This is a genomic window from Zavarzinia marina, from assembly GCF_021568905.1.
In the GTDB taxonomy this organism is placed as follows: Bacteria; Pseudomonadota; Alphaproteobacteria; order Zavarziniales; family Zavarziniaceae; genus Zavarzinia; species Zavarzinia marina.
Map to the genome: position 1 here is coordinate 55134 of NZ_JAKGSB010000008.1, position 43216 is coordinate 98349.

Annotated in this window: 49 protein-coding genes, 1 tRNA gene and 1 pseudogene (1 of these 51 running past the window's edge); 24 read left to right on the forward strand and 27 right to left on the reverse strand. The window is 67.6% G+C overall.

Annotation, left to right across the window (positions count from 1 at the left end; translation table 11 throughout):
- Both mreC and L2U69_RS17675 read right to left on the reverse strand, forming a co-directional pair.
- Positions 1–678, reverse strand: partial view of a rod shape-determining protein MreC gene (gene mreC, locus L2U69_RS17670; RefSeq protein WP_236108457.1) — the 5' portion only. The gene continues 300 nt to the left of window position 1, outside the view; 678 of the gene's 978 nt are visible here — the first part of the coding sequence; it begins with the start codon at positions 676–678; the stop codon falls past the left edge of the window.
- A 110-nt stretch (positions 679–788) separates the two neighbouring features.
- Positions 789–1829: a rod shape-determining protein gene (locus L2U69_RS17675; protein ID WP_236108458.1), complete on the reverse strand. Its 1041-nt coding sequence runs from the start codon at positions 1827–1829 to the stop codon at positions 789–791.
- Positions 1830–2082: 253 nt separating this feature from the next.
- Here L2U69_RS17675 and L2U69_RS17680 point away from each other — a divergent pair, with 253 nt between their 5' ends.
- On the forward strand, positions 2083–2415 hold the full coding sequence (locus tag L2U69_RS17680; RefSeq protein ID WP_236108459.1) for a hypothetical protein: 333 nt from the start codon (positions 2083–2085) through the stop codon (positions 2413–2415).
- 30 nt (positions 2416–2445) lie between these two features.
- Here the strand turns inward: L2U69_RS17680 and L2U69_RS17685 are convergent, their stop codons facing one another.
- The 3 genes from L2U69_RS17685 to ahpC all read right to left on the reverse strand — a co-directional run bounded on the left by L2U69_RS17685 (position 2446) and on the right by ahpC (position 5372).
- Positions 2446–2856 (reverse strand): GFA family protein, encoded by a 411-nt coding sequence (locus L2U69_RS17685; RefSeq protein ID WP_236108460.1) that lies wholly within the window; start codon positions 2854–2856, stop codon positions 2446–2448.
- A gap of 254 nt (positions 2857–3110) precedes the next feature.
- Positions 3111–4691 carry an alkyl hydroperoxide reductase subunit F gene (gene ahpF, locus L2U69_RS17690; protein WP_236108461.1) on the reverse strand — a complete coding sequence of 527 codons (1581 nt, stop codon included), beginning with the start codon at positions 4689–4691 and terminating at the stop codon, positions 3111–3113.
- 117 nt (positions 4692–4808) lie between these two features.
- Positions 4809–5372: an alkyl hydroperoxide reductase subunit C gene (ahpC, locus tag L2U69_RS17695; protein ID WP_236108462.1), complete on the reverse strand. Its 564-nt coding sequence runs from the start codon at positions 5370–5372 to the stop codon at positions 4809–4811.
- A 436-nt stretch (positions 5373–5808) separates the two neighbouring features.
- On the opposite strand from ahpC, the gene L2U69_RS17700 reads away from it, so the two are divergent.
- The 5 genes and pseudogenes from L2U69_RS17700 (at position 5809) to L2U69_RS19310 (ending at position 8097) form a co-directional block, all read left to right on the forward strand.
- On the forward strand, positions 5809–6672 hold the full coding sequence (locus L2U69_RS17700; RefSeq protein ID WP_236108463.1) for a DUF2189 domain-containing protein: 864 nt from the start codon (positions 5809–5811) through the stop codon (positions 6670–6672).
- A 118-nt stretch (positions 6673–6790) separates the two neighbouring features.
- Positions 6791–7249: a GNAT family N-acetyltransferase gene (locus tag L2U69_RS17705; RefSeq protein ID WP_236108464.1), complete on the forward strand. Its 459-nt coding sequence runs from the start codon at positions 6791–6793 to the stop codon at positions 7247–7249.
- A 33-nt stretch (positions 7250–7282) separates the two neighbouring features.
- Positions 7283–7444 (forward strand): hypothetical protein, encoded by a 162-nt coding sequence (locus tag L2U69_RS17710; protein WP_236108465.1) that lies wholly within the window; start codon positions 7283–7285, stop codon positions 7442–7444.
- Between the two features lie 81 nt (positions 7445–7525).
- Entirely contained in the window at positions 7526–7807 is a 282-nt protein-coding gene (locus L2U69_RS17715) for a CopG family ribbon-helix-helix protein (protein ID WP_236108466.1), read from the forward strand.
- Positions 7808–7813: 6 nt separating this feature from the next.
- A pseudogene (locus L2U69_RS19310) lies at positions 7814–8097 on the forward strand (type II toxin-antitoxin system RelE/ParE family toxin).
- Positions 8098–8160: 63 nt separating this feature from the next.
- Here the strand turns inward: L2U69_RS19310 and L2U69_RS17720 are convergent.
- Positions 8161–8235: transfer RNA gene (locus L2U69_RS17720), tRNA-Gly, on the reverse strand.
- 106 nt (positions 8236–8341) lie between these two features.
- On the opposite strand from L2U69_RS17720, the gene L2U69_RS17725 reads away from it, so the two are divergent.
- The 5 genes from L2U69_RS17725 (at position 8342) to L2U69_RS17745 (ending at position 11483) form a co-directional block, all read left to right on the forward strand.
- The gene (locus L2U69_RS17725; protein WP_236108467.1) at positions 8342–8941 is read left to right on the forward strand and encodes a prolyl-tRNA synthetase associated domain-containing protein; all 600 of its coding nucleotides are present in this window, start codon (positions 8342–8344) and stop codon (positions 8939–8941) included.
- A 192-nt stretch (positions 8942–9133) separates the two neighbouring features.
- Positions 9134–10069 carry a thioredoxin family protein gene (locus L2U69_RS17730; RefSeq protein ID WP_236108468.1) on the forward strand — a complete coding sequence of 312 codons (936 nt, stop codon included), beginning with the start codon at positions 9134–9136 and terminating at the stop codon, positions 10067–10069.
- Positions 10070–10098: 29 nt separating this feature from the next.
- A complete protein-coding gene (locus L2U69_RS17735) occupies positions 10099–10749 on the forward strand; it encodes an LON peptidase substrate-binding domain-containing protein (RefSeq protein WP_236108469.1) in 651 nt (216 codons plus the stop codon).
- Positions 10750–10782: 33 nt separating this feature from the next.
- A complete protein-coding gene (locus L2U69_RS17740; protein WP_236108470.1) occupies positions 10783–11055 on the forward strand; it encodes a Trm112 family protein in 273 nt (90 codons plus the stop codon).
- A gap of 71 nt (positions 11056–11126) precedes the next feature.
- Positions 11127–11483, forward strand: coding sequence for a gamma-butyrobetaine hydroxylase-like domain-containing protein (locus L2U69_RS17745; protein ID WP_236108471.1), 357 nt, complete (start codon positions 11127–11129; stop codon positions 11481–11483).
- 4 nt (positions 11484–11487) lie between these two features.
- On the opposite strand, the gene L2U69_RS17750 is transcribed toward L2U69_RS17745, so the two are convergent.
- The 12 genes from L2U69_RS17750 to L2U69_RS17805 all read right to left on the reverse strand — a co-directional run bounded on the left by L2U69_RS17750 (position 11488) and on the right by L2U69_RS17805 (position 23562).
- Entirely contained in the window at positions 11488–11985 is a 498-nt protein-coding gene (locus tag L2U69_RS17750; RefSeq protein WP_236108472.1) for a GNAT family N-acetyltransferase, read from the reverse strand.
- Between the two features lie 182 nt (positions 11986–12167).
- Complete coding sequence (locus L2U69_RS17755; RefSeq protein WP_236108473.1) at positions 12168–13379, reverse strand: multidrug effflux MFS transporter; 1212 nt, start codon at positions 13377–13379, stop codon at positions 12168–12170.
- A gap of 328 nt (positions 13380–13707) precedes the next feature.
- Complete coding sequence (locus L2U69_RS17760) at positions 13708–14532, reverse strand: ABC transporter permease (RefSeq protein WP_236108474.1); 825 nt, start codon at positions 14530–14532, stop codon at positions 13708–13710.
- Positions 14529–15413 carry an ABC transporter permease subunit gene (locus tag L2U69_RS17765; RefSeq protein WP_236108504.1) on the reverse strand — a complete coding sequence of 295 codons (885 nt, stop codon included), beginning with the start codon at positions 15411–15413 and terminating at the stop codon, positions 14529–14531. Before L2U69_RS17765 ends, L2U69_RS17760 begins: the two co-directional genes overlap by 4 nt.
- Before the next feature lie 158 nt (positions 15414–15571).
- Positions 15572–16717 (reverse strand): ABC transporter ATP-binding protein, encoded by a 1146-nt coding sequence (locus L2U69_RS17770; RefSeq protein ID WP_236108475.1) that lies wholly within the window; start codon positions 16715–16717, stop codon positions 15572–15574.
- A gap of 99 nt (positions 16718–16816) precedes the next feature.
- Positions 16817–17917 (reverse strand): polyamine ABC transporter substrate-binding protein, encoded by a 1101-nt coding sequence (locus L2U69_RS17775; protein ID WP_236108476.1) that lies wholly within the window; start codon positions 17915–17917, stop codon positions 16817–16819.
- Positions 17918–18032: 115 nt separating this feature from the next.
- Complete coding sequence (locus L2U69_RS17780) at positions 18033–18572, reverse strand: dTDP-4-dehydrorhamnose 3,5-epimerase family protein (RefSeq protein ID WP_236108477.1); 540 nt, start codon at positions 18570–18572, stop codon at positions 18033–18035.
- A 4-nt stretch (positions 18573–18576) separates the two neighbouring features.
- Positions 18577–19815 carry a class I SAM-dependent methyltransferase gene (locus L2U69_RS17785; RefSeq protein ID WP_236108478.1) on the reverse strand — a complete coding sequence of 413 codons (1239 nt, stop codon included), beginning with the start codon at positions 19813–19815 and terminating at the stop codon, positions 18577–18579.
- Positions 19812–20876: a CDP-glucose 4,6-dehydratase gene (gene rfbG, locus L2U69_RS17790; RefSeq protein WP_236108479.1), complete on the reverse strand. Its 1065-nt coding sequence runs from the start codon at positions 20874–20876 to the stop codon at positions 19812–19814. Before rfbG ends, L2U69_RS17785 begins: the two co-directional genes overlap by 4 nt.
- 4 nt (positions 20877–20880) lie before the next feature.
- Complete coding sequence (gene rfbF, locus L2U69_RS17795) at positions 20881–21663, reverse strand: glucose-1-phosphate cytidylyltransferase (RefSeq protein ID WP_456243237.1); 783 nt, start codon at positions 21661–21663, stop codon at positions 20881–20883.
- Positions 21664–21739: 76 nt separating this feature from the next.
- Complete coding sequence (locus tag L2U69_RS17800; protein WP_236108480.1) at positions 21740–22897, reverse strand: DegT/DnrJ/EryC1/StrS family aminotransferase; 1158 nt, start codon at positions 22895–22897, stop codon at positions 21740–21742.
- Complete coding sequence (locus L2U69_RS17805; protein ID WP_236108481.1) at positions 22894–23562, reverse strand: class I SAM-dependent methyltransferase; 669 nt, start codon at positions 23560–23562, stop codon at positions 22894–22896. The genes L2U69_RS17800 and L2U69_RS17805 overlap by 4 nt, the downstream gene beginning before the upstream one ends.
- A 115-nt stretch (positions 23563–23677) precedes the next feature.
- Here L2U69_RS17805 and L2U69_RS17810 point away from each other — a divergent pair, with 115 nt between their 5' ends.
- Positions 23678–24481: a hypothetical protein gene (locus L2U69_RS17810; protein WP_236108482.1), complete on the forward strand. Its 804-nt coding sequence runs from the start codon at positions 23678–23680 to the stop codon at positions 24479–24481.
- On the opposite strand, the gene L2U69_RS17815 is transcribed toward L2U69_RS17810, so the two are convergent.
- The 5 genes from L2U69_RS17815 to L2U69_RS17835 all read right to left on the reverse strand — a co-directional run bounded on the left by L2U69_RS17815 (position 24472) and on the right by L2U69_RS17835 (position 29527).
- Positions 24472–25338 carry a glycosyltransferase family 2 protein gene (locus tag L2U69_RS17815; protein ID WP_236108483.1) on the reverse strand — a complete coding sequence of 289 codons (867 nt, stop codon included), beginning with the start codon at positions 25336–25338 and terminating at the stop codon, positions 24472–24474. The two genes, L2U69_RS17810 and L2U69_RS17815, sit on opposite strands and share 10 nt — an antisense overlap.
- Positions 25335–25982, reverse strand: coding sequence for a NeuD/PglB/VioB family sugar acetyltransferase (locus tag L2U69_RS17820; RefSeq protein ID WP_236108484.1), 648 nt, complete (start codon positions 25980–25982; stop codon positions 25335–25337). Before L2U69_RS17820 ends, L2U69_RS17815 begins: the two co-directional genes overlap by 4 nt.
- The gene (locus tag L2U69_RS17825; protein WP_236108485.1) at positions 25979–26770 is read right to left on the reverse strand and encodes a glycosyltransferase family 2 protein; all 792 of its coding nucleotides are present in this window, start codon (positions 26768–26770) and stop codon (positions 25979–25981) included. Before L2U69_RS17825 ends, L2U69_RS17820 begins: the two co-directional genes overlap by 4 nt.
- A 19-nt stretch (positions 26771–26789) precedes the next feature.
- Positions 26790–28709, reverse strand: a complete 1920-nt coding sequence (gene thrS, locus L2U69_RS17830; RefSeq protein ID WP_236108486.1) for a threonine--tRNA ligase — start codon at positions 28707–28709, stop codon at positions 26790–26792.
- Between the two features lie 110 nt (positions 28710–28819).
- Entirely contained in the window at positions 28820–29527 is a 708-nt protein-coding gene (locus L2U69_RS17835; protein ID WP_236108487.1) for a winged helix-turn-helix transcriptional regulator, read from the reverse strand.
- 106 nt (positions 29528–29633) lie between these two features.
- Here L2U69_RS17835 and ribA point away from each other — a divergent pair, with 106 nt between their 5' ends.
- The 9 genes from ribA to L2U69_RS17880 all read left to right on the forward strand — a co-directional run bounded on the left by ribA (position 29634) and on the right by L2U69_RS17880 (position 35645).
- A complete protein-coding gene (ribA, locus tag L2U69_RS17840; RefSeq protein WP_236108488.1) occupies positions 29634–30728 on the forward strand; it encodes a GTP cyclohydrolase II in 1095 nt (364 codons plus the stop codon).
- Between the two features lie 115 nt (positions 30729–30843).
- Entirely contained in the window at positions 30844–31695 is an 852-nt protein-coding gene (locus tag L2U69_RS17845) for a hypothetical protein (RefSeq protein WP_236108489.1), read from the forward strand.
- Positions 31696–31808: 113 nt separating this feature from the next.
- The gene (hisB, locus tag L2U69_RS17850) at positions 31809–32408 is read left to right on the forward strand and encodes an imidazoleglycerol-phosphate dehydratase HisB (RefSeq protein WP_236108490.1); all 600 of its coding nucleotides are present in this window, start codon (positions 31809–31811) and stop codon (positions 32406–32408) included.
- Positions 32408–32767, forward strand: a complete 360-nt coding sequence (locus L2U69_RS17855; RefSeq protein ID WP_236108491.1) for a DUF2628 domain-containing protein — start codon at positions 32408–32410, stop codon at positions 32765–32767. Before hisB ends, L2U69_RS17855 begins: the two co-directional genes overlap by 1 nt.
- Positions 32764–33423 (forward strand): imidazole glycerol phosphate synthase subunit HisH, encoded by a 660-nt coding sequence (hisH, locus tag L2U69_RS17860; protein ID WP_236108492.1) that lies wholly within the window; start codon positions 32764–32766, stop codon positions 33421–33423. The genes L2U69_RS17855 and hisH overlap by 4 nt, the downstream gene beginning before the upstream one ends.
- Positions 33420–34151, forward strand: coding sequence for a 1-(5-phosphoribosyl)-5-[(5-phosphoribosylamino)methylideneamino]imidazole-4-carboxamide isomerase (hisA, locus tag L2U69_RS17865; protein ID WP_236108493.1), 732 nt, complete (start codon positions 33420–33422; stop codon positions 34149–34151). Before hisH ends, hisA begins: the two co-directional genes overlap by 4 nt.
- Entirely contained in the window at positions 34151–34909 is a 759-nt protein-coding gene (hisF, locus tag L2U69_RS17870; RefSeq protein WP_236108494.1) for an imidazole glycerol phosphate synthase subunit HisF, read from the forward strand. The genes hisA and hisF overlap by 1 nt, the downstream gene beginning before the upstream one ends.
- A 10-nt stretch (positions 34910–34919) precedes the next feature.
- On the forward strand, positions 34920–35246 hold the full coding sequence (locus L2U69_RS17875; RefSeq protein ID WP_236108495.1) for a phosphoribosyl-ATP diphosphatase: 327 nt from the start codon (positions 34920–34922) through the stop codon (positions 35244–35246).
- A 33-nt stretch (positions 35247–35279) separates the two neighbouring features.
- Positions 35280–35645, forward strand: a complete 366-nt coding sequence (locus L2U69_RS17880) for a histidine triad nucleotide-binding protein (protein WP_236108496.1) — start codon at positions 35280–35282, stop codon at positions 35643–35645.
- Position 35646: 1 nt separating this feature from the next.
- On the opposite strand, the gene holA is transcribed toward L2U69_RS17880, so the two are convergent.
- The 4 genes from holA to L2U69_RS17900 all read right to left on the reverse strand — a co-directional run bounded on the left by holA (position 35647) and on the right by L2U69_RS17900 (position 40550).
- Positions 35647–36684, reverse strand: a complete 1038-nt coding sequence (gene holA, locus L2U69_RS17885) for a DNA polymerase III subunit delta (RefSeq protein WP_236108497.1) — start codon at positions 36682–36684, stop codon at positions 35647–35649.
- A gap of 19 nt (positions 36685–36703) precedes the next feature.
- Positions 36704–37261, reverse strand: coding sequence for an LPS assembly lipoprotein LptE (lptE, locus tag L2U69_RS17890; protein WP_236108498.1), 558 nt, complete (start codon positions 37259–37261; stop codon positions 36704–36706).
- A 10-nt stretch (positions 37262–37271) separates the two neighbouring features.
- Entirely contained in the window at positions 37272–39863 is a 2592-nt protein-coding gene (gene leuS / locus L2U69_RS17895; protein ID WP_236108499.1) for a leucine--tRNA ligase, read from the reverse strand.
- 141 nt (positions 39864–40004) lie between these two features.
- Positions 40005–40550, reverse strand: a complete 546-nt coding sequence (locus tag L2U69_RS17900) for a DUF3576 domain-containing protein (RefSeq protein ID WP_236108500.1) — start codon at positions 40548–40550, stop codon at positions 40005–40007.
- A 324-nt stretch (positions 40551–40874) separates the two neighbouring features.
- Between L2U69_RS17900 and L2U69_RS17905 the strand changes: the two genes are divergently transcribed.
- The 3 genes from L2U69_RS17905 to L2U69_RS17915 all read left to right on the forward strand — a co-directional run.
- The gene (locus tag L2U69_RS17905; RefSeq protein WP_236108501.1) at positions 40875–41909 is read left to right on the forward strand and encodes a porin; all 1035 of its coding nucleotides are present in this window, start codon (positions 40875–40877) and stop codon (positions 41907–41909) included.
- A gap of 139 nt (positions 41910–42048) precedes the next feature.
- Positions 42049–42873, forward strand: coding sequence for a sulfotransferase domain-containing protein (locus L2U69_RS17910; protein WP_236108502.1), 825 nt, complete (start codon positions 42049–42051; stop codon positions 42871–42873).
- A 93-nt stretch (positions 42874–42966) separates the two neighbouring features.
- The coding region (locus tag L2U69_RS17915; protein WP_329605426.1) for an acetyl-coenzyme A synthetase N-terminal domain-containing protein at positions 42967–43216 on the forward strand (250 nt) is incomplete at its 3' end.

Here is a 43216-nt window from a genome sequence, read left to right on the forward strand (position 1 = left end):
GATGGGCAGGCCCGGCGGGAACATGCCGCCGATGCCCGAGGTCACCACCCGGTCGCCCGGGTGGACCCGCACCACGCCCGGCAGATAGGACAGCCGCGGCAGGCTGGAATTGTCGCCCTCGAGGACGCCGCGCGCGCCGACGCCTTCAAGCGCCACCGGCACCCGGCTGTTGAGATCGGTCAGCAGCAGCAGTCGGGCCGAACGCCGTCCGGTCGCCAGCACCCTTCCGACCACGCCACTGCCCGACAGGCCGATCTGGCCCGCGCGGACGCCATTGTCGGCGCCGGCATCGACCACCACCGAGCGGGCGAAGGGCCCGCCGCTTTCGGCGACGATGCGGGTGGTGACGAAGCGGGCCCGTGGCTCGCTGCGGACATGGAGCAGATCGCGATAGGCCGCGTTCTCGACCGCGAGGCGCCGCGCCGTCGACGCCCAGGCGCGCAGTCTCTCGTTCTCTTCATGCAGGGCCTGGTTCTCGGCATAGAGGTTGAACCAGGAATCGACGGCGGCGACGCCCTTCTTGATGCTGCCGATGGGCTGCGCCACGGCGTCCAGCACGGGCGCCATCAGATCGACGACGACGGCGCGGCCGCGTTCGATCAGCACCGAATCGAGCTTGCCGAGAATGATCAGGCCGACCGACAGCATCAGCAGCGCCGCGAAGGCAAACCGCTGCATCAGCACCTTGAAAGGTGCGGAGAAGCTGTTGAGTCGTGGTTGCGGCTGGCGCAAGACCAAACCCCTGGGGGATGCGAATCTATCCCCGAATGCCTGTGGATGATTTCAAATTAGTAAGCCTGCGTCAGTACATGGCGCAAGCTCTTCATGTCCTCGAGCGCGCGACCGGTGCCCTTGGCGACGCAGGTCAGCGGATCGTCGGCGATGGAGACCGGCAGGCCGGTCGCATGGCGCAGCACGAGATCGAGGTTGCCGAGCAGCGCGCCGCCGCCCGTCAGCACGATGCCCTTGTCGACGATGTCGGAGGCGAGTTCGGGCGCCGTATGCTCCAGCGCGACCTTCACCGCCTCGACGATGGCCGAGACCGGCTCGGCCAGGCTTTCGGCGATCTGGCGCTGGCTGATGATCAGTTCCTTGGGCACGCCGTTCATCAGGTCGCGGCCCTTGATCTCCAGCGTCATGCCGTGGCCGTCCTCCGGCGGGCAGGCGGAACCGATCTCCTTCTTGATGCGCTCGGCGCTGGCTTCGCCCACCAGGAGATTATGGTTGCGGCGGATATAGGCGATGATCGCCTCGTCCATCTTGTCGCCGCCGACGCGGACCGAGCGCGAATAGACGATGCCGCCGAGCGACAGCACGGCCACCTCGGTGGTGCCGCCGCCGATGTCGACGACCATGGAGCCGGTCGGCTCGGTCACCGGCAGATTGGCGCCGATCGCCGCCGCCATCGGTTCCTCGATCAGATAGACCTTCCGGGCACCCGCCGATTCGGCCGATTCCTGAATGGCGCGGCGCTCGACGGCGGTGGAGCCGGAGGGCACGCAGACCACGATCTGGGGCGAGGCGAAGGAGCGGCGGTTGTGAACCTTGCGGATGAAATGCTTGATCATTTCCTCCGCCACCTCGAAGTCGGCGATGACGCCGTCGCGCAGCGGTCGGATCGCCTCGATGTTGCCGGGGGTGCGCCCCAGCATCATCTTCGCCTCGTCACCGACGGCGAGGACCTGCTTCTTGCCGCGGTTGCTGACCATCGCGACGACGGACGGTTCGTTGAGGACGATGCCACGGCCCTTCACGTGAACGAGCGTATTGGCGGTACCAAGGTCGATAGCCATGTCGGCGGACAGAACGCCGAGCATCTTCGAGAACATCGAGTGCGCACTCCGGGTGTGGGGCGGGCAACGTCGCTTCGGCCCGCCGCCTAGCTTGCGACCTTCTTTAAAGATTCATCCGTCGCGGCTCAATGTGGAATCTGCATGGCCGGATCGCGGGGCCGTCCGGCGCCCGGCGCCCGGACGCGGGGTATCCGGGCGCGGCGGTTCCCCCGATCGCCAATTGCCTTCACGAGATCGACACGCGAATATGGTTCGTCGCCGGTCGCCGGCCAAAGCCGAGAAACGGGACATGCCCAGGGAAACGCGAAGCCTCTTCTTCTCGCCGCATGAAATCGTCGCCGCGGTCGCCGATTTCCATCTGCGCCGAAAGATGCCGATCCCCAAGGGCAAGATCGTCTCCATGTCGTTCAGCGCGCCGCCGGACATCGAGGCCACCTTCCAGATCCTGGCCGAAGGCGAGACGGTGCCGGCGCGCTTCGTCCTGAAGGGCGAGACCCTGGCGGCCGCGCTCGTCTTCTATTGCATCAATCGCAGCATTCCGATGCCCGCGCTGTCGCGCAAGCAACTGCGCAAGGCCGACGACGGGCTGGAGCTGGTCATTTCCAACATGCGCGCGCATTGACCCCGCGGCCGGGGCGGCCGGCGCCCCGGCTCAGCCCGGCAGGGCGCGGGGCACGGCCGCGAGACCGGGGAAGCGGGGCAGCCAGCTTTCGGCGCTCTCGCAATAGATCTCGATGCTCGGCGAAAGCCAGCTCGTGTCGTCGAAGGTGCCGGCCTTGATGATGGTCATGCCCGGCAGGGACGCGGCCAGCGTGATGACCGGCGAACCGCATTCGGGGCAGAATTCGCGCAGGATCTCGTGCCCGCTCTCGCCCCTGTCGTGAAAGGCCTTCAGCGTTCCCTCGACCGTGACGCCGTCTGCCGGCACTAGGACGGCGAGGGAAAACGAGGTGCCCGTCGATTTCTGGCAATGGGTGCAATGGCACACGACCGTCGCCACCGGTTCGCCCGTCATCTCGTAGCGCACCTTGCCGCAGAGGCAACCGCCCTTATACGCACTCATTTCCGATCCTCCCTTGGATGCCGGCGGATGATTGTCCTTGCCGCCCCGGACCGGTCGAGTTCAGGACCTGGTCCCGGCCCTGTCAATTGCCGATATGAGCGCCCGCGCGGCCGCCGATTGACGAAATGGTGAGATCGGGACCATCCCATGGTCTCCGTTCGGCGGCGCGCGGACGAGAAAAGGCCGCCGGTCGCCCGGCGGCCTTCTGGCGCCTCCCGGATTGGGGGGAGGGAGGCGCCGGGGGACTCGCGCCCTTACTCCGCCGCTTCCGCCTGAGCGGCCGGGGCCGAGGCGCGGATCAGGTGGTCGAAGGCGCCCAGCGACGCCTTGGCGCCCTCGCCCATGGCGATGACGATCTGCTTGTAGGGCACGGTGGTCACGTCGCCGGCGGCGAAGACCCCGGGCACCGAGGTCTGGCCCCGGGCATCGACCACGATCTCGCCGCGCGGCGACAGTTCCACCGGGCCGCCCTTCAGCCATTCGGTGTTGGGCACCAGGCCGATCTGGACGAAGATGCCCTCCAGCTCCAGCGTGTGAGCCTCGCCGGTCTTGCGGTCCTTGTAGGCAAGGCCCGTCACCTTGTTGCCGTCGCCCAGCACTTCCGTGGTCTGGGCTTCCATGACGATGGTGACGTTGGGCAGGCTCTTCAGCTTGCGCACGAGGACGGCGTCGGCGCGCAGCACGTCCATGAACTCGAACACGGTGACATGGGCGACGATGCCGGCGAGGTCGATCGCCGCCTCGATGCCGGAATTGCCGCCGCCGATCACGGCGACCCGCTTGCCCTTGAACAGGGGGCCGTCACAATGCGGGCAATAGGCGACGCCCTTGGTGCGATATTCCTTCTCGCCCGGCACGCCCATCTCGCGCCAGCGCGCGCCGGTCGCCAAGATCACGGATCTGGAACGGAGCCTGGCGCCCGATTCCAGCTCGACCTCGACCAGGTCGCCGGGCACCAGGGCCTTGGCACGCTGAAGGTTCATGATGTCCACGTCATAGGACTTCACGTGTTCCTCGAGCTCTGCGGCGAGGCGCGGTCCCTCGGTCTCCTGGACCGAGATGAAGTTCTCGATGCCCATGGTGTCGAGCACCTGACCGCCGAAGCGCTCGGCCACCACGCCGGTGCGGATGCCCTTGCGCGCGGCATAGATCGCCGCCGCGGCGCCGGCCGGGCCGCCGCCGACGACGAGGACGTCGAAGGCGTCCTTGGCGTTGATCTTCTCGGCCGCCCGCTTCTCGGCGCCGGTGTCGAGCTTGGCCAGGATCTCGGCCACTTCCATGCGGCCCTGGCCGAAGACCTCGCCGTTCAGGAACACGGTGGGCACGGCCATGATCTGCAGGCGCTCGACCTCCTCGCGGAACAGGGAGCCGTCGATCATCTCGTGGCGGATGCGCGGGTTCAGCACCGCCATCATGTTCAGCGCCTGCACCACGTCGGGGCAGTTCTGGCACGACAGCGAGATATAGGTGCGGAAGCTGTAGTCGCCCTCCAGCGCCTTGATCTGCTCGATCACGTCGGCGTCCACCTTGGGCGGATAGCCGCCGGTCTGCAGCAGCGCGAGAACGAGGGAGGTGAATTCATGGCCCATGGGCAGGCCGGAGAAACGGATGCCCACCGTGCCGTTCGGCCGGTTCAGGCTGAAGGACGGCTTGCGCACGTCGGCATCGTTGTCCTCGCGAAGGCTGACCAGGGACGAAACGTCCAGGATGTCCTCGAGGAGCGCGCGCATCTGGCGCGCGGTGTCGCTGTCGTCAAGGGAGGCCACGATCTCGATCGGCGACGTGGCCCGTTCCATATAGCCCTTCAACTGGGCCTTGAGATTGGCGTCCAACATGACGGTACACTTTCATTCGACACGGGCGCGACGGCGCCCTGCGGGCTGGCGGCGCGACGGCGCCCTGCGGGGGTGGCACCCGGGGCGGATTCCCCGGGCGCCGAAGGGATCGCCCGATCAGATCTTGCCGACGAGCGCGAGCGAGGGCTTCAGGGTCTCTTCGCCCGGGGTCCACTTCGCGGGGCAGACTTCGCCCGGGTGCGCGGCGACATACTGGGCCGCCTTGACCTTGCGCAGCAGTTCCTTGGCGTCGCGGCCGATGCCGTTGTCGTGCACTTCGATGATCTTGATCTGGCCTTCCGGATTGATCACGAAGGTGCCGCGATAGGCGAGGCCCTCTTCCTCGATCAGCACCTCGAAGGCGCGCGAGATGGCGAGGGTCGGGTCGGCCAGCATCGGATACTCGATCTTGGCGATCGTCTCCGAGGTGTCGTGCCAGGCCTTGTGGGTGAAGTGGGTGTCGGTCGAGACGGAATAGATCTCGACGCCCAGCTTCTTGAATTCCTCGTAATTGTCGGCCAGGTCGCCCAGCTCGGTCGGGCAGACGAAGGTGAAGTCGGCCGGATAGAAGACGAAGACCGACCACTTGCCCTTCAGGTCTTCCTCGGTCACTTCGACAAACTTGCCGGCGTGGTAGGCCTGGGCCTTGAACGGCTTCACTTCAGTGTTGATGAGAGACATCTGTCTTTCCTTCTCGGGTTGACGCAAAGCATACGAAGCACGGACGTGACACACGCAACACGGGCCCGGATGCCGCGGGGTGAACTCACCTAACCGCCTGACTGCGGAGATAAATTGGCAGTCAGATTAGAATTATTCAAGTCCCTCCCGAGCAGGAAGTTCCGATCTGGCGATCAGCTCACCCGATCACCCGGGACTCTCTCTCCACAGTATGGGACGGGCGCCGTCGCACGCTCATTGCGGCAGATCAAGCCTGCCTCGCGCTTGCGGTTTTTCTGCGACTTCGACGCATCGCAGGCGTAGACTCGGGGCCGCGGGTCGCGGCTTGATCGTGGCGACCGGCCCGGGTTTTCGTCCCCGCCCGATGGTCCGGCGGGGAACACGGACCGGCCCGCGACATCGTTGCCGTGCCCCCGAACCATCGGGAGGAACGATCATGACCATTCGCAACCCCGTGGAATGGGGTGCCGATTTCCTGTCGGGCGTGGCCCACGGCATCGGCGCCGCCGGCCACGACATCTATCGCGACGAGGATCGATACGCCACCGCCCAGCCGACGATCCGCCGGATCGCCCTGTCGGATCTGGGGGAGGCGCTGCGCCGGGGCTTTCGCGATTTCGCGGCGTGCCGCAGCGACGTCGTCTTTCTGTGCCTGATCTATCCGGTCATCGGGCTGGTGCTCGGGCGGGCCGCCATGTCGGGCGACCTTCTGCCCATGGTGTTTCCCCTCGCCTCCGGCTTCGCCCTGATCGGGCCGCTGGCCGGCGTCGGCCTCTACGAGATGAGCCGGCGGCGGGAACAGGGCCTGCCGGTCGACTGGCGCAAGGCCTTCGGCGTGCTGCGCTCGCCCTCGATCGCCGGCATCGTGCTGCTCGGCGCCCTGCTCGTCCTCGTCTTCTTCGCGTGGCAGTTCGCGGCGCTCGGGATCTATGACGCCACCCTCGGGCCGGCGGCACCCGAATCGCTTTCGACCTTCCTCGAGGACGTCTTCAACACCTCGGCGGGCCTGACGATGACCGCCGTCGGCATCCTTGTCGGCTTCCTCTTCGCCCTTCTGGTGCTGACGATCTCGGTCGTATCCTTTCCGATGATGGTGGACCGCCATGTGCGCGTCGACGTCGCGGTGCTGACCTCGATCCGGGCGGTCGCGGCCAATCCCGTGCCCATGGCGGCCTGGGGCGCCATGGTGGCCGGGCTGCTGCTGCTCGGCACGATTCCCCTGTTCGCCGGCCTGATCGTGGTGTTGCCGGTGCTCGGCCACGCCACCTGGCATCTCTACCGCCGGGTGGTCGCGCGCTGAACGGCGGGCGCCCCCGCCGCCGGGAGGCCGCGCACGCGGGCCCTTGCACCCCGGGCGCCGCCGTTCCACCCTCGCGGTCTGTGACGGACGTTCAGGGAGGCGGCGGTGCCGGCGGGTGATGCGCGGACCATCGACGGGTGAGGACATCAGGCCGGTCGGACCGGCGGACCGGGACGAATGGCTGCGCCTGCGCGGCCTGCTGTGGCCCGACGACGGCGACCATGCGGGCGAGATCGACGCCTATCTCGCCGCGCCGGTGGCGGGCGCCGTCGTCCTCGTGCTGGAAGTGGCGCCCGGCCGACTCGGCGGTTTCATCGAAATCGCCGAACGCGCCCATGCCGAGGGCTGCGTCACCTCGCCCGTCGCCTATGTCGAGGGAATCTTCGTCGAGGCGCCGATGCGGCGCCGGGGCGCCGCCCGCCGCCTGGTGGACGCCGGGGCCGAATGGGCCCGCGCCGCCGGCCACCGGGAACTCGCCAGCGACGCCTATGCCGACAACCGCACCGGCCGGCGCCTGCATCTCGACGCCGGCTTCGAGGAAGTCGCGGAAATCACCTGCTTCCGCCTCGCGCTCTAGGCGCCGGGCCAACCGACAATTCGAGGAAACCCCATGGCACAGCCCCTTCGAAAGCCCCAGGAGCAAAACGACCCGAGAGCCCGGCAGCGCCTGCGCTTCATGTCGCGCCTGCGCCTGATCCTGCTCGTCGTGGTGTCCCTCGCCATCCTGCTGCGCATCGGCCTCGACGCCGGCCAGGAATACGGCTGGTGGTGATGGGCGGGGGGCGGCGCCCATTGTCCGCCGGCCGCACGAGGCCTAGACTTTGTCAGTACATTCTCAGTATGGGGCGATGCCATGACAAAGGAAGCCGTCTTCACCATGAAGCTGGAGCCTGAACTTCGCGCCGCCTTCATGACGGCAGCCGCGAGCGAAGACCGGCCGGCATCGCAGGTGGTGCGGGAATTGATGCGCCGCTACATCGAGGAGCGGCGCCAAGCCCACGAGTACGACGACTTTCTGCGCGGCAAGGTCGAAGCCGGACGAGCCGACATAGCTGCTGGCCGGCATCGCGCCCAGGAGGATGTCGAGGCTGATTTCGCGGCATTGAGGGCTGCGGCCCTGAATAAGGATCAATGACCGCGCTTGAAAGTCCGTTGGGCAGCGGCGGCGGAGGCTGATCGCGCAGCGATCTTCCGCCATATCCTCGCAGAGGATCCTTTGGCGGCCATTCGCATGGACGACGCGTTCACCACCGCCGCCGGACGGCCGGCCGACCACCCCATGCTGGGCATGCCGGGATCGATCGCCGGCACACGCGAGCTGATCCCCATGCAAGCCATCGTCTGGTCTATGAGGTAGACGGCGACACCGTGCTGATTCTGGCGCTGGTGCATACAGCCCGACTTTGGCCCCCGGACCGGCGCTAGGCCGCAAATCTGTTGATCAACCGCTGATCACGGCCGGCAGACACTGAGATTTTGAGAGAAATCTGGAGCGGGCGATGGGATTCGAACCCACGACCCCAACCTTGGCAAGGTTGTGCTCTACCCCTGAGCTACGCCCGCTCGGCGTTCGCGATGTAATGCGCGGCGTTGCATGGGGTGGCTGTTCGCCGGAACGCCGCATCGCGTCGAGGCCGGCACTATACGCAGGCGATCGATCTTTGCAAGCATGTTTTTTTCGGCCCCGTTCCGCTATGACGGGGCCATGGCCCTGACCGATACCGAACTGCTGGCCCAGCTCGACGCGCTCGGCATTCCGCACCGCACCGTCGCCCATGAGGCGGCCCATACGGTGGAGGAGGCCCGGCGCCATCGCGGCACCCTGCCCGGCGGACACGCCAAGAACCTCTTTCTGAAGGACCGCAAGGGCGGCTTCTGGCTGGTGGTGGCCGAGGAGGAGGTGCGGGTCGACATCACCGCGATCGAGAAGCACCTGGGGGCGCCGCGCCTCTCCTTCGCCAGCGCCGAGGCCATGGTGGCCCTGCTGGGGGTGGAGCCGGGCTCGGTCACGCCCTTCGCGCTCGCCAACGAATCGGCGGCCGACGTGCGTCTCGTGCTCGACAGCGGGCTGGCGGCGCTGGATCCGCTGAATTTCCATCCGCTGCGCAACGACCGGACGACGGCGATCGGGCGCGACGATTTCCTGCGCTTTCTCGAGGCGGTGGGCCATGCCCCGGTCATGGTCGACGTCGCGGCCGTGGCGGCGGCCCGGGCCGCGGCCCGCGCGGCGAGGGAAGGGGGCACGGCAAGGCCGGAAGACGGGGCCTGACCGGCGATCCGCGTTCCTGCATCGAAGGGCTGCGCGCCATGGCTTGCCTTCTCGGCCGCTTCGACCAATTTATGGGGGGACGGAAGGCACGGGCCGATCAGGGCGCCGTGCCCCAATGAACGAACAACGGCCCGCCGATGGCGCGGGCAGGCGGCGGTGTCGCGCCGCCCACAACGGACGGATGGGAATTCTATGGAAACCCTCATCGGACAGGCCCCCGCGGGCGGCCCCTCGGGCCAGGGCCCGGGCGCCTCGGACCTGATCAAGGACAGCGGCCTCGCCACCTTCCGCGAGGATGTCCTCGAAGCTTCGCGCCAGGTGCCGGTCATCGTCGATTTCTGGGCGCCCTGGTGCGGGCCCTGCCGCCAGCTGGGCCCGGCGCTGGAAAAGGCGGTCATGGCCGCCGGCGGCGCCGTGCGCATGGTGAAGATCGACGTCGACCAGAACCCCGAGATCGCGGGCCAGATGCGCATCCAGTCGATCCCGGCGGTCTATGCCTTCTTCCAGGGCCAGCCCGTGGACGGCTTCCAGGGCGCCCTGCCCGACAGCCAGGTGAAGGCCTTCGTCGACCGCCTGGTGAAGATGTCCGGCGGCGTCACCCCCGTCGACGAGGTGATGGAATTCGCCCGCACGGCGCTGGCGGAGGGCCGGCTGGACGACGCCGAGGCGGGCTTCGCCGAAGTCCTCCAGGCCGAGGAGCAGCATGCGGGCGCCCTTGCCGGTCTCGCCAAGATCGCCGTCGCGCGCGGCGCGCTCGAGGATGCCGACGAATTCCTGGCCGCCGTGCCCGAGGAGAAGGAGAACGACGCCGAGGTCGCCGGTGCCCGCGCCGCCCTGGCCCTGGCGCGCGAGGCGGCCGGGGCGGACGGTGACCTGGCCCCGCTGCAGGCGGCGGTCGAGGCCGATCCGGCCGATCACCAGGCCCGTTTCGACCTCGCGGTCGGGCTTCATGCCGCCGGCCGCATCGATGCCGCGGTCGACCAGCTTCTGGAAATCGTGAAGCGCGACCGCAAATGGAACGACGAGGCGGCGCGCAAGCAGTTGGTCAAACTGTTCGATGCGCTGGGCTTCGACGATCCCATCGCCATGGATGGACGGCGGCGCCTGTCGTCGATCCTGTTCGCCTAGGCATGTCGGGTCTTCCGGGAGACAGCGGCATGATCGGGCTCGACGAGCTGCCGCGCATCGTGCCGATCTTCCCCCTGACGGGGGTTCTGCTGCTGCCGCGCGCGCGCCTGCCGCTGAACATCTTCGAGCCGCGCTATCTGGCCATGGTGCGCGACGCCCTGGCCGGACCGCGCCTGATCGGCATGGTCCAGCCGCTGGAGCCGAACGACGCCGCCGCCGAGCCGGAAGTGTTCCCGATCGGCTGCCTCGGCAAGATCACCTCGTTCTCCGAGACGGACGACGGCCGCTTCCTCATCACCCTGACCGGCATCCTGCGCTTCCGGATCGAGGAGGAGATGACGCGCATCACCCCCTATCGTCAGGTCGCGGCCGATTATGCCCCCTATCTCGAGGATCTGACGCCGCCTTCCGACGCGGAGGAGGTGAACCGCCGCCGCCTCGCCCCGGCCCTGAAGTCCTATCTCGAACTGCATGGCCTGGCCGCCGACTGGCAGGCGATCGAGAAAGCCCCGGCCGAGACCCTGGTGAATGCGCTCGCCATGATCTGCCCCTTCAGCCCGGCAGAGAAACAGGCGCTCCTCGAAGCCGGCGACATCGCGGCGCGGGCCGAGACCATGATCACCCTTCTCGAAATGGCGCTGGCCGCGCGCACCGGCGGGCCCGAGACGCCGCTGCAATAGGCGCCGGACGGCGCGGAACGGACGACCCTGCCCATGAGCGACCCCCAAGAGAGCCCCCCCCAGGCGAGCCCCCTCCAGGCCCCGGAGACCGAAACCGCCGACAGGAAGGCGGCGCGGAACGCGGTCGACCCGAAGCTGCTGGAAATCCTGATCTGCCCGGCTTCGCGCAAGCCCCTGCGCTATGACCGCGAGCGCAACGAGCTGATCTCGGACGCCGCCCGCCTCGCCTATCCGATCCGCGACGGCGTGCCGATCATGCTGATCGGGGAAGCGCGCAATCTGGACGATTCGGAAGTCGAGGCGTGAGCGGACGGGGCGTGAGCGGACGGGGCGTGAGCGGACGGGGCGTGAGCGGACGGGGCGTGAGCGAACGGGGCGTGAGCGAAGCGCCCTGGCCGCTGGAACTGCGGGTCCGGCGCGAGGATCGCCTGCTGGAGATCGACTGGTCGGACGGGCGGCGCGACCGCCTGCCCGCCGAGATGCTGCGGGTCGAAAGCCCGTCGGCCGAGGTCCAGGGCCATGGCGGCGAGACCAAGAAGATCGTCGCCGGCAAACGCATGGTGGCGATCGTCGGGGCGGAGGCGGTCGGCAATTACGCCGTGCGCCTGATCTTCGACGACGGCCACGACAGCGGCCTCTATACCTGGGAAGCGCTGCGCCGCTTCGGCACCGATCAGGCGCGGATCTTCGCGGATTATCTGGCGGCGCTGGAAAAGCGCGGCCTGTCCCGCTGAGGGATCAGCCGGCGTCGGCCCGGATGTGGCGGTCGAAGACGCGGAAGCCCGCATGGGCATAGGTGGCGATCGCCTTCGGGTGATCGAAATTGTCGGTATGGAGCCAGACCCGCTCCGTCGGGCCGGACCAGATCCGGGCGAGCGCGACATGGAGCAGGTAGGGGCCGAGGCCCCGGCCCTGCAGGCTGGGCACCAGGCCGAAATGGGTGAGCTGCACCTCCGCCCCGCCGACGCCGGTGAATTCGCAGAAACCGCCGGCAATTCCCGTCAGGCGCAGCACATAGACATGATTGGCGGGATCGGCCAGGAAGGCGTCCAGGGCCTCCGCCGACAGGGTCAGGCGGTCGTCCCAGCGCAGCGGATCGCCCACGGCGCGATAGAGCTGGAGATATTCCGCGCGCGACGGCACTTCCCGGCGCACGGTGGCGCAGGTCGGCGCGCACGGCTGGATCCCGCGCGGCGGTGCCAGCATCTCCATATAGGTGACGACCAGTCGGTGCATGTCCTTCGAGCCCGATGCTGTCGCGGGGGCACACGCGCGGCCGCCGGAAGCATTTGTGACAGGGGGAAGCGATGAAACGGGAAAGCCTGGGTGACACCGCCATCGTATCACGACGCGCGCGCCCTGAGCACCGCTTCAATCGCCGATGGGAAGATCCGCGCCCGGTTTTTTCATCCGCGCCCTCACGGCCGCCGGTTCGAGGCGAAGCGAAAGGCGATCTGGGCGACGACGCAGGCGATCGCCAGCACCAGCGCCGCCGACAGCGCCGGGCTGCCGAGAGCGGCGAGCGCGGCGCAGAGCGCGCCGACCGCCATCTGCACGCTGCCGTAGAGACCGGAGGCGGAGCCGACGGCGGCGGGATCGACGCCGAGCGCGCGCGTCATCGCCGCCGGCGAGGCGATTCCCATGCCCAGCGTGAAGAGCGACAGCGCGCCGACCACCAGCGGCACAGATAGCCCATCGGCGAGGACCGCCCCCAGGAAGACGAAGGCGGCCAAGGCCGACAGGCCGTTGCCATAGGCCAGCATCAGCCGCGCCTCGATCCGCGAGACGAGGATGGAGGCGAGCACGCTGCCGATCCAGATCCCGAGGATCAGCAGCGCCAGATAGATCCCGACCTCGACCGGCGGGCGGCCCAATTCATGGACGAAGACGAAGGGCGCCGCCGCGACATAGGCATAGACCGAGGTGGTGGCGCAGGCCCCGCCCAGCGCATAGGCCAGGAAGGCGGGGGATTTCAGGAGACGCCCGTAGTTGCGCGCCACGGCGCCGGCCCCGCCCGGCGCGGCCGTCACGGTCTCGGGCACCAGGCGCCAGGTCAGCAGCAGATTGACGACGCCGAGACCGCCCATCAGCCAGAACAGCGCGCGCCAGCCGGCGGAATCGGCGATGACGCCGCCGATCAGGGGCGCGACGCCGGGGCCGAGGGTGACCATGAGGTTCATCAGGGCGAGGCGCCGCGCCGTGTCGCCCTCGCCCGCGGTGTCGCGTACCATCGCCCGCCCGAGCACGAGCCCGGCACAGCCGCCGAGAGCCTGGAACAGGCGCGCCGCGATCAAGGTGTCGACGTCGGGCGCGAAGGCGGCGAAGAGGCCGGCGGCGGTATAGAGCGCCAGTCCCGCCATCAGCACGGGCCGGCGCCCGAAACGATCGGACAGCGGGCCATAGAGGAGCTGGCCGACGGCGAGCCCGGCGATATAGAGGCTGATCGTCATCTGCATCGCCGAGGCGGGCGCGCCCAGATCGGCCCCGGCCACGGTCAGCGCCGGCACGAAGACATGCATGGCGACCGTGCCGCTGAAGGTCAGCAGCGCCAGCAGCCAGAGCGGGGCCGTCGGCCGTCCGGCCCCCCGGCTCGCCGATGTCGGGGGCGGCGCCTTCGCGGTATCGGTCATGGTCGGAAACCGGACGGCGTGCCGGGCCGGGATTCGGGTTCGCGCGGCCTGACGGGCCACAGCGGCTTGACGGGCCACAGACGAAAGCGCCCGACCGAGGGGGGATCGGCCGGGCGCGCGCGTCCTTGGAACGCGGGTGGCGCCGAGGGGGGATCGGACACCACCGGAAAGACGGCCGGCTCAAATGGGGGGGACGCCGGCGCCTTCCTGTTGAAGCCAAGATGGGGCCATTTGCCCCGGGATTCAACGACAAGCTTCATGCAAACCGCGCATTTCTGCGATGCGGCAATTCCAGCGCACGGTGATACCGCCCGCGCTGGAAAGCCGGTCATTCATTCGCCGCCGCCGCCAGCCGTTCCGCCCGTTGGCGCTCCACCATCGCGCGTTTCTGGATCAGCGAGGCGACGACCACGCCCACCGCCACGATCAGGATCATGATGGTCGACAGGGCGTTAATCTCCGGCTTCACGCCGAGCTTCACGGCCGAGAAGATCTTCACCGGCAGGGTGTCCCAGCCCGGCCCCGAAGTGAAGGACGTGATGACCACATTGTCGAGCGACAGGGTGAAGGACAGCAGCCAGCCCGAGACCAGGGCGGGCGCGATCACCGGCAGGGTGATCACGAAGAAGGTCTTGAACGGCGTCGCCCCCAGGTCCTGCGCCGCCTCCTCGATCGAGCGATCGAAGGAGACGAGGCGCGACTGCACCACCACCGCCACATAGGACATGCAGAATGATGTGTGAGCAATGATCATGGTCCCGAGACCGCGCCCCCAGTCGATCGAGACGAAGAGGAGCAGCAGCGACAGGCCCGTGATCACCTCGGGCATCACCAGCGGCGCATAGATCATGCCGGAGAACAGGGTGCGCCCCCGGAACGAGGTAAAGCGCGCCATGACGAATCCCGCCACGGTGCCGAGCACGACCGACAGGGTCGAGGTCGCGGCCGCCAGGATCAGGGAGACCCAGGCGGCGCCGAGGAGATCGTCGTTCCGGAACAGTTCCCCGTACCATTTCAGGGAAAAGCCACCCCAGACGTTCACCAGCCGGCTCTCGTTGAACGAGAAGAACACCAGAATGAGAATCGGGATGTAGAGGAAGGCGAAGCCGAAGGTCAGCGCCACCAGATTGATCTTGGTCAGCCCCTTGGTCATTGCCCCGCCTCCTGCAGGCGCGCCTGCTGGCGCTGGAACAGGACGATGGGCACCACCAGAATGGCGAGCAATATCACCGAAACGGCGGAAGCCAGGGGCCAGTTCCGCTCGCTGGCGAAGTCGGTGAAGAGCTTGCGCCCGATCACGCGGACATTGTCGCCGACCATGAGTTCGGGGATGACATATTCGCCGACCGCCGGAATGAAGACGAGGAAACAGCCGGCGATGACGCCCGGCATGGCCAGCGGCACGGTGATCGACCAGAACGCCTTGGTCGGGCGGCAGCCGAGATCCGCCGCCGCCTCGAGGAGGGAGAGATCCATCTTCTCGAGGTTGGCATAGAGCGGCAGCACCATGAACGGCAGATAGGAATAGACGATGCCGATATACATCGCCCATTCCGTGCTGAGGATGCGCAGGGGCTCGTCCGGCGGAATGATGCCGAGCGCGATGAGCATCGTGTTCAGGAGGCCGCCCTCGGTCTTCAGGATGACGATCCAGGCATAGACGCGGATCAGGAACGAGGTCCAGAACGGCAGGATCACCAGCATCAGCAGCATGGGCCGGATGCTCTCGCTCGCCCGCGCCATGGCATAGGCCATGGGAAAGCCGATCAGCAGGCAGAGTGCCGTGGAGATCGCCGCGATCTTGGCCGAGTTCAGATAGGCCCTGACATAGGTGTCTTCCGAGAGGACGGTCCAATAGTTGATCAGGTTCAGCTTGAACGTCAGGTAATAGTCGAAGCCGTCGTCCAGGATCTCGACCAGATCCGTATAGGGCGGGATCGCCAGCGCGGTTTCCGAGAAGCTGATCTTCAGGACGATCAGGAACGGCACCAGGAAGAAGACGAAGAGAAAAGTATAGGGAATGGCGATGACCATGCCCTTGCCCGAGAAGCGCCCGACCAGCCAGAGCACGAAGGGCGCCGCCCAGCCGAGACGCGCGCGCACCAGGCGCACGTGAAGCCATTCGGCGAAACCACCCTGGTCCCCGGAGACGAGGACGGCCGACGGGCGGTCGTCGTAGTCGTCGCCCGCGCTCATGACACCAGCACCACGGCGCTGTCCGGGGCCCAGGTCAGATAGACCGTGTCGTCCCAGGTGATCGGCTGCTCGCGGAGCCGCGTGCGATTGGCGACGGCGGCGGTCATCTTGCGGCCGTCGGCGAGGCGCACGTGATAGATGGTGAGATTGCCGAGATAGCCGATGTCCCAGACCGTGCCCTCGATGCAGTTGACCGAGGGATCGGTCGGCGGCGTCAGGGCGACGTCGATCTTCTCCGGCCGGATCGCGGCCCAGACCGTGGCGCCCTGGGCCGCGGAGGTGCCGCGGTCGACATAGATCTCGCCGCCGCCGCCGACGGGCGCGATGCGCACGTGGTCCGCCGCCGCTTCCGACAGGCGCCCTTCGAAGACGTTCACGTCGCCGATGAATTCGGCGACATAGCGGCTGTTGGGGAATTCGTAGATTTCGGTCGGCGTCGCCACCTGGGCGATGCGGCCGTGGTTCATCACCGCGATCCGGGACGAGACGGTCATCGCCTCTTCCTGGTCGTGGGTGACGATGACGAAGGTGATGCCCACCTGCTCCTGGATGTTCATCAGCTCGAACTGGGTCTGTTCGCGTAGCTTCTTGTCGAGCGCGCCGAGCGGCTCGTCGAGCAGCAGCATCTTCGGCTTCTTGACGAGGCTGCGGGCGAGCGCCACGCGCTGGCGCTGCCCGCCCGAAAGCTGATGCGGCTTGCGCTTGGCGAATTTGCTGAGCTGGACGAGCCCCAGCATCTCTTCGACCCTTGCGTTGCGCTCGTCCTTCGGCACCCTGTCCTGGCGCAGGCCGAAGGCGATGTTCTCTTCCACCGTCATATGCGGGAACAGGGCATAGGACTGGAACATCATGTTCACCGGCCGCTCGTAGGGCGGCACGGTCGACATGTCGACGCCGTCGAGTTCGATCCGGCCCGAGGTCGGCCGCTCGAAGCCCGCCAGCATGCGCAGCAGCGTGGTCTTGCCGCAACCCGACGGGCCGAGCAGCGAGAAGAATTCGCGCTGATAGATGTCGATCGACAGATTGTCCACGGCGACGAAGTCACCGAAGGTCTTGGTGACGTTGACGATCCGGATGTATGGCTTGGCCTGCGGATCTTTCCACGGCTCGAACGGTACGCGTGCGGCGGTCGCCGTATTCATGCCCCAACCCCCAATGCACTCCCGGCGCCCCGGGCTCTCGATCAGACGAAACCAGAAGGGCCGGCCCTGTCCCCAGCGCCGGCCCCGAAAGTCGGACGATCAGTCGCCCAGCTTGATGGTTTCCCAGATCTTGTTCAGCACCCGCTGTTCCTTCTGGGAATAGGCGGTGACGAGATAGAGCGTCTTCATCACCTCCGACGGCGGATAGATGCCGGGGTTGGAGGTGACTTCCGGATCCATCAGCGGATCGGCGCCCTTGTTGCCGTTGGCATATTGGGTGGCGGCCGAATTGCGGGCGATCACCTCGGGCGTCATCATGTAGTTGATGAAGGCATGAGCCGCGTCCGGATGCGGCGCATCGGCCAGGATCGCCATCGAATCGAACCAGAGCTGCGCGCCTTCCTTCGGGATCGAGAAGGCGACATTGACACCCGAACCGGCGGCGTCGGCGGCGGCCTTGGCCTGGAAGACGTCACCGTTCCAGGCAATGGCCAGGCAGATGTCGCCGGTCGCCAGCTTGTCGATCATGGACGAGCCTTCGAAGCGGGCGATGAAGGGCCGCACGGCCTCGAGCACCGGCAGCGCCTTCTTCAGGACTTCCGGATCCTTGGAATTCGGATCCTCGCCCAGATAGCGCAGCGCGGCGGGCACGACTTCGTCGGGGGCGTTCAGGAAGGCGATGCCGCAATCCTTGAACTTCGCCGCCACTTCCGGATCGAAGACGATCTTCCAGGAATCGATCGGCGCGTCGGGCATGATCTCCTTGATCTTGTCGACGTTGTAGCCGATCGCGGTCATGCCCCACATGTAGTCGACGGCATGCTCGTTGCCCGGATCGAACAGCGCCATCTTCTCCATGATGTCGGGATCCATGTGGGTGATGTTCGGCAGCTTCGACTTGTCGAGCGCCTGATAGGCCCCGGCCTGGATCTGACGCTCGAGGAAGGCGCCCGACGGGAAGACGACGTCATAGCCGGAATGACCGGCCAGGATCTTGGCTTCCAGGGTGTCGTTCGAATCGAAGGTCGAATAGACCACCTTGATCCCCGTCTCCTTCTCGAAGTCGGCCAGGGTGGTGTCGTCGATATATTCTTCCCAGTTGTAGACGTTGACGACCTTGTCTTCCGCCTTTGCGGCACCCGCGAAGGCGACCGCCGCCACCGCTGTGCTCATCAGGCAGGATTTCAGGGAAAACGACATAGCAGCCTCCGATTATGGGCCGGCGTCTCGATGCCTGGCCCTTCATCAACAACCCACGAGATTAGAACCGGGCCCAATGCGAACGGTCAACAAAAAGGCATGCGACCGTCAAAGATCAGGTGCCGTGGCGCAAAAATGGCCAGTTGCGGTCCTTGTCGTCGATCACCGCGGGCGTTGCCGGCCAGGCGATGGCGAGGGCGGGATCGTCGAAGCGCAGGCCCCGGCCGAAGCCGGGCTCGAAGTTTCGGCCCATCTGGTAGAACACGTCGGTTTCCGGCTCCAGGGTCAGGAAGCCATGGGCGCAGCCCTCGGGAACGAACAGGCCGCGCAGCCCGCCGGCATCCAGTTCGACGCCGGTCCAGCGCAGATAGGTGGCGCTGTCGGGGCGAAGGTCGACGGCGACGTCGAAGATGCGCCCCCGCGTCACGCGCACCAGCTTGGCCTCGGCCCGGGGCGGATCCTGATAATGCATGCCCCGAAGCGTATGGCGCGCCGTGTTACGCGACAGGTTCACCTGGGTCGGGGTGAAATGACCGAGCCCCGCGGCCGCGAATTCGACGGGGCAATAGAGCCGGGCGAAGAGCCCGCGCTCGTCCGCCCTCGGCTCGGCCTCGACGATGGTCACGCCGGCGATCGCCGTGGGCAGGAAGCGCACGGCCCTAGACCTCGCGCATTTCGGGTACGGCGATCCAGAAGCGGCAGCCCGCCGCCTTCATCGCCGCCATGTCCGCCGCCACTTCGGCGGCGATGTTCCACGGCAGGATGACGAGATCGTCGGGCTTCGACGCCGCCAGTTCGTCGGGCGAGACGATGGGGACGTGGCTGCCGGGCAGCAGGCGGCCCTGCTTGGCCGGGTTGCGGTCGGCCACCAGCGTGATGTCGCCGGCGCCGACGCCGCAGAAATTGAGGAAGGTGTTGCCCTTGGCCGCCGCGCCATAGGCGGCCACGCGCCGCCCCTCGGCCCGTGCCTTCGCGAGGAAGTCCAGGAACCCCCGGCGTACCGCCTCGACCCTTGGCGCGAAACCGTCATAGGCCTCGGGCCGGTCGAGGCCGGCGGCCGTCTCCTTGGCGCGGACGGCGAGGAGGCCCGGCCCCTCGCCATGGCCCGCCGCGACCGGGCAGGCGAAGACGCGGAGCGAGCCGCCGTGGGTCGGCAGTTCCTCGACGTCGAAGACCCGGAGACCGACGGCGCCCAGCACCCGCTCCACCACCACGAGGGAGAGATAGGAATAATGCTCGTGGTAGATCGTGTCGAACTGCACCTCGTTGATGAGGTTCAGGAGATGCGGGAATTCGAAGGTTACCACGCCTTCCGGCTTCAGCACTTCGGCGAAGCCGGCCGCGAAAGCGCGGATGTCGGGGACATGGGCGAAGACATTGTTGGCCGCCATCAGGTCGGCGCGCTTGCCCCGGGCGGCGAGGGCGCGGCCGCTGTCCCGATCGAAGAAGGTGACTTCGGTCGGAACGCCGGCGGCGCGCGCCACCTCGGCGACATTCGCCGCCGGCTCGATGCCGAGCACGGGAATGCCGCGTTCGACGAAATGGCGCAGCAGATAGCCGTCGTTCGACGCGACCTCGACCACCAGCGAATCCGGGCCGAGGCCGAAACGTTCGGTCATCGCGTCGGCGTAACGCCTGGCGTGCGCGACCCAGCCCGCCGAATAGGACGAGAAATAGGCATAGTCCGAGAAGATGTCCTCCGCCGGCACCACTTCGTCGACCTGGACGAGGAGACAACTGTCACAGACCCGCGCATGCAACGGATAGGCGCGATCGCGCCCGGCCGCGACGTCGGCGGCGGTGACGTAGGAATTGGCCAGCGGCGTATCGCCGAGGTCGAGGAAGGTACGGGTCAGCGGCGCGCCGCAGAAGCGGCAATCGGGCGTGGCGTCGGTCAAGGCATTTCCTCGAACGCTCGGATCTGGGACAGGGTGAAGGCCCGCATGTCGGCGCCATCCATATGGGCGCGATACCATGCGGCGGTGAAGGCGGGCAGGGCCGCGCCGGTGACGCGGTCGTGCCAGGGCAGGACGGTGCGGGCACGGGTGGAATCGATCGCCAGCGCCTTCATCTCGACCGAGCCGGGCACCGGCCGATGGACATAGTCGCCGCCGGCGGCGAGCGCCGAAAGGACGGCACGGGCAAGCTCGCCCACGGTGCCATCCTCGCCCGGCACCGGCCCGAAGTTCAGGGCCGCCGGCACGTCGCGCCCCTCGACCAGGGCCTGGGCATAGAGCAGATAGCCCGACAGGCAGTCGAGCACATGCTGCCACGGCCGGGTCGCTTCCGGATGGCGCAGCACCAGGGGCGTGCCCGAGCGGACGGCGCGGACGGCATCGGGCACCAGGCGATCGACCGCGAAATCGCCGCCGCCGACGACATTGCCCCCCCGCGCCGTCGCCACCCGGACGCCGGCGGGGATCAGGAAGCTGCGCGCCATGGAGGAGACCGCGATCTCGCAGGCCGCCTTGGAGGCGGAATAGGGATCCTTGCCGCCGAGCGGATCGGCCTCGCGAAAGGCATGGCCGTCCTCGGCATTGGCGTAGACCTTGTCGGAGGTGACGGCCAGGACCGCCTTCAGCCCGTCGACCGCGCGCAGCGCCTGCAGCAGATGGACCGTGCCCATGACGTTGGTGGCGAAAGTCTCCACCGGTTCGGCGAGCGAACGGCGGACGATCGGCTGGGCCGCCATGTGGAGCACGATCTCGGGCTGGATGTCGGTCACCACCTGGGTCACGGCATCGGGATCACGGAGGTCGGCGACATAGGAATCGACCAGCCCCTCGACATGGGCGGCATGGTAGAGCGCCTCGTCCTCCGCCGGCAGGGCGAGACCCGAGACCCGCGCCCCGAGCCTGTTCAGCCAGAGCGCGGCCCAGGCGCCCTTGAAGCCGGTATGGCCGGTCAGCAGGACGTGGCGCCCGGCCCAGAAGGCGGAATCGGGAAGCGCCGCCGCCATGGGATCAATCCTTCCAGCGGCGCCAGGGCGCCTTGCCCGAGGCCCAGAGGGATTCGAGCGCATTCTTGTCGCGGAGCGTATCCATGGCGTGCCAGAAGCCGGTGTGACGGAACGCGGCGAGTTGTCCGTCCCGCGCCAGACCTTCGAGGGGGGCGGCTTCCCACGGTGTCGCGTCGCCCTCGATGCGGTCGATCACGGCGGGATCGAGCACGAAGAAGCCGCCGTTGATGAAGGCATTGTCGCCCGGCGGCTTTTCGGTGAAATCGGACACCAGATCGCCCTCGATGCGGAGCGCGCCATAGCGCCCGGGCGGGATCACCGCGCCCACCGTCGCCAGCTTGCCGTGTTCGCGGTGGAACATGATCGAGCGGGCGATGTCGATGTCGGAGACGCCGTCGCCATAGGTCAGGCAGAAGGGCTCGCCCGGATTCAGATAGTCGCGCACGCGCTTCAGCCGGCCGCCGGTCATGGTCTCCAGCCCGGTATCGACCAGGGTGATCTTCCACGGTTCGGCGAAGGTCTGGTGGTAGGTGACGCGGCCCGAGATCGCGTCGATCGTCACGTCCGAATGATGCAGGACGTAGTTGGCGAAATATTCCTTGATCATATAGCCGCGATAGCCGCAGCAGATGACGAAGTCGTCGATGCCGTGATGGGCGTACATCTTCATGATGTGCCACAGGATCGGCCGCCCGCCGATCTCGATCATCGGCTTCGGCCGCAGATGGGATTCTTCCGAAATGCGGGTGCCGAGGCCCCCCGCCAGGATCACGACTTTCACAGCCACCCCAATTCGCTGTGGGCCCGGCGCCGAAGGCGCCGGTCACCCGAAAGGAAGCGGGCGTCGCCCGCGCCCCTGCCCCTTACCCGATTCCGAGGGCGTCCGCCAGTACGCGGCAGACCAGATCGACCTTGGCTTCGTCCATGTTGTAACCGGACGGCAGATTGACGCCGCGGTCCGCCGCCGCCCGGCCCTTCGGCACAGCGGGCAGGAAGCGGGCCGCCGCCGGCTTGCCGGCGAAGGCTTCGAGATCGGTCAGCACCGAGAAGAAGGGCCGGCTGTCGACGTTTCGCGCCCGGAGCCGCGCCATCAGCTCGAACTTGTCGATGCCATGGGCCGCGTCGGGCACCACGGTCACCATCCAGAAGGAATTCTCCACCCCCGGCGGCTCGGCGTTGATGGCGATGCCGTTCATGCCCGCCAGGCGCTCGCGGTACCAGCCGAAGATGGCGCGCTTGCGCGCGATCAGGGCGTCGATCCGTTCCATCTGGGCGAGGCCGAGGGCGGCCTGCACCGCGCTCATCTTGTATTTGAAGGCGATCTCGGTGTTCTGGAAGAAGCGGTCGCCCGGCGGCCGCCCGTGATCGCGCAGCGTATTCACGCGCGCCAGCAGCCGATCGTCGCTGGTCGCCAGCATGCCGCCCTCGCCGGTGACCAGGGTCTTGGAGCCGTGAAAGGAAAAGGCCGAGACGTCGCCCCAGCACCCGGCCGGGCGGCCATCGAGGCGCGAGCCCAGCGCCTCCGCCGCGTCCTCGATGAGGGCGAGGCCGTGGCGGTCGGCGATGGCGCGCAACGCCGGCCAATCACACATCGAACCATAGAGATCGACACCGATGATCGCCCTGGTCGCCGGCGTGATCGCCGCCTCGACGGCCGCCGGATCCAGGCACCAGGTATCGGGATCGATATCGGCGAAGACGGGCTCCGCCCCGACATAGGAGACCGGCGCGACCGAGGCGATCCAGGTCACCGCCGGCACGATCACCTCGTGCCCCGGCCCGACGCCGAGGGCGGCGAGCGCCAGATGCAGCGCCGCCGTCGCATGGGGCACCGAGACCGCATGACGGGTGCCGACATAATCGGCGAAACGCTGTTCGAACAGGCGGTTGAAGCGGTAGTGGTCCGGCCCCCAGGCGGTCAGCGCCGCCTCCCGGCACAAGTCCCCTTCACGCTCGGTGATCCAGGGGGCGGCGACGGGAATGAGCTCGGGCGCGACGAGCCCCGGGGAATGGACGGTCACAGACGGCCCCAGCCGAACTGATGATTGAAATAGCCTGGCGGGGTGCGGGGCTTCAGGCGCTTCCAGACGGAAATGCCGAAGCGGTTGTCGAAATTGCGCAGCAGGGTGAATTCGCGCGACCGCAGCAGATCGTCGAACACGCGCTTGCAGTCCCAGACGGCGGCCGTGTCGTGCAGCACCATGATCGCATTCTCGCGCAGCATCAGCTTCATCATGAAGATGTCCTGGCGCAGGCCGCGATAGGAATGATCGCCGTCGACGAAGGCGAAATCGACCTTGCCGCGCCACGGCGCCAGTTGCTCGCGCACTTCCTTGTCGTGGCTGTTGCGGATGATCTCGCAGATGAATTCGGTCTTCACCATCGGCTTGATGCGCGCCCAATGGGGGAACAGCACGTGGCGGCCGTCGTCTACGATGATGGTCTTCTTCGCGTCGAAATAGTCGCGCAGGAACTTGGTCTGGCCGCCGGACGCGATCCCGAGATCCAGCGTCAGATCCGCACCCTGCACTTCCTTCGCCAGGAAATGCACCAGCGCCGCGAATTCCTCCGGATCCTGTTGAAGATAAAGCCCGCCTTCCTTCACCGGATAGCCGAAGAATTCTTGCTGGGAGGAGCCGGCTTCCTTAACCAACTCGACCATTTCACTATAGGACGGCACCGACATCTTGCCACTGACCTTTCGGGAACCTGCGCACCATGGATGGTTTGGGGGATAGGGCTAGCATACGACACGTTGCCATGCTATCGGGAAATCGCCTCGACGGAGTTCCCGGTCCCGCATGTCTCTCGGCGTCGTCTATCTCTCGCGCCACGCCAACCCGAGGCGCTATTTCCTCCGCTTCCTGCAAAGCCTGGCCGAGCATGGCGCCGGCGTGCCCTATGACCTGATCGTCATCCAGAAGGGCTATCCGGAAGCGGCCAAAGATCCGGCCCTCGACGGCTTCACGGCGCCGGGCCTGCAACGGATCCTGGTCTTCCATGCCTCGGACGAGACTTTCGCCACCAATGTCTTCTTCGACGTCGCCGGCGCCTATGATCACGACCACCTGCTCTATTTCGTTTCCTGGTCCCGCGTGCTGGCGCCCGATTGGGGCCGGCTCATGCTGGGCGCTTATGACGCGGTGCCGGCTTGCGGCGTGGTCGGGGCATCGTCGGGCTGGGAGGCGTTGAACGAGACGACGCCCTTTCCCAATCCCTCGATCCGCACCACCGGCTTCCTGATCGAGCGCGCGCTGTTCGCCGCGCTCGACTTTCGCGACCGCGAGCGCAAATACGGCGGCAACCTGTTCGAAGCCGGTCCCGATTCCATGACCCGTCAGATCGAGCGGCGCGGCCTCGTGCCCGTGGTCGCCGATCGTTTCGGCCACTATTGGCTGACCGCCGACTGGCCGAAGAGCCGGACTTTCCGCAGCGGCGATCAGGAAGGCCTGATCTTCGCCGACAACCGCACCCACGCCTATGACGCCGGCAGCAATCGCAAGCGCCGCAAGCTTGCCCGTCTCAATTGGGGCGATGATGCCATGGTGACCGGGGTCGACCCGCTGCGCCGCCTGTGGCGACGCTTCGTCTGGTCCTATCGCTGAGCCTTGAGACGCAGCTTCAGGAGTTTCTGACGGCTGCCGACCCGATCGCTGGTGAAACGGTCGATGGCGAGGCCGAGGCGCAGCCGGTCGAGCGCGGGAAGCGCGTCGAAGCCCGCCTCCGCCCGGCACAGATGCGCGAAGAGATCGCGCCGCGTCTTCAGATCCGCGGCATCGCGCGGCGCGGCCTGACTGGCATGCTGGGACGGCTTGGCGAAGATCCGCTGGCGGAACACCGCCGCGTCCGTGCCGCCGATGCCGCCGCCGACCAGGGCGGCATAGATCATCAGGAAGTCGGAGGCCCAGGCATAGGGATAGGCGCCATAGATCCGGTGCCAGATGTCGTGGATCGCCGCGCGCCGCCACAGGCCGTAGAACCAGGACTGGTGCATGACGCCCAGATTGGCGGTGATGTTCGACACCCGCCCGCTCTTCCGCGCCAGGCGAAAGGGAATCTCGCGCGTCCGGGCGATGGTGCCGTCGGGCATGATCTTCTCGCTGACGACCCGGCTCGCCGCCAGCGCCAGCCCCTCGTCGCGGTCGAGGACGGCCGCCGTCTTCTCGATGAAATCATCGCTGCTGAGATCGTCGTGGGCGCGCCACATGAAGTAGGGCGTGTCGGCGGCATCCAGCACGTCGGCGAAATTCCGCGCCGGGCCCCGGTTCTCCGCCTGCCGGAAATAGGTGAAGCGGGGATCGCGGTCGCAGAAGGCGCGGACGATGGCCGGCGTCTCGTCGGTCGAGCGATTGTCGAACACGAGCACCTTGAAGTCGCCGCGCGTCTGGCGCTCCAGGCAGGCCAGGGATTCGGCGAGATGGGAGGCGCCGTTGTAGACCGGTACGCCGACAGTGATCTTCATCGCGGCTCCTGTACGCGCGCGGGATTGCCGACGACCACGGCACCGGGAGCGACGTCGCGGGTGACCACCGCGCCCGCGCCGATCACGGCATCGTCGCCGATCCGGATCCGGGGCAGCACCACGGCGCCGGCGCCGACGAAACAATTGATGCCCAACACCACCTCGCCGCAGAGCGTGGCGCCCGGACCGACGTGACAGCCGGGGCCGAGACGGCAATCGTGATCGACGCCGGCATTGGTGTTGAGAATGCATTGTTCGCCGAGCACGGCCCCCGCCGCGAGCACGGCGCCGGCCAGGATCTGGCAGCCGGGCGCGGTTTCGGCGAAGGGCTCGACCACGGCGGCGGCATGGCGGATCTCCGGCAGGGCATGCCCCTCCCGCCCCAGGCGCGCGGCGATTTCCAACCGGTCCCGGCCGCGCGAACCGCCGATCGCGACCAGCAGTCCGGGCAGGACGTCGCCCCGGAAACCGGCGCGCCATTGCCGATATCCGGCCTCGCCGACGAAGAGCGGGGCATCGTCCCACGGCGCCGGCACGGGCGAACGGTCGAACACGGCCTCGATGCCGGTGCCGGCCGCCGCCAGGATGGCGCGCAGCACCCGCGCCTGCCCGGTCGCGCCCCAGAGGATGACGGCGCCGCTCAAGACCGTCCCCCGCGCTTCTTCGCGATCAGCCCGGCCTCATGCAGCTTGGCGAGGCGCATGAGGCGGAAATAGGCATAGGTCGCGGCCACGGAAACGCCATAGAGCCCCATGAGGAAGTAACGCCGCCCGACATAGGCCTTGAGGAAGGAGAAGGGGAATTCGATGACCAGCCGCGCGCCCGAGACTTTCCGCCCCTTGGCCAGCATTTCCTGGAGCTGGTGGTCGGTATAGGCGTTCGATTTCTCGATGAGATGCGAGAGGGAGCGGATCGACTGATGCAGGATGCCGCCCGTCATGCGCCCGGTGGTCACGCCATCGCCCAGCACCACGCGGTCATGGACCTTGCTGTCGGCATAGCGCGAGCGCGCGCGGTCGTAGAGCCGCACGGGGTCGTATTCGAAGGCGCCGGGGGTCGGCCGGTCCTGATGGGGGTAGAGCTGGAGGATCGGCGTGTGATAGGCGCCGTGCTCGGGCCGGCCGGCCGCGAAGAGGGCGCGGATCTCGTCGGCCAGTTCGGGCGTCACCCGCTCGTCGGCGTCGAGGTTCAGAACCCAGTCGTTGGCGCAGAGGCTTTCCGCGTAACGCTTCTGCGGGCCGTAACCCGGAAAGTCGTTGTGGACGACACGGGCGCCGAGCCGTTCCGCCAGCGCCACCGTGCCGTCGCCGGAGCCGCTGTCGACGACGACGATGTCGCCGGTCAGCGGCTTCAGGCTCTCGATGGCGGGGCCGAGGCGGTCCTCTTCATTCAGGGTGATGATGAAGGCCGACAGCGGCAGCTCTCTGGTCACGGTCGGCCCCCTTCTCTCGTCACGCCGGCGGCAGGGCTTCCCCGGCGAGCTTATCCAGCGCCTCGGTCAGGTCGATCACCGACTGCTTGCCGCCGAGCAGGGTGCGCAGCGCGACCTGGCGGTTCTCCGCCTCGCGCCGGCCGAGGACGATCATATAAGGCGCCTTGGCCAGCGAATGCTCGCGCACCTTCAGATTGATCTTCTCGTTCCGCAGGTCCGTCTCGACCCGAAGGCCGCGCGCCTTCAGGAGGCCGGCCACCTCTTCGGCGTAATCGTCGGCGTCCGAGGTGATGGTGGCGACCACCACCTGGGTCGGCGCCAGCCACAGCGGCAGGTGACCGGCGTAATGCTCGATCAGGATGCCGATGAAGCGTTCCATCGAACCGAGGATCGCCCGATGCAGCATGACCGGACGCTGCTTCGAGCCGTCGGCCGCGATATAGCTCGCGTCGAGGCGCTGGGGCAGCAGGCTGTCGAGCTGCAGGGTGCCGCACTGCCAGGTCCGGCCGATGGCGTCGCGCAGATGGAATTCGATCTTCGGGCCATAGAAGGCGCCGTCGCCTTCCGAGACCGTATAGGACATGCCGGCGGCGGAGATGGCGGCGGCCAGATCGCCCTCGTTCTGATCCCATTCCGCGTCGGTGCCGATGCGCTTTTCGGGGCGCGTCGCCAGCACGACCTGGAAATCGTCGAAGCCGAGATCGGCATAGACACTTTCCAGGAGGCGGCAGAACTTCCGCGTCTCCTCCACCACCTGTTCGGGGGCGCAGAAGACATGGGCGTCGTCCTGCACGAACTGGCGCACGCGCATGATGCCATGCAGCGCGCCCGAGGGTTCGTTCCGGTGGCAGCAGCCGAATTCGGCCATGCGGATCGGCAGGTCGCGATAGGAGACGAGACCCTGCTTGAAGATCTGCACGTGGCCGGGGCAGTTCATCGGCTTCACGCCCAGGGTGCGCTTACCTTCCTCCAGCGGCACCTTCATCATGTTGTCGCCATACATCTCCCAGTGGCCCGAGGCGATGAACAGCGAACTGTCGATGAGCTGTGGCGTGCGCACCTCCTCGTAACCGTCCGCCTCGATCTTGCGACGGATGTAGTTTTCGAGGGCGCGATAGAGGGTCCAGCCCTTGGCGTGCCAGAAGATGGAGCCGACGGCTTCCTCCTGGATGTGGAAGAGATCCATCTCGCGGCCCAGCTTGCGGTGGTCGCGGCGCTCCGCTTCCTCCAGCCGGTGGAGATAGTCCTTCAGCTCCTTCTCGTCGCGCCACGCCGTCCCGTAGACGCGCTGGAGCATGGCGTTCCGGTGATCGCCGCGCCAATAGGCGCCGGCCACCTTCATCAGCTTGAAGCCGTGGCCGAGCTTTGCCGTCGAGGGCAGATGCGGGCCGAGGCAGAGGTCGATGAAGCCGCCCTGGCGATAGAGGCTGATCTGTTCGCCCGCCGGGATGTCGCGGATGATCTCGGCCTTGTAGATCTCGCCCTTCGAGAGGAAGAAATCGGCCGCCTCGTCGCGGTCCCAGACCTCGCGGCTGATCGCCTCGTCGCGGTCGACGATCTCGTGCATGCGCTTCTCGATCACCGCCAGATCATCCGGGGTGAAGGGTTCGTCGCGCGCGAAATCGTAGTAGAAGCCGTTCTCGATCGACGGGCCGATCGTCACCTGGGTGCCGGGAAACAGCTCCTGCACCGCCTCCGCCATGACATGGGCGCAGTCGTGGCGCAGCAGGTCCAGGGCTTCGTCGGACTTGCGGGTGACGATTTCGACCTTGGCGTCCCTGTCGATCTCGTGTGCGAGATCGACGAGGCGGCCGTCGACGCGCATGGCGAGCGCCGCTTTGAGAAGACCGGGACCGATGTCGGCGGCAAGGGTAGTGCCGCTGACCGGCCCCGGATAGGAGCGCAGGCTGCCGTCCGGCAGGGTCAGCGATACCGACATGATCGTGGTCTCCATCCGAGAATGCTCAGCCCGATGAACTCGGGATCGGCAACTTCCTGTCTCCACCGGTCTCTGTCAAGCCGCAGCGGGCGGGAGGCGGGGTCGCGGAATCAGGCGAGCGCCAGGCGATATCCGCCGCCCTCGGCCTTGATCAGGGCGGCGCCGCCGGCGACCGCGCGCGCCAGCTTGCGGCGCAGACGGTAGACATGGGTCTCGATCGTGTGGGTGGCGACGGCGCCGCCATAACCCCAGACGTCGGCCAGCAGGGTCTCGCGCGGGACGACGCGGCCGATGGCCGCGGCCAGACGGGCGAGGATCTGGGTCTCCTTGTCGGTCAGGCGGACCTCGCCGCCGGCACCGACCAGGGTGCGCGACGAGGCGAACAGCCGGCACGGCCCGATGACCAGGGAACCCGCCCCGGCGGCGAGGCCGGCACGGACACCGTCGACCAGCGCCTCGACGCGCAGGGGTTTCCGCAGCAGGAGCACCTGGCCGCCGGGACCGGCCGGCGGCCTTGCGTCGTCCGCCGCCGCCAGCGCGATCACCGGCACCATGCAGCCGGCGGCGATCACGCGGGCGTCGGCGCCTTCGACAGCGGCGGCGCGATCCACGAGGATCAGGTCGGCCGCGCCGATGCCGTCGCCGGCCGCATCCAGCGCGCAGACGGCGACGGGAAAGCCGGCGTCGCGCAGCGGCTCGGCCAGGGCGCGGGCCAGGATGTCGTCGTCCACGGCCACCAGCAGGCGTCTGGCGGCTATATCCCCCTCGGGGGCGTGCGCGCCGCGGGGGGCGCGCGTCGCTTCGGCACGATTCGTCATTGCGGCGGATTCTGCGGCTTGTCCCCGCGCCCCGCAAGGGAGCCATGACGCGACGTCGTCGATCATCGGCTGCATCGGGGGAAAACTTGTGCTTAGACTGCGCGCCATGTCGTCACCTTTCGGTCATGCCCCCGTTTCCGGCCTCGTCACCGTCGATCGCGCCGCGTCCGAGCTTCGGCGCGGGCTCGACGTCGTGGTCGAGGATGGCGACGGCAACGCGCTCCGCATCGCCGCCGCCGAATATGCAACCCCGGAACGGCTGGCCGGTTTCGCCGCGCCCGGCGCACGGCTGCTGCTCACCAATCGCCGGGCCGCGACCCTGAAGATCCGGCCGCTGGTGGGCGATCCGGTCGCCCTTCCCCTGGACGGGGCGGCGATCGACGCCGCCACCATCGCCTCCCTTGCCGATCCGACGGCCGACCTCGACCATCCCCTGCGCGGGCCCTTCGCGGTGCTGCGGCGCGGCCCCCTGGCGGCCGAATTCGCCGCCGTCAAGCTGTTGAAACTGGCGCGCCTGCTGCCCGCCGTCCTCGCCGTCGAGGCCGGCGCGGCCGACGACGGCCTGCTGCGCGTGCCCGCCGCCGACATCACCACCTATGACGAGGAAGCGGCGCGCGGGCTGCGCATCGTCTCCGACGCGCGGGTGCCGCTGGCCGATGCCGAGGCGGCGCGCATCATCGGCTTTCGCCCGGCCGACGGCGGGATCGAGCATCTGGCGATCCTGATCGGCGACCCGCCCCGCCACGAGCCGGTGCTGGGGCGCCTGCATTCGGAATGCTTCACCGGCGATCTTCTGGGTTCGCTGCGCTGCGACTGCGGGGAGCAGTTGCGCGGCGCCATCCGGGCCATCGCCGAGGCGGGCGGCGGTGTCCTTCTCTACCTGGCGCAAGAAGGGCGCGGCATCGGCCTGATGAACAAGCTGAAGGCCTATCGCCTGCAGGACCAGGGTTTCGACACGGTCGAGGCCAACGAGCGCCTGGGCTTCGATCCGGACGAGCGCGTATTCCGCCCGGCGGCCGAGATGCTGCGCCTGATGGGCTTCGACGCGGTGCGCCTGATGACCAACAATCCGGAGAAGGTGGCCGGCCTGCAGGCGGCGGGCATCAATGTCGTGGAACGGGTGCCCCACGCCTTCCCGGCCAACAACCACAATGAATTCTACCTGGCGACCAAGAAGGCCAAGAGCGGCCACCTGCTGTGAAGATTCGACCCGGCAAACCCTGCCGGGCACAGTTTCCGCCGGAACCAACTCCTTGATTTTCTAGGAAATTCTACTGGCCCGACGCTTGCAACGGTGATCCCGGAAAGGATCGCCGATGACTGTCGAAGCCACAGACGCCCATAGCCGCCGACTGCCCGTGCTGCTGCCCGGCAAGCGCCGGGACATGGATGCGGACACCGCCGCCTATATGGCGCCGACCCGGCCGGGCGATCCCGAGGCGTCGTTCGGCGACTTTCTCGACATCATCAATCCGCTGCAGCACATCCCCATCGTCTCCAGCATCTATCGCGGCATCACCGGCGACGAGATCGGCCCCGTCGCGCGCATCGTCGGCGGCGCGCTCTATGGCGGCGTGGTCGGCGCCGGCGTCGCCATGGCCGGTGCCCTGGTCGAACAGGTGGCCGGCGAAGCGCCCGACGAACTGGTCGTGACCGCCCTCGGTTTCGGTCGCGGCGAAGCGGTCACCGGCACCGCCGTCGCCGCCGGCCCGGGCGGCCTGATCGCCGAAGCCGGCACGCGCGTCGCCGACGCGGCGACCACGGCCCCCGCTCCCACGGCGATTGCTGCGACACCGACGTCCCCCGGCCCGAACAACGGAGAGACTGCCATGGCCCAGGCGAAACCCGTCTCCAACCCCGCGACCGGGACCGTGCCGCAGCTGAGCCCGGCCGCCTTCGACACGCTGATCCGCGCCATGGGCGGCGAGGAGACCGCGGCCGCCGAAGCCGCCAGTACCGAAACGGCGACCGCCGCCGCCGGCGCGACCGAGGACACGCGCCGCTTCTTCCCGGCGCATCGGACCGGCACCCGGGCGCCTCGCCCGGTGCCCATGGACATCCGCGCCGAGGACAAGGCCGCCTATGACGACGCGCTGCGCCTGATGCGCCAGAACATGGACCGCTATTCGGCGGGCGGGCTTGCCGGCACCGTCGCCGCCGTGCCCTGAACCATCCGCGGCGCGGCCCCTTCCCTCGGGACGCGCCGCATCCATGTAAGGAATATGGCCTATCGCGGCGGCCCATGCTAAAGGGGCGCCATACGTTCAACCGAGGGAAAGCCATGCGGACCGCCACGATCGCCCGCAAGACCAAGGAGACCGAAATCTCGGTCACCATCAACCTGGACGGGACCGGCCGCTACAAGGTCTCGACCGGGGTCGGCTTCCTCGACCATATGCTCGAACAATTGTCGCGCCATTCCCTCATGGATCTCGAGGTGACGGCGAAGGGCGACACCCACATCGACTTCCACCATGTCACCGAGGACACGGGCATCGCCATCGGCGAAGCCTTCTCCAAGGCGCTGGGCGACCGCAAGGGCATCCGGCGCTATGGCGATGCGCTGATCCCCATGGACGAGACCCTGACCCGCGTCGCGCTGGACTGTTCCAACCGCCCCTATCTGATCTGGAAGGTGCATTTCACCCGCGACAAGCTGGGCGAAATGGACACGGAACTGTTCAAGGAATGGTTCCAGGCCTTCGCCCAAGCGGGCGGAATCACGCTCCATGTCGAGAATCTCTACGGCGAGAACAATCACCATATCGTCGAGAGCAGCTATAAGGCGCTGGCCCGCGCGCTGCGCGCGGCGTCGGAGATCGACCCGCGCGCCACCGGCGCCGTGCCCTCGACCAAGGGCGTGCTGGGCGGCACCCTGTGATGCGGGCCGTCGCCTATACGGTGCACCCCGGCAACTCGGGCGCGGAACTGGTGGCGGAACGCTTCTCCTTCACGGCCTTCCTGTTCACGCCGGTGTGGCTGCTGGCCCATGGCGCCTTCCTGGCGCTGGGGATCTGGGCCGGGGTCGTCATGGCCGGGATCGCCGGTGCCATCTTCCTGCTGCCGGGCAGTCCGCTGCCGCTCTTCGTCTATCTCGGCGCATCCCTCTATGTCGGGCTGGAAGCGGGGGAGGTCCGCCGCCGCCTGCTCGCCAGGGCGGGCCGGCCGGCGGTCAAGGTGGTGATGGCCGAAACCCTGGGCGAGGCCGAGGACCGCGTGGTGCTGGGGGCGCGGTCATGAGTGCCGCGCGTCCCGCCGTCGCCATCGTCGACTATGGCGCGGGCAACCTGCGCTCCGCCGCCAAGGCGTTCGAGCGCATGGGCGCCGACGTCGGCCTTCGTCCCGACCAGGTGGTGGTGACCGACAGGCCGGAAGTGGTCGCCGCCGCCGACCGCGTCGTCCTGCCCGGCGACGGCGCCTTCGCCCATTGCAAGACCTCCATCGCCGCCATCCCCGGCATGATGGACGCCCTGCACGAACAGGTGGTCGAGAAGGCCCGGCCCTTCTTCGGCATCTGCATCGGCATGCAGTTGATGGCGACCGAGGGGCACGAGCACGGCCATCATGCCGGCTTCGGCTGGGTGCCCGGCACCGTCGACCGGCTGACGCCCGTCGATCCCGCCCTGAAGATCCCGCACATGGGCTGGAACAACCTGCATGTCCGCCACCACCACCCGGTGATGGGCCATGCCCGGTCCGGCGAACACGCCTATTTCGTCCACAGCTACGCCCTGCAGGTCGAACGCGACGAGGATCTGGTGGCGACCGCCGATTATGCCGGACCGGTCACCGCCATCATCGCGCGCGACAATATGTTCGGCACCCAGTTCCACCCGGAGAAGAGCCAGTCCTTCGGCCTGTCGCTCATCGCCGGCTTCCTCAGGTGGCGCCCGTGATTCTCTACCCCGCGATCGACCTCAAGGGCGGCGAATGCGTCCGTCTGGCCCAGGGCGACATGGCCCGTGCCACGGTCTACAACCCCGACCCCGGCGCCCAGGCCGCCGCCTTCAAGGCCCAGGGCTTCGAATGGCTCCATGTCGTCGATCTCGACGGCGCCTTCGCCGGCACTTCGGTGAACGCCCGGGCGGTCGAGGCGATCCTGGCGGCGACGGACGTGCCCGTGCAGCTCGGCGGCGGCATCCGCAGTCTCGAAGCCGTGGCCAATTGGCTGGCGCGCGGACTGGCCCGGGTGATCCTGGGCACGGCGGCCTTGCGGGATCCGGATCTGGTGATCCAGGCCTGCAGGCTGTTCCCCGGCCGGATCGCCGTCGGCATCGACGCCCGCGACGGCATGGTCGCGGTCGAAGGCTGGGCCGAGACCTCCGAGATCACGGCGATCGACCTCGCGAAGCGCTTCGAGGATGCGGGCGTCGCCGCCATCATCTTCACCGACATCGCCCGCGACGGCCTGCTGACCGGGGTCAACGTCGCCGCGACGGCTGCACTCGCCGATGCGGTGACGATCCCGGTCATCGCCTCGGGCGGTCTCGCCGGCCTCGGCGACATCGAGGCCCTGATGGCGGTCGAGGGCACGCCCATCGCCGGCGCCATTTCGGGCCGCGCGCTCTATGACGGCCGGCTCGACCCCGCCGCCGCCCTGGCCCTGACCAGGAAGGCGGCCTGATGCTGAAGTCCCGCATCATCCCCTGCCTCGACGTCCACAACGGGCGCGTGGTGAAGGGCGTCAATTTCGTCGACCTGCGCGATGCCGGCGACCCGGTCGAACAGGCGCGGATCTACGACGCGGCGGGTGCCGACGAACTCACCTTCCTGGATATCACCGCCTCCAGCGACGACCGCGCCATCATGCTGGACGTGGTGCGCCATACCGCCGAACAGGTGTTCATGCCGCTGACGGTCGGCGGCGGCGTCCGCACCCTCGACGACGTCCGCCAACTCCTGCTGGCGGGGGCCGACAAGGTCTCGATCAATTCCGCCGCCGTCGCCCGCCCCGATTTCGTCCGCGAGGCGGCGGAAACCGTGGGCAGCCAGTCGATCGTCGTCGCGATCGACGCCAAGGCGGACGGCCCGGGCAAATGGCAGGTCTATACCCACGGCGGGCGCCGCCCCACGGGCATCGACGCGGTCGAATGGGCCCGACGCATGGTGGAATTGGGTGCCGGCGAGATCCTGCTCACCTCCATGGACCGGGACGGCACCAAGGCCGGTTTCGACATCGGCCTGACCCGCACCGTCTCCGACGCCGTCACCGCGCCGGTGATCGCGTCGGGCGGCGTCGGCACCCTCGACCATCTGGCGGATGGCGTGACCGAGGGCCACGCCTCGGCCGTGCTCGCCGCCTCCATCTTTCATTTCGGCACCTATTCGATCCGCGAAGCCAAGGAACACATGGCATCGCGCGGCGTGCCGATGCGGCTCTGAGGACGGCACCATGGGCGATCCCGCGATCCTGGACCGGGTCTACCGGGTCATTCAGTCACGCAAGGGCGCGGACGCGGCCAACAGCCATGTCGCCCGCCTCTTCGCCAAGGGCCGCGCCAAGATCGCCCAGAAGGTCGGCGAGGAGGGCGTGGAGGCCGCGCTGGCCGGGGTCGCCGGCAGCGACGACGAACTGGTCGGCGAGGCGGCGGACCTGATCTTCCACCTCTTCATCCTGCTGGCCGAACGCGACATCGAACCCGCCGCCGTCTGGGCCGAACTGGAAGCCCGCGAGGGCAAGTCGGGGGTCGAGGAAAAGGCGTCCCGCCCCCATATCTGAGTGAGACCAGCGTCGATCGTCGGGAGCTTCGCCATGACCTATGATCCCAACAACGTCTTCGCCAAGATCCTGCGCGGGGAGATCCCCTGCACCAAGATCCACGAGACCGACCACACCATCGCCTTCCACGACATCCGTCCCCAGGCACCGGTCCATGTGCTGGTGATCCCCAAGGGGGCCTATGTCTCCTTCGACGATTTCTCGTCGCGGGCGTCCGATGCGGAGATCGCCGATTTCGTCCGCGCGGTGGGTGACGTCGCCCGTCTCGTCGGGGTCGACGGCTCCGGCTACCGCCTGATCGCCAACCACGGCGAGAACAGCCACCAGGAAGTCCCCCATTTCCACATCCACATCGCCGGCGGCCACGCCCTCGGCCCCATGCTGATGAAGATGGGGTGAGCTACCGCCGCGCGGCGCGGGCGGCGACGCCGGCGATGCGCATGAGGGCGCGGGCGGTCAGGGCATCGGCCGGGTTGCCCGTGGTCTTGCAGTCCAGTTCCGCCTCGACCAGCAGGTCGACGGCGTCGAGCAGGCGCTGCCCGCTCCAGCGCGGCAATTGCTGCTTGAAGGCGCGGTCGCGGGGAAAGCGGATGGGCGGGCGCATGGCGCCCAGCGCCTGATCCAGCGACAGGCCGCCGTCCATCAGGGCGCGCGCATTCTGCAGCAGCAGCGTCTGGCGCGAGACGGCACGCAGGATGGTGATGGCATTCTCCCCCGCCTGACGGCAGCGTTCGAGACTGCGCTCGAGCCGCGCCATGTCGCCACCCAGGCAGGATTGCACCACGTCGTCGATGCCGATCTCGGAGGCATCGCCGACGGCGGCGCGAACGTCGTCCAGGCTCACCTGACTCGCCCCCGGCCCCATGTAGAGCACCAGCTTGTCCAATTCCCCGCGCGACAGGGCCCGGTCGGCGCCGAGCCGGTCGAGCAGCCATTGCCGGGCCGCCGGCTCGATCTCCAGCTTGGCCGCCCGCAGCACCGAATCGACCAGTTCGTCGAGGGAGGCGGCATCGTCGGCATAGCAGGGCAGGGCGGCTGCGTTGCGCGCCTCCTCCACCGTGGTGCGGAGCGTGCTGCGCCGGTTGGGCAGGTCGCCCGCCTCGGCGACGATCAGGGCATCCCCCACCGGATCCTCCAGGAAGCCCGCGATCAGCTTGGCGTGCTTGTCGGCGATGTCGCGGAGCCGGATCACCCGGCGACCGCCCATCATGGAGATTGCCGCCGCCTCGTCCGCCAGGCGCGCGGGATCGCCGTCGAGCATGGCGCCGGTCAGTTCGGTCACGCGGAAGGGGTCATTCAGGTCGGGCACCACGGTCCGCGCCAGTTTCGCCGCGCGTTCGCGTACCAGGCCGCCGTCCGGCCCGAACAGAAGGACCACGCGCATCGCCGGATCGGGCTTGGCGACGAAACGGTCGATGGCGGCGCCGGCGATCTTCATGGGCGTTGCGGCCCGCCGGTCAGCCGTTGCGCCGGGTTTCGAGGAAGGAGGCGATGCGCGCCCGGATCTCGTTGGCCAATTGGTCGGAAGCGCGGCGATAGGCGTCCTGCTGGGCCGTGATCGCGGCATATTCCGAGGCCGGCACGCTGTAGGCCGTGGTGGCGCGCGCCAGTTCGTTCATCACCACCTGCCCCGAGGCGACGTCGACGAGGCGCAGCTTGCCCCTGAAGGTCACCGTATAGCGGGTGATGGAGGCGTCGGTCTCGATCAGGCCGCCGAGTTCCAGGGTCTCCAGATCGACGTCGAGGCGATAGCGCGGGTTCTGGGCCGAGCGCCCGCCCGAGATCTTGTCGATCAGGTCGTTGCGCAGGATCTGGCCGGTGCGGTCGTCGCGAATCGGCGCGATGGCGACGGAGCCGAGCAGCGCCTCCGCCTGTTCGGAGGTCGAGCGCACGCCGTACATGGGCTGAAAGCCGCAGCCCGAAAGCCCGACGCCGAGCGCCGCCGCCCCCGCCAGCAGGATACGGCGAAGGGATCGGGATCCAACGGCTGCCGGCGTTGCGGCTGGGGACGGCATGGGCATCGGTTCAGGCCACGATGTTGACGATACGGCCGGGAACAACGATGACCTTGCGCACCGGGCGCCCGTCAATCGCTTTCTGCACGGTTTCGAGCGCGAGGGCCATTTCCTCGAGCACCTGCCTGTCCGTGTCCGGCGCGACGGCGATGGTGCCGCGCAGCTTGCCCTGGACCTGGACCGCGATGGTGATTTCGTCGTCCGCGGCCAGGGCGGCGTCGGCGACCGGCCAGGGGGTCGCCACCAGCATGGTGTCCCGGCCCAGCAGGGACCAGAGTTCCTCCGCCAGATGGGGCATCATGGGCGCCACCATCTGGACGATGGTCTCCAGCGCCTCGCGCGTCGCCGCCGGGCTGGCGCCGGCCTTGCCCGTCGCTCCAGCCTTGCCCAGGACCGCGTCCTGCACCGCATTGGCGTATTCGTAGATGCGCGCCACGGCCTTGTTGAAGTGGAAGGCTTCGATATCGGCGGTGACGCCGGCGATCGTCTTGTGGGTGGCGCGGCGCAGATCCGAATCCTCGTCGCCGAAGGCCGTGTCACCCACGGGGCCCAGCCGTTCCAGCCCTTCGGTCACCATGCGCCACAGGCGCTGGGCGAAGCGCCAGGCGCCTTCGATGCCGCCCTCGGTCCATTCGAGGTCGCGCTCGGGCGGGCTGTCGGACAGCATGAACCAGCGCGCGGTATCGGCGCCGTAGCGTTCGATGATGTCGTCCGGATCGACCACGTTCTTCTTCGACTTCGACATCTTCTCGACCCGGCCGAGGGTCACCGCCTCGTCGCTGCCGAGCCGCACCAGGGCACCGTCGTCATTGGTCGTGACGTCCGCCGGATTCAGCCATTCGCCGCCCGCCGACCTGTAGGTCGCGTGATTGACCATGCCTTGGGTGAACAGGCCGGCGAAGGGTTCGGCGATGCCGATATGACCGGTTGCCTGCATGGCCCGCGTATAGAAGCGGGAATAGAGCAGATGCAGGATCGCATGCTCGATGCCGCCGATATACTGATCGACCGGCAGCCAGTAGTCGACCGCCGCCCGGTCGAAGGGCTGGCCCTCGACATGGGGCGAGCAGAAGCGCGCGAAATACCACGACGAATCGATGAAGGTATCGAAAGTGTCGGTCTCGCGCCGGGCCGGCTTGCCGCAGGTCGGGCAGGCGACGTGCTTCCAGGTCGGATGGCGGTCGAGAGGATTGCCCGGCTGGTCGAAACTGACGTCGTCCGGCAGGGTGACCGGCAGTTGATCGTCGGGCACCGGCACGATGCCGCAGGCGTCGCAATGGATGACCGGGATCGGCGCGCCCCAGTAACGCTGGCGCGATACGCCCCAGTCGCGCAGGCGGTAGGTGACCGTGCCCTCGCCCGCGCCCAGTTCCTTCACCCTGGCGATGGCGGCGGTCTTGGCCTCGGCGGTGCCGAGGCCGTTCAGGAAGTCGGAATTATAGAGCGTGCCGTCGCCGGTATAGGCTTCGGTGCCGACCGCGAAACTCGCCGGATCCTCGCCCGGGGGCAGGACGACGGGCGTGACCTCCAGCCCGTACTTGCGGGCGAAATCGAGGTCGCGCTGGTCATGCGCCGGGCAGCCGAAGACGGCGCCGGTGCCGTAATCCATCAGCACGAAATTGGCGACATAGACGGGCAGGGTCTCGTCCGGCTTGAACGGATGCTGGACCTCGAGACCGGTATCGAAGCCGAGCTTCTCGCCCTTCTCGATCTCTTCCTCGGAAGTGCCGCCGCGCCGGCATTCGGCGCAGAAGGCGGCCAGCACCGGATCGGCCTTGGCCAGCGCGGCCGCCACCGGATGATCCGCCGCGATGGCGACGAAGGCGGCGCCATAGAGCGTGTCGGGGCGTGTCGTATAGACCTCGACCGATTCGGCGGGCGCGCCGCCCTTGAAGCGGAAGGCGAGACGCGCCCCCTCGGACTTGCCGATCCAATTGTCCTGCATCAGCCGGACCTTGGACGGCCAGCGCTCCAGCCCGTCCAAGCTTTCCAGCAGTTCGTCCGCGAAATGGGTGATCTTCAGGAACCATTGCGACAGCTTGCGCCGCTCGACCAGGGCGCCGGAGCGCCAGCCCCTGCCGTCGATCACCTGTTCGTTGGCAAGGACCGTATTGTCCACCGGATCCCAGTTGACGAAGCTTTCCTTGCGATAGGCGAGGCCCGCCTTCAGGAAGTCGAGGAACAGCTTCTGTTCGTGACGGTAGTAGGACGGATCGCAGGTCGCGACCTCGCGGCTCCAGTCCAGCGACAGGCCCATGGACTTGAGCTGATCGCGCATGGTGGCGATGTTCTTGTAGGTCCAGTCCGCCGGGTGGACCTTGCGCTCCATCGCCGCGTTTTCCGCCGGCATGCCGAAGGCGTCCCAGCCCATGGGGTGCAGCACGTTGAAGCCGCGCGCCCGCTTGTAGCGCGCCACCACGTCGCCCATCGCGTAGTTGCGCACATGGCCCATGTGGATGCGCCCCGACGGATAGGGGAACATCTCGAGCACGTAATATTTGGGAAGGCTGGTGTCGTCGCCTGCGCGGAAGGCGTCCGCCGCCTCCCAGGCCGCCTGCCATTTCTTTTCGGCGGCGCGCGGGTTGTAACGCTCGTTCGACATGGGGAAGGATCGGCTCTCTGCTCACTGCCCTTGCGGGCTCGACGAAGTGACAGAGATATAGGGCGTCGGCTCGACCGGTGGCAAGCCATCTGTCCCCGCCCCTGCCCGGTCCATGCACCCGGGCGGGGAAGGGTCGCGACCCTATTCGCCGATGCTCTGGATGCGCAGCTGGCGGGCGCGCGTGAGAATCGCGTTTTCGAGCTGGCCCACGGTCTCGGCCGCCACGGGGATGTCGATCCACTGGCGCTCCGGCCCGATCTGCTGGCGGAACAGCGCGACCTTCAGGCCGTCGGCGCGGAGCCGCCGGTCGAGAATGTAGACGGTCGCCTTCATCCGCTCCGACGGACGGTCGGGCGAGGAATACCAGTCGGTGATGATCACGCCGCCGAAGGGATCGGCCGAGGCGAGCGGCATGAAGGACAGCGTGTCGAGCGAGGCGCGCCACAGCAGCGCATTGACGCCGATGCCGCTGCCGCTCTGATCGACCGGCTTGCCGTCGCCGCCGAAGAGCACGAGACCGTCTTCGCCGAAGATGCTGCCCGATCCATTGCCGGTCGGCACCGGGCTGGTCTTACCTGAGGGCTGGCGCTCGGGATATTGAGCCTGCGTCTCGACCGTGTCGCAGCCGGCGACCGCGAGGATGAAAACCAGTGAAACGAGAGCGCCGCTCGAACGCAGTCCCTTCATGAATATACCCTCATCCTCTCGAAATCGGTGGCCGGCCGGGCGGCACGGCGACTGCCTTTCATTAAGGGATGGACTTCCGCAAGGCAATGGCGGCCCTGGTCCCGCCGCGCCGTTTTGCGGATTTTATCGCGCAGGCGGCGTTCGCCGGCCGGCCGGGCGGGTGTTACGCATGTGCAACAGGGGTGACGGAATGTCCTCTCGGGTCGCGGAAACCCGGGCCGTTTCGCTTGACCAAAGCCCCCCCTCGAAATGTAAATCGACGCGTGAGATCCGACCTTGGATCCCCGGGGGCCACTCCCGGCAACCTCACAGTGAATCGAGGGGATGATGAAGAAGCTTCTTTTGGGCACGACGGCCCTTGCCACCGCCGCGCTGCTTTCCGCCGGCACCGCCAACGCCGATGGCCTGACCATGAAGGTCGAAGGTTACTTCCAGGGCGCGATGATCTTCGGTGACAACGGTCTGCCGAACTCCCGCGGCGTTTCGTTCCGCGACTGGAACAACGAGATCCACTTCAAGGCCGAAGGCACCGCCGACAACGGCCTGACCTACGGCTTCCGCATCGAGCTGGAAGGCAACACCACCGGCGACCAGATCGACGAGCAGTACCTGTACCTGAAGGGCGCCTTCGGTCAGATCATCTTCGGTGAAGACGATGGCGCTTCCGAGAAGATGGGCTACATCTCGCCGGCTCCGGACAACAACGGCATCCTGTCGGTCAACACCGGTAACTTCGTCTTCGGTTCGACCCCGACCACGGTCAACAACACCGGCGACGGCGTGAAGCTGACCTACATCACCCCGCGCATCGCCGGCTTCCAGCTCGGCCTGTCCTATGCGCCGGAAGCCTGCGAAGAGCGTCAGGGCTGCCTGGTCAACGAGTTCGGCCTGGACAACGACGGCCTGGGTGGCCAGCAGTTCTCCGCCGGCCTGAACTTCTCCAAGGAGTTCTCGGGCGTGTCGCTGGGCGTGTCCGGCACCTACGCCTGGACCGAGAACGAGCTGGGCGGTTCGGATCTCGACTCCTACGGCTTCGGCCTGAACCTCGGCTTCGCGGCCGGCGCCGGCGAGATCACCGCCGGTGGTTCGTACCTGATGATGGACTTCGGTGCGATCGAGATCGAGTCCTACGACGCTGGTATCCAGTACGCCCAGGGCCCGTTCACGGTCGGCGTGCAGTCGATCTGGCAGGACTACGACTTCCCGAACACGGAAGTCTGGGCGGTGTCCGTCGGTGGTGGCTATGAAGTCGCCACGGGCCTGGGCGTGTCGGCCGGTTACATCCACTACGACCGCGACTCGGGCCTGGCTGCCCAGGACTCCGACGCGTTCCTGATCGGTACCATGCTGTCGTTCTGATCCAGAACATACAGTCGAGGCGAAGGGCGGGGATTTCCCCGCCCTTTTGCTTTGCTTTTTCACGGCGCGAAACGCCCGCCGGTCTTGTCTTGGCGATTCATCCTGCCGATATTGCCGGTCGTATTCTCAGGAGACCGAAATGGGCGGGTTGATCTGGTTGGCGTCTTACCCGAAGTCCGGCAATACGTGGCTGCGGACCTTCCTGCACCACCTTCTCATCAATCCGCCGGCGCCTCTGCCACCCGATACCCTGTCGCGCTTCACCATCGGCGATCATCACCGCGCCTGGTACGACAAGGTGGCCGGCACCTCGACCTGGGGCTGGCCGGAGACGGAAATCAGCAAGCTGCGCCCGCGCGCCCAGGCCCTGATGACCGGCGCCTTTCCCGATTCCGTCTTCATCAAGACCCATTCCATGCTGGGCGAGAAAGACGGCATTCCCTTCATCATTCCGGAGGCCACTTCCGGCGGCATCTATGTCGTGCGCGATCCCCGCGACGTCGTCATTTCCGCCGCCGATCACTATGGCCTGACCATAGACGGCATGATCGAGCGCATGCGCTCCTCCTCCGCCGGGACCGGCGGAACCCAGGACTCCATCACCACCCATCAGGGCAGTTGGTCCGAACATGTGCTGAGCTGGACCCATACCCCCATGCCTGGCTTCCATGTCGTACGCTACGAGGACATGGAGCAGAAGCCGATGAAGACCTTCGGCGGCATCGCCCATTTCCTGGGCCTGAAGCCGCCGCGCGACCGGCTGGAACGGGCGATCAAATTCTCGTCCTTCAAGGTGCTGCAGAACCAGGAGGCCAAGCACGGCTTCAAGGAACGCAGCGAATTTTCCCAGAAATTCTTCCGCGTCGGCAAGTCCGGCCAATGGAAGGACAAGCTGACGCCGGAACAGGTCGCCCAGATCGAGCACGACCACGGCGAACAGATGCGACGATTTGGCTATCTCTAACCGCGCCGACTACAACTTTCGGTCAACTTGCCCCGGCCTGCCCGCCCGCCCATAATCCGCGCCAAAGAGAAGCGGCCAATGCGGGAGGACAGCATGAGCCAGGATATCTACCCCGTGCCGTCGAGCTTTGCGTCGAGAGCGAAGGTGACGGCATCGGATTACGCGTCGGGTTACCGGCGCTCGATCGAGGATCCGGTGGGGTTCTGGTACGAGGCGGGGCGGCGCCTCGACTGGATGACGCCCTATACGCTGGACGGCGTGAAGGACGTCTCCTTCGGGCCCGGGGACGTCCACATCCGCTGGTTCCACGACGGCAGGCTGAACGTCGCCGCCAACTGCCTCG

Bases quoted from the DNA above. Each gene is read 5' to 3' on its own strand.
- hisF (WP_236108494.1), top strand. From the start codon at position 34,151: ATGCTGAAGTCCCGCATCATCCCCTGCCTCGACGTCCACAACGGGCGC.
- lptE (WP_236108498.1), bottom strand. From the start codon at position 37,261: ATGCCGTCCCCAGCCGCAACGCCGGCAGCCGTTGGATCCCGATCCCTT.
- L2U69_RS17675 (WP_236108458.1), bottom strand. From the start codon at position 1,829: ATGTTCTCGAAGATGCTCGGCGTTCTGTCCGCCGACATGGCTATCGAC.
- L2U69_RS17710 (WP_236108465.1), top strand. From the start codon at position 7,283: ATGGCACAGCCCCTTCGAAAGCCCCAGGAGCAAAACGACCCGAGAGCC.
- hisB (WP_236108490.1), top strand. From the start codon at position 31,809: ATGCGGACCGCCACGATCGCCCGCAAGACCAAGGAGACCGAAATCTCG.
- L2U69_RS17855 (WP_236108491.1), top strand. From the start codon at position 32,408: ATGCGGGCCGTCGCCTATACGGTGCACCCCGGCAACTCGGGCGCGGAA.
- ribA (WP_236108488.1), top strand. From the start codon at position 29,634: ATGTCGTCACCTTTCGGTCATGCCCCCGTTTCCGGCCTCGTCACCGTC.
- L2U69_RS17775 (WP_236108476.1), bottom strand. From the start codon at position 17,917: ATGTCGTTTTCCCTGAAATCCTGCCTGATGAGCACAGCGGTGGCGGCG.
- L2U69_RS17905 (WP_236108501.1), top strand. From the start codon at position 40,875: ATGATGAAGAAGCTTCTTTTGGGCACGACGGCCCTTGCCACCGCCGCG.
- L2U69_RS17715 (WP_236108466.1), top strand. From the start codon at position 7,526: ATGACAAAGGAAGCCGTCTTCACCATGAAGCTGGAGCCTGAACTTCGC.
- L2U69_RS17700 (WP_236108463.1), top strand. From the start codon at position 5,809: ATGACCATTCGCAACCCCGTGGAATGGGGTGCCGATTTCCTGTCGGGC.
- L2U69_RS17760 (WP_236108474.1), bottom strand. From the start codon at position 14,532: ATGACCAAGGGGCTGACCAAGATCAATCTGGTGGCGCTGACCTTCGGC.
- L2U69_RS17815 (WP_236108483.1), bottom strand. From the start codon at position 25,338: ATGAAGATCACTGTCGGCGTACCGGTCTACAACGGCGCCTCCCATCTC.
- ahpC (WP_236108462.1), bottom strand. From the start codon at position 5,372: ATGTCTCTCATCAACACTGAAGTGAAGCCGTTCAAGGCCCAGGCCTAC.
- L2U69_RS17835 (WP_236108487.1), bottom strand. From the start codon at position 29,527: ATGACGAATCGTGCCGAAGCGACGCGCGCCCCCCGCGGCGCGCACGCC.
- L2U69_RS17730 (WP_236108468.1), top strand. From the start codon at position 9,134: ATGGAAACCCTCATCGGACAGGCCCCCGCGGGCGGCCCCTCGGGCCAG.
- hisH (WP_236108492.1), top strand. From the start codon at position 32,764: ATGAGTGCCGCGCGTCCCGCCGTCGCCATCGTCGACTATGGCGCGGGC.
- L2U69_RS17735 (WP_236108469.1), top strand. From the start codon at position 10,099: ATGATCGGGCTCGACGAGCTGCCGCGCATCGTGCCGATCTTCCCCCTG.
- L2U69_RS17750 (WP_236108472.1), bottom strand. From the start codon at position 11,985: ATGCACCGACTGGTCGTCACCTATATGGAGATGCTGGCACCGCCGCGC.
- L2U69_RS17740 (WP_236108470.1), top strand. From the start codon at position 10,783: ATGAGCGACCCCCAAGAGAGCCCCCCCCAGGCGAGCCCCCTCCAGGCC.
- L2U69_RS17725 (WP_236108467.1), top strand. From the start codon at position 8,342: ATGTTTTTTTCGGCCCCGTTCCGCTATGACGGGGCCATGGCCCTGACC.
- L2U69_RS17680 (WP_236108459.1), top strand. From the start codon at position 2,083: ATGCCCAGGGAAACGCGAAGCCTCTTCTTCTCGCCGCATGAAATCGTC.
- L2U69_RS17705 (WP_236108464.1), top strand. From the start codon at position 6,791: ATGCGCGGACCATCGACGGGTGAGGACATCAGGCCGGTCGGACCGGCG.
- L2U69_RS17900 (WP_236108500.1), bottom strand. From the start codon at position 40,550: ATGAAGGGACTGCGTTCGAGCGGCGCTCTCGTTTCACTGGTTTTCATC.
- holA (WP_236108497.1), bottom strand. From the start codon at position 36,684: ATGAAGATCGCCGGCGCCGCCATCGACCGTTTCGTCGCCAAGCCCGAT.
- L2U69_RS17770 (WP_236108475.1), bottom strand. From the start codon at position 16,717: ATGAATACGGCGACCGCCGCACGCGTACCGTTCGAGCCGTGGAAAGAT.
- leuS (WP_236108499.1), bottom strand. From the start codon at position 39,863: ATGTCGAACGAGCGTTACAACCCGCGCGCCGCCGAAAAGAAATGGCAG.
- L2U69_RS17880 (WP_236108496.1), top strand. From the start codon at position 35,280: ATGACCTATGATCCCAACAACGTCTTCGCCAAGATCCTGCGCGGGGAG.
- L2U69_RS17805 (WP_236108481.1), bottom strand. From the start codon at position 23,562: ATGTCGGTGCCGTCCTATAGTGAAATGGTCGAGTTGGTTAAGGAAGCC.
- L2U69_RS17875 (WP_236108495.1), top strand. From the start codon at position 34,920: ATGGGCGATCCCGCGATCCTGGACCGGGTCTACCGGGTCATTCAGTCA.
- L2U69_RS17755 (WP_236108473.1), bottom strand. From the start codon at position 13,379: ATGACCGATACCGCGAAGGCGCCGCCCCCGACATCGGCGAGCCGGGGG.
- thrS (WP_236108486.1), bottom strand. From the start codon at position 28,709: ATGTCGGTATCGCTGACCCTGCCGGACGGCAGCCTGCGCTCCTATCCG.
- rfbG (WP_236108479.1), bottom strand. From the start codon at position 20,876: ATGGCGGCGGCGCTTCCCGATTCCGCCTTCTGGGCCGGGCGCCACGTC.
- L2U69_RS17765 (WP_236108504.1), bottom strand. From the start codon at position 15,413: ATGGTCATCGCCATTCCCTATACTTTTCTCTTCGTCTTCTTCCTGGTG.
- L2U69_RS17910 (WP_236108502.1), top strand. From the start codon at position 42,049: ATGGGCGGGTTGATCTGGTTGGCGTCTTACCCGAAGTCCGGCAATACG.
- ahpF (WP_236108461.1), bottom strand. From the start codon at position 4,691: ATGTTGGACGCCAATCTCAAGGCCCAGTTGAAGGGCTATATGGAACGG.
- L2U69_RS17845 (WP_236108489.1), top strand. From the start codon at position 30,844: ATGACTGTCGAAGCCACAGACGCCCATAGCCGCCGACTGCCCGTGCTG.
- L2U69_RS17810 (WP_236108482.1), top strand. From the start codon at position 23,678: ATGTCTCTCGGCGTCGTCTATCTCTCGCGCCACGCCAACCCGAGGCGC.
- L2U69_RS17685 (WP_236108460.1), bottom strand. From the start codon at position 2,856: ATGAGTGCGTATAAGGGCGGTTGCCTCTGCGGCAAGGTGCGCTACGAG.